Consider the following 54,372-nt stretch of genomic DNA (forward strand, 5'->3'; position numbering starts at 1 on the left):
TCACCGTACTCGAAGGACTTGAGGCGGTTCGCAAACGCCCGGGTATGTATATCGGCTCGACCGGTGAGCGCGGCCTGCACCACCTCGTCTACGAGATCGTGGACAACGCGGTGGACGAGGCGCTGGCCGGTTTCGCCTCCAGGATCGACATCACTCTGCTGGCCGACGGCGGCGTGCGCGTGATCGACAACGGCCGCGGCATCCCCACGGGCATCCACCCCGTGGAGAAGCGCTCGGCCGTCGAGGTCGTGCTGACCACGCTCCACGCGGGCGGCAAGTTCGACAGCCAGTCCTACGCGGTCTCCGGCGGCCTCCACGGCGTCGGCTCGGCCGTCGTCAACGCGCTGTCCACCGCCATGGACGTCGAGGTCAAGCAGAACGGCCACTACTGGCGGCTGAACCTCGTCAACTCCAAGGCGCTGGCCCCGCTGGCCAAGGGCGAGGAGACCGACGAGACCGGCACCACGATCACGTTCTGGCCCGATCCCGGGATCTTCGAGACCACCACCTGGAACTACGAGACGCTCTCGCGCCGCTTCCAGGAGATGGCCTTCCTCAACAAGGGCCTGACGATCACGCTCGCCGACGAGCGTCCCGACCACGTCAACGGCGAGCCCCGCACGGTCGAATACCACTACGAGGGCGGTCTGGCCGACTTCGTCAAGCACCTCAACGCCAAGAAGGAGGCGGCGCACGCGTCGATCATCTCCTTCGAGGAGGAGGGCGACGGCATCGCAGTGGAGATCGCGATGCAGTGGAACAACTCCTACGCGGAGTCGGTGTACACCTTCGCCAACACGATCAACACCGCCGAGGGCGGCACCCACGAGGAGGGCTTCCGCGCGGCGCTGACGACCATCGTCAACCGCTACGCGCGCGAGCAGAAGTTCCTCAAGGAGGGCAAGGACGACAACCTCTCCGGCGAGGACGTCCGCGAGGGCCTGACGGCGATCATCTCGGTCAAGCTGTCCGACCCGCAGTTCGAGGGCCAGACCAAGACCAAGCTGGGCAACACCGAGGCCAAGTCGTTCGTGCAGAAGGCCTGCAACGACCATCTGCGCGACTGGTTCGAGCGCAACCCCGGCGAGGCCAAGGACATCATCAACAAGTCGCTGCAGGCCAGCCGCGCCCGCATTGCGGCCCGCCAGGCCCGCGACCTGACCAGGCGCAAGTCGCTGCTGGAGTCCGGCAGCGGCCTTCCCGGCAAGCTGGCCGACTGCCAGTGGAACGACCCGGAGAAGTGCGAGCTGTTCATCGTCGAGGGCGACTCGGCCGGCGGCTCCGCCAAGGGCGGCCGCGACTCGCGCTTCCAGGCGATCCTGCCCATCCGCGGCAAGATCCTCAACGTGGAGAAGGCGCGGATCGACAAGGTCCTGAAGAACAACGAGGTCCAGGCGCTCATCACCGCTCTGGGCACCGGCGTGCACGACGAGTTCGACATCGCCAAGCTGCGTTACCACAAGGTGATCCTGATGGCCGACGCCGACGTCGACGGCCAGCACATCAACACCCTGCTGCTGACGCTGCTGTTCAGGTTCATGCGGCCGCTGATCGAGGCCGGGCACGTCTACCTGTCGTGCCCGCCGCTCTACAAGATCAAGTGGGACCGGAAGGGCGAGGACGCCTCCTACGCCTACTCCGACGCCGAGCGCGACGCGGTCATCAACGACGGCATCGCGCAGGGCAAGGCAGACCCGCGCCCGCGTGACAACGTCCAGCGCTTCAAGGGCCTCGGCGAGATGAACGCCGGCCAGCTCTGGGAGACCACCATGAACCCGGCGACGCGACTGCTGCGCCTGGTCACGCTCGACGACGCGGCCCAGGCCGACGACCTGTTCAGCGTGCTCATGGGCGAGGACGTCGAGGCGCGGCGTGACTTCATCATCCGCAACGCGCGCGACGTTCGCTTCCTCGACGTTTAAGAAGGACCTGAACCTGTGACGGACGTGAACACCACTCCCCCGGCTGAGCGCATCGAGCCGGTGGACATCCAGTCGGAGATGCAGCGCAGCTACATGGACTACGCGATGTCCGTCATCGTGTCCAGGGCGCTGCCTGATGTGCGCGACGGTCTCAAGCCGGTGCACCGGCGGGTGCTCTACGCGATGTACGACGGTGGCTACCGTCCCGACCGCGGCTACTTCAAGTGCGCCCGCGTCGTCGGTGACGTGATGGGCACCTACCACCCGCACGGCGACACCTCGATCTACGACGCGCTGGTCCGCCTGGCCCAGCCGTGGTCGCTGCGCTACCCCCTGGTCGACGGGCAGGGCAACTTCGGCTCGCCGGGCAACGACCCGGCGGCCGCGATGCGGTACACCGAGTGCAAGCTCGCGCCCATCGCCATGGAGATGCTGCGCGACATCGACAAGGACACCGTCGACTTCCGTCCCAACTACGACGGCAAGTCGCAGGAGCCCGACGTCCTGCCGGCGCGGTTCCCGCAGCTGCTGGTCAACGGTTCGGGCGGCATCGCGGTCGGCATGGCGACCAACATCCCGCCGCACAACCTGCGCGAGGTCTCGGCCGCGGTCCGGTGGTACCTGGAGAACCCGCAGGCCGACGACGAGGAGTTGCTGGAAGCCTCGATCAGGCTGGTCAAGGGGCCCGACTTCCCGACCAGGGCGCTGATCGTCGGGCGCCGGGGCATCGAGGACGCGTACCGCACCGGGCGCGGCTCGATCACCATGCGCGCGGTGGTCGAGGTCGAGGAGGACAAGGGGCGGCAGGCGCTCGTCGTCACCGAGCTGCCGTACCAGGTCAACCCGGACAACCTGGCGCTGAAGATCGCGGAGCTGGTGCGTGAGGGCAAGCTCACGGGCATCGCCGACGTCCGCGACGAGAGCTCCTCGCGGGTCGGCCAGCGTCTGGTGATCGTGCTCAAGCGCGACGCGGTCGCCAAGGTCGTGCTGAACAACCTGTACAAGCACACCCAGCTCCAGGACACCTTCGGCGCCAACATGCTGGCGCTGGTCGACGGCGTGCCGCGCACGCTGCGGCTCGACCAGTTCATCCGCCATTACGTGGCCCACCAGGTCGAGGTCATCGTCCGCAGGACGCGTTACCTGCTGCGCAAGGCCGAGGAGCGCGCGCACATCCTGCGCGGGCTGCTGAAGGCCCTTGAGCGGCTCGACGACGTCATCGCCCTCATCCGGGCCTCGGAGTCGGCCTCGCACGCCCAGCAGGGCCTCATGGGGCTCCTGGAGATCGACGAGGTCCAGGCTCAGGCCATCCTGGACATGCAGCTGCGCAAGCTGGCCGCCCTGGAGCGGCAGTCCATCCAGGACGAGTACGACTCCCTGATGGCCCAGATCGCCGAGTACAACTCGATCCTGGCCAGCGAGGCCCGCCAGCGCGAGATCATCGGCGACGAGCTGGCCGAGGTCGTCAACCGCTTCGGCGACGAGCGCAAGACCGAGATCATCGCCTACGACGGCGACATGTCGATCGAAGACCTCATCGCCGAGGAGGAGATCGTCGTCACGATCACCCGCGGCGGCTACGCCAAGCGCACCCGTACCGACCTCTACCGGGCGCAGAAGCGGGGCGGCAAGGGTGTGCGCGGCGCCCAGCTGCGCCAGGACGACATCGTCGACCACTTCTTCGTCACCACCACGCACCACTGGCTGCTGTTCTTCACGAACAAGGGCCGGGTGTACCGGGTCAAGGCGTACGAGCTGCCTGATGCCGGGCGTGACGCCCGTGGCATGCATCTCGCGAACCTTTTGGCCATGCAGCCCGACGAAACAGTCATGGAAGTTCTCGACCTCCGCGACTACGACGTCGCCCCCTACCTGGTGCTGGCCACGCGCAGCGGCCTGGTGAAGAAGACGCGCCTGTCCGAGTACGACTCCCCCAGGTCGGGCGGTCTGATCGCGATCAACCTGCGCGAGGACGACGAGGTCATCGGCGCCCGCCTGGTCTCCGAGACCGACGATCTGCTGCTCGTCTCCAAGGGCGCGCAGTCGATCAGGTTCACCGCCTCCGACGAGGCGCTGCGGCCCATGGGCCGCGCGACCAGCGGCGTCATCGGCATGAGGTTCCTCGAAGGAGACGAACTTCTCGCCATGAATCGCATCGCCGACGGTCAAGACGTGCTTATCGCCACGAAGGCTGGGTACGCAAAACGGACGCCAGTGGAGCAGTATCCAGTTCAAGGACGTGGCGGTAGGGGCGTGCTGACTGCGAAGATCGTGAGTTCCCGTGGCAAGCTGGTCGGAGCCGTCATGGTCAACCCAGAGGACGAGGTCTTCGCGATCACGTCCGCCGGCGGGGTGATCCGGACGAGTGCCGGCGAGATCAAGCAGTCCGGCCGCCAGACCATGGGAGTGCGATTGATGAACCTCGCCGAAGGCGACAGCGTGGTTGCCCTCGCCCGGAACGCGGAGTCGATGGAGACTCCGGTGGAGAATGAGGAAGACGGGGGAGGAGAGTAAATCATGAGCGCCCAGGGTGGCACCGCCAGAGCCCAGGCGGCGTCGGGTAACGGACAGCAGCCGAAGAAGTCCAACGAGCCGGAAATCTTCAATTCGGTCGACGGCGAGCAGGACAAGACGCCCAGGCCGGGCGCCGCTGCTCAGCCTCGTTCCAAGGACGAGCCGCAGGCGGAGGGCAACGAGACGGTGCGCCTCCGTCCGTCGCTCACCTCCGAGGCGCCTCCGGCCGTCGAGATGCCCAAGAAGAAGTCGTCGAACAACGCGGGGTCCAGGCTTCCCCGCAAGGCACACCTGGTGCTGCGCCGCATCGAGCCGTGGTCGGCCATGAAGTTCAGCTTCGTGGTGTCACTGGTCTGCTTCGTGGTGCTCTTCGTGGCAGTCGCCGTCCTTTACGGCGTGCTGTCGGCTCTGGGGGTGTTCGACTCGCTCGTCGACCTGGTCAACCAGCTCGGCAAGGGCGAGCAGGGACAGAGCTCGATCCCGATCAACATCGCCTCGTGGTTCGAGCCGGTGCGGATCCTCGGCTACACCGCGCTGATCGGCGCCGTGAACGTGGTGCTGATCACCGCTCTGTCCACGCTGGGCGCGGTCATCTACAACATCGCGTCCGACCTGGTCGGGGGCGTTGAGGTGACGTTCAGCGAGGCCGAATAGCAGGTTCGGGCGGGGGCTCGTGCCGTACCGGGATGGCTGGTACGGCACGAGCAGCCCGTCGGACACGGTAAGCTTTTCTCGTCCGAACAACCGGTTCGCCTCCATCAGGCGAATGCGATACGGTTCGGTGTGCGGGGCTATAGCTCAGACGGTTAGAGCGCTTCCCTGATAAGGAAGAGGTCCCAGGTTCAAGTCCTGGTAGCCCCACCCAGCTCCGAGGCCATTTCCCATCAAGGGAAGTGGCCTTTTTGGTCTTCCGGGTGACTAAAGTCGTATCTCGTTCGAAGGTCACGAGTTACAGCCGGAACACTGAGCCTCCCCGTCCCGAGGTCCGCCCGGAGGATGAGCGGTTGTGGGTCCCAGGGATATGGGTGATGAAGCACCGCGCACTGTTGTGTTGGATGGGTGCCATCCTTCTGTCCACCCTTCCTAACTGGGCTTCGTTGCCAGTGGATACAGAGATCTACATCTGCGCCTATTTGGACACCGAGGGTGGATACACGGGTCGTGATGTGCTCGGCCTGGGCTTCAGCGCGATGGCCACGCTCCTTCCCCTTACCTTGGTGGTGCTGGCCGTGGCCGCACGGCGATCACTGCCCCGGAGGCGCCGGCTCCTCGCCTGGATAGGAGCGGGCGGAGCATTCGCGACAGCCGCTTATTACGCGCTGTCGACCATTGCGTTTTTCTCCCCCTACTGCCCTGAGGGCTCGCAGGGGCCTGGGTTCGTGATCCCGCTCTATGGCGCTGTTGCTGCGCTCGTCCTGACCGCCGGCGCGACCCGGGCCGGAGACAAGCCCAACGCGGACGCCGAGACTCGGTCATGAACAGTGCTTAAGCCTGGGGGAAGATCTGGTCCATTGCTTCGGCACCTTCCAGCAGCACTGGGTGGAGCTGCTTCCGGTAGACCTTCTCCGTCACCACCGTAGCGTCTCCGTGCTCAGGACCTTCGCCTTGGCTGCCAGCCAGCGGTCCACGTCGTCGGCGGACAGCTCGCGGAGCTCGCGAGCGTCCAACGCGGAGATCACGTGCTGTTCGGCCAGGATGCGACGGTTGGTGACCGTGGAAGCCTCCCGACCGCTCAACCCGATCTCCAGCCAGTCCCGTACGGCGTCGCCCACGGTGTAGTTGTGCGCCGCCGTGGTCAGGCCGTCGTCGTAGTCCCTGATGATCTCCTTGAGCTTCACTGGGCTTCGGTCTTGGTCTTGCCGCCGGCCTTCTTGACGATGCGCTTTCCGGCCGGGGTGTAGCCGACCGTCACCGAGGCGATCCAGCGCTCCCGTGCCTCGTCCCAGTGCAGGCCGCCGTCTCCCCGGCTGCGTCGTGCGCTCATGATGCCCTCGCTTCCTGTTCGAGTAGCTTCGACGGTCCGTAGGATCGGTCGCGTGGGGATGTACGTCTCGGTGCGCGGGTGGATCGAGCTGGACTTCGCTCAGAGGCCGGACGCCGAACGCATCATCGGGGACGACCCCTACTCCGGCGGCTGGGGATGGCCGGCGAAGCCGTTCAACTGGACGCTCTACCTGTTCTACGGAGGTGACGTCAGGGAGGGCGCGCTCCACGAGATCCGGGCCCAGGTCGAACAGCTGGCGGCCCTGCCGCCGGTCGATGAGGACGGCGATCGCCCGCGAGGCGTCTTCGTGGTCACCGACGAGCGTGGGCAGGCACGATGCTGGCACGTTCGCGACGGTGTGGTTCTCGACGTGCCGGCGCCGGATTTCACATGGTTGGCGATTTAGGACCGGGCCTGGTCGAGGTGAATTCGGGGATTATGCGGTTCGAGTGGTGGCAGAATTTCGCGGATGTCGGGGTCTGGGTCGTTGTGGCGGCAGCGGGATTTCGTGCTTCTATGGAGCAGCCAGACCACCAGTTCGCTCGGGAATGAGATCTCCTATCTGGCGTTACCGCTGGTCGCGGGGCTTTTGCTGAATGCGTCTCCCGTGGAGCTCGGGCTGCTGACGGCGGCGCGCAGGTTGCCGGTGTTGTTCGCGTCGTTGCCGGCGGGGGCTCTGAGTGATCGGTGGCGGAAGCGGCCGGTGATGATCGTCACGTTCCTGGTCTCCGGGGTGGCGATGGCGACCGTGCCGGTGGCGGCCGTGGCCGGAGGGCTCACGTTGTGGCAGCTCTACGGGGTGGCGCTGGTCGTCGCGACGTGTGAGGTGTTCTTCACGCCGGCCTACCAGACGTACCCGCTGACGCTGCTCGGGCCGGAGCGGTTGATGGCGGGGAACGCCAAGCTCACCAGCACGGTCACGGTGGCGGGGATGGTGGGGCAGCCGGTCGGCGGCGTGCTGATCTCGCTGTTCGGGCCGGCCAAGGCGGTGCTCGCCGACGCGCTCTCCTACCTCGGCGGCGCGCTCGCGCTCGCGCTGATCCGGGCTCCGGAGGCCAGGCCGGAGCGGAGGGAGCGGGACCCTCGGCTGCGGGCGCAGATCGGGGAGGGGCTGCGGTACGTCGTGCGTCATCGCGTGATCGGGCCGCTCGTGCTCTACATGGCCACGGTGAGCTTCTGCATCGCCGGGCTGAGCGCGCTGGAGGTCAACTACGTGGTGCGGGAGCTCGGCTGGTCGGGCCTGGCCACCGGCCTGGTGTTCGGGGTGAGCATGGCCGGTGGGCTGGCGGCCGGGGCGATCGCGGGGCCGCTCACCGACCGGTACGGCATGCCGCGCGTGCTGCTCGGGGCCGCCTTCGCGTACCCGTTGTGCAGCGGGTCGATCGGGCTGGTGGGGCCGGGGGCGGCGGGGCAGGTCGTGGTGGGCGTCTCGTGGACGTTGCTGATCATCGTCACGCTCGTCTTCCAGAGCACCCAGCGCAGCCTGCGGCAGCTTCTGACGCCCAAGGAGATGCAGGGCCGGCTGGCGGCCACGTCCCGCTGGCTCACCTGGGCGGCCACGCCGGTCGGCGCGGTCCTCGCCGGGGCGCTGGCCGGTGGGATCGGCATGCGGGGCACCCTTCTGGTGTTCTCCGCCGGGATGCTGGCCGGTCCGGTGGTGATGTGGTGCTCGCCGTTGCGCACGTCCCGGCGGGAGATCGATCGGGACGTGCGGACGGCGGCAGCGGCGGGGTAGCGGCTCGGCAGGCGGCCGGTCACAGGGCGAAGAGCAGGGCGGCGCTCACGAGGACGGCGACGGCGGTCGCGAAGTGCACGCCGAACGCGACCGCCTTGGTGCCCCCGTTGCGAAGCACGATCAGGGTGTCGCCCAGGGGCAGCAGCGCGACGATCAGCATGTACCAGGCCTCCGCCTGGGCGCCGGCGAAGGCCAGCAGGGCCAGGCCGAGCAGCCCGTACGCGCCGTCGCGCAGGCCCTTGATGGTCAGGTAGGCGCTGTCACCGTCCTGCTTGGCGGGGACGCCGTAGCCGGCGGCGGCGGCGCGCGGGACGAACAGGAAGCGAGCGCCGATCAACAGGACCATCAGGTTGAGGACGATGGCGAGGCCGTAGGCAATGGTGGTGAGCATGTCCGTCTCCAGAAAGCTAGCGGTGCTAGGAACGAGGATGACGCTAGCAGAACGATGACAGATGCGCTAGCGGTGCTAGAGTCGAGAGCATGACGATCCAGGCGCGCCGGGAGCGCGAGCGTGCGGAACGCGAGAAACTGATCATCACCGTCGCCTGCGAGCTGGCCGAGGCCGAGGGCTGGGAGGCGGTGACCACGCGGCGGCTGGCCGAGCGCATCGAGTACAGCCAGCCGGTGCTCTACAGCCATTTCAAGGGCAAGGGCGCGATCATGGCGGCCGTCGCCGTCGAGGGATGCGCCGTCCTCGCGGAGGAGCTGCGCGAGGCCCGCACCGCGGCTCCCGATGCCGGCAGTGCGCTCGCGGCCGTCGGCGCGGCCTACACGGCGTTCGCCGAGCGGCGTCCGGCGCTCTACGACGTCATCTTCAGCCTGAGCGTCGATCTGCCGTTCGCGACGCCGCAGGCTCCCGCGGCCCTGCATGCGGCGTTCGGCGAGCTGGTCGAGGGGCTTCGCCCGCACGCCGGTGAGGAGGACCTGCCCCTGCTCGCCGAGACCTTCTGGGCCGCGCTGCACGGGCTGGTCACGCTCACGAGGGGCAAGCGGCTGCCGCGGGAGCACCACGACCGCCGGCTTGAGCTGCTTCTGAGGCGGTTCGTGGCCTGACGGTTTGACCTTGTCACTGGCGTCAACGATTACCCTCGTCGCCCGCCCATCGACCGGAACGGACGACCACACCCATGAGCACGTCCCGCACCACCCTGCTCGACCTGGACCAGAGCTTCTTCGACGCCCTGGTGGCCAACGACCACGACCGCCTGAACGACCTGCTGACGGACGACTTCGTCCTGGTGGGGGTCGAGGACGGGGCGGTCGCCGGGAAGGGCGTCCTGCTCGATCTGGTGGCTTCTGGAAGCCTTCGGTTCCCGAAGATTGATTCGTTCCCGGACGAGGCGATCGTGCGGGTCATCGGGCAGGTGGGGATCGTCGTGGGGCGTACCGGGATGAACTTCACGAACCCCGATGGCAGCACGTTCAGCGCCGGGAGCCGGTACACGCACGTGTACGCGTCCGGGGGCGACGGGAGCTGGCGGCTCGTCTCGGCACAGGGCACCGCCATCAAGCCGTGAACAGGGCCTGCCGAACGGTCAGCTGGTCGGCTTGTGCCATTCTGCGGTGACCTTGAGGTGCGCCTCGCCCGTCGACTCGGCGACGACCACGCCGGCCTTGGCGGTGAGCTTCATCCCGAACTCCACCGCGATCACGTCCGGCGGCTCCGGGCATGATCGCATGCGGCGCAGGACGTCGGTGGCGAAGGTCTGGACGCGCTGGAGCCCCGCGCCCAGCGTCTCGGGCATGCGTTCGACGGTCGCGCGCGCCCGTCCGGCGGGGAGCGGCTCGTCGCCGGGCCGCTCGTCGACCTCCACGAGCACGGTGCCGCCGTCGTCGAGGGGAACCTCAAGGAAGTAGCGCACGGTGGGCCTCCTGTCCTGGGACAAGAGCAAGCATGCTGGACGGGTCCGCCCGGCGGTGGCTCTTTCGCCGCGGCGGTGCTACCGGCGGCCTGTGGACGGGCTCTCCGGCGGAAAGTTATCCACAGGATGGGGACGGTTGTCCACAGCAGTGGAGAAGTCTGAAATCATTGACATGATGTACAGAGTGTTTTACATTCCCTACTTGTGATGTCGTACGAGGAAAAGGGTGCCTGGGTCTATCTCGTGGCGACGGTGGGCACCTACGTGGCCTACGTCATCGTCATCCTGGGCAGGGCCGGCGGCGGTCCGCTCAGCGCCGTCCCCTACGTCGCGCCGATGGTGTGGGCGATCGGCATAAGCATCGGCCTGTCGATCGCGGGCCGTATCGTGGTCGAGATCGTGAAGCCCAGCGAGAGTCACCAGAGCGACGTGCGAGACAGGGAAATCAACCGTTCCGCCCAACATGTCGGGGGCGTTGTCCTAGGGGTCTCCATGATGGTCCCCCTTGGTCTGACCATGGCGGAAGCCGACCACTTCTGGATCGCCAACGCCATCTACGCGGCACTCGTCCTGTCCGCCCTGGTAGCCACCCCGCTGAGGCTCATCGCCTATCGGAGGGGCCTGTAGGGATGGGCAAGCCGACCAAGGTCACCAATTCCATCAGGACTCTGCGGTTCACGCACGGCGAGATGACACAGGCCGAACTGGCCCAGCGGATCGGCGTCACGCGGCAGACCGTCATCGCCATCGAGCAGGGCCGCTATTCACCCTCTCTTGAGGTGGCCTTTCAGATCGCCAGGGTGTTCCGGGTACCTCTGGACGACGTCTTCCAGTATCCGGACCCCGAAGGCTAGTTATCCACAGGCGCGTCGGTTTTCCACAGGCTGTCGAGAGCGGCGGCGACGGCCGCGATGGAGTCGTGCGCGGAGCGGATGCGGGCGGTCTGGGCCTCGTCCGTCCAGCCGAGTCGCAGGCCCTCCTCGGCCAGCGCGTCGAACGCCGTGAACGCGGCCAGCTTCTGGCGCAGCACCTTCGACCAGGCGTCGTCCTCGATCCGGTAGAAGACGTTGCGCTCCCCCGGTCTGCGGAGCTTGTGGACGAGCCGGATCGACGTCAGGAGCTGCATGGTCGTCGTCAGCGACGCGCGGCTCGCGCCGATGGCGTCGGCGATGTCGGACGCGGCCTGCGCGGGCGGGTCGCAGACCATGAGCCAGCCCAGGACGCGGCCGGTGATCGGAGCCAGACCCCACTCCTCGGAGACGAAGTCCGCCACCCGCTCGACCCAGTCGAGCACCTGCTCCCGGCCGGGGCCGTCCGGCGCCTCCATGTAAGACCTCCCCTTGCGTCGCGATCCCAGCCGACATCACTCTTCGCGAGCTGTCAAATACCGGGAGTGGCGACGGCGGGCTGCTCATGCTGAATCCGTGATCGCTGTCATGCTGCTGCTCCCCCTGGTCCTGCCCGAGCCGACCTCGGTCGTCCGGGCGCGGGGTGAGGGCCTGGATCACGGTGAAGCACCACTACGGGCTGACCGTCACCCACCGGGAGAAGCGGGCCCTCATCCGCATGCTGCGCACCTGCTTCAGCGCCCTGCCATCCTCCTGAGCTGCTGCTCCCTGGCTCCGGCGTCGCCCGGCAGGTCGCGTTCGGCCAGCAGGGCGGCCACCCGTTCGCGGGCCTCGGCAGGGTAGTGGCCGTCGTACTTGAACTTGGCGCGCACCTCCACCACCGCCAGGCGCAGCCCGCGCAGGCCGGGCAACTGCCGGTGGTACGGACCCTCGCCGGCCGCGACGACGCCGTGGGCGCCGTCGGGCTGGAAGTGGGCGAGCTGGCGGCGCAGGATCTCCGCCTTGGCCTCGGGGTCGTCCACCGTCTCGGCCCGGCAGGTGAGCTGGACGGAGGCGTAATAGCTGGTGGGCACGCCGGTCTCGGGGTCGCCCTTCCGCCAGCCGCCGGGGATGTAGGCGTAGTCGTCGTGCACGCTCAGCAGGACCAGCGGATCGCGCTCGATCGCCGCCCACACGGGGTTGGGCCTGGCCAGGTGGAGCAGCACCTCCGTGCCGCCGTCGAAGAGGAAGTGGGTGGGGACGACCACGGGCGGGCCGCCGTCGTGGCCGTTGGCGGCGAGCTGGCCGAAGTCGCGGGTGGCCAGCCAGGCCCGCCACTCGTCGTCGTCGCGTGCCGCGTCCCAAGGATGGATGAGCACGTGAAACCCTCCCGTCGGGGTTTGTATTAGTACATAATGTTTTTTGTGTCAGGAACATACACGATCGTTGGGGGGACGGCCAGCGAGATCGCGGCGGGCGTCGAGGCCGCCGTGTCCGCCGGGCTGCTCCTCCCCGGTACGCACCTGCCGCCCGTGCGCGAGGTGGCCGCCATGGCCGAGGTCAGTCCGAACACCGCCGCGGCCGCGTACCGGCTGTTGCGGGAGCGCGGGGTCGTCGAGACCGCGGGCCGGCGCGGAACCCGGGTCAGGCCGCGTCCGGCCACCACGACCCGCGAGGAGATCCGCATCGAGGTGCCGCCGGGCGCGCGCGACCTGTCCCACGGCAATCCGGACCCGGCTCTGCTGCCGCCGCTGCACGACGCGCTCGCCGCCGCGGCCAGGGCGCACGAGCAGCGTCCGGCCATGTACGGCACGGGCGACGACGAGGAGCTCCTCTCGCTGGCCGCCGCCCGCCTACGTGCCGACGGCGTGCCGGCCGCGCCGCTGGCGATCACCTCGGGCACCCTCGACGCCGTGGAACGCGTCCTGATCGCCCACCTTCGTCCCGGCGATCCGATCGGCGTCGAGGACCCGGGCTGGACGGCCCTGCTCGACCTGGTCGCCGCCCTGGGGCTGCGGCCGGTCCCCATGCGGCTGGACGACGAGGGCCCGCTGCCGGACGAGCTCGACCGGGCGTTGCGGGCGGGCGTACGAGCGGTGGTGATCACGGCCCGCGCCCAGAACCCCACCGGCGCGGCCGTCACCGCGTCGCGGGCCGCGGACCTGCGTGCCCTGCTGGACACCCGGCCCGACGTGGTGCTGATCGAGGACGACCACGGGGCGAGCCTGGTGGACCTCCCCCTCCATCCCCTGGCCGGCGTGACGACCCGCTGGCTGCTCACCCGCTCGACGGCCAAGGCGTTCGGCCCTGACCTGCGGCTGGCGCTGGTCACGGGCGATCCCGTCACGCTCGGCCGGCTGCGCGGACGGCAGCGGCTGGCCGCGGGCTGGGTCAGCCATCTGCTGCAACGCGCGGTCGCCCACCTGTGGCGCGCGCAGGCCGTGGACACCGCGGCCGTCGCCGCCGCCTACGCCGGACGCCGGGACGGCCTGGTCGAGGCGCTGGCCGCGCGTGGCGTACGGGCGCACGGCCGCAGCGGGCTCAACGTCTGGGTCCCGGTCGCCGACGAGACCACCGCGGTCACCCGGCTGCTGGCGCTCGGCTGGGCCGCCGCGCCCGGCGCCCGCAACCGCGTTCGGACGCCGCCCGCGCTGCGCCTGACGGTCTCCACGCTGGGGCCCGACGAACTTCCGCGCCTCGCCGACGACCTGGCCGCCGCCCTCCGTCCGCCCACGACCGGCCGGTACGGCTGACGTCACGGGCCTGCGGTCAGCGGTGCGGTTCCAGGGACATCGCCGGGGCCGGCTCGGGACACCGCGGGCGGCGTGCCGAATGGGCCAGCACGCCCAGGGCGCCCACGATGAGCACGAGCAGGGCCGCCCTGGTGGCCGCGGGCCAGCCGGCGTCCAGGGAGCCGAAGAACACCGCGCCGGTGATCGTGCCGCCGAGCACGCCGCCGGTCTCCTGGACCGTCCCCAGCACCCCGGCCGCCGCGCCCGCGCGCTCCCGGCGTACGGGCGCGAGGACCGAGGAGACCAGCGGCGACATGAGCAGGCCCATCCCCGCGCCCGCCACCAGCAACGCGCCCGCCACCAGGTACGGCGACTCCCCCGCCTGGTAGAGCAGCCCGAGCCCCAGCAGCAGCGCCAGCGGGCCGACCGGGCGCGGCACCCGGGCCGAGCGCGGCGAGGCCAGGAAGAAGCCGACGTTCAGCGCGGTGCACACCGCCCCGGCGGCCAGGGGACCGAGGCCGAGCCCGTCCTGGAGGTGGAGGGCGAGCACGAACGACAGGCCCGCCGAGGTGCCGAACAGCAGCGCGACCGCCGCCAGCCCGGTCGCGAACCCCTTCTCGCGGAACACCTCCAGGTCCAGCAGCGGCTCCCGGCCGGTCGCCGCCAGCCGCCGCTGCCGCCGGACGAACGCCGCCAGCGTGAGCGCCGCGCCGCCCAGGCACGGCCACGTCCACTGCGGCCAGCCCTCCTCGCGCCCCTGGACCAGCGGCAGCACGACGCCCACCAGCCCCGCCGCGACCAGCGCCGCCCCCGCCAGGTCCAGCCCGGCGCGCGCCCCGGCCCCCGCGACGCCGGGGACCAGCCGCCTGGTCAGCGCCAGCGCCGCCAGCCCGATCGGCACGTTGACCAGGAAGCACGCCCGCCAGCCGAGCCCGAGGGGATCGGCGGCCACCAGCAGCCCGCCGACGACCTGGCCGCTCATCCCGGCCAGGCCCACCACCGTGCCGTACCAGCCGAACGCCCTGGCCCGGTCCGCGCCCGGGAACAGCGTCCCGACCAGCGTGAGGACCTGCGGGGCGAGCAGCGCCGCCGCGACGCCCTGCGCCACCCGGGCGAGCACGAGCGCGGCGGTGTCCGGCGCGCCGCCGCAGGCCGCCGAGGCGAGCGTGAACAGGGCCAGCCCGGCGGCGAAGAGGCGGCGCGGCCCGTAGAGGTCGCCGAGCCGTCCCGAGACGATCAGGCCCGCCGCGTACGCCAGCCCGTACCCGGCGATCACGAACTGGCTCGCCGCGTCGCCCGCGCGCAGGTCGGCGCGGATCGAGGGCATGGCCACGTTCGCGACGAAGAAGTCGAGCGTGGTCATGAACACCGCGACCAGCAGCACGGGCAGGGCCGCCCAGCGAGGACGGAGGGACATCAGGGACTCCAGGGGAGGGAGGAACCGGGCGGTGGGAGAACACCGGCGGGCGCCGGACGGTTGACCTCACCCTGGAGGCGGGCGCTTATGGTTTCCTGCTGATGAGCTACGGAATCAGCGTCATAATGACGCTCAATGCCGAAATTTCAGGGCCTGGGGGAGTTTGCGGCGGCGATCGCGCCCGTCATCGACGCCGCCCACGTCAACGTGCACGCCGCCGCCGGCAGAGCCCTCCTTGACCTGGTCGAACGCTCCGGCCTGACCGCCGGGCTGCTCAACGACCTGCGCTTCGTGCTGCCCCTGCGCCCGGTGACCACGGCCGCGCTCGCCGCCGTCCACCGGTACGGCGACGTGACCGAAGGCGTCGACGTCCACGTGCGTGAAGGGGCGCTCGAACGGGACGCCGACGGGGCACTGCGGCTGACGGCCCAGGGCCGGGCGTTCGTGGACGGCCTGTACGCCGCGCACGCCGAGGCGGCCGGCCGCGTCTGGGCGGGCCATGACGTGACCGCTCTCGCCGCGTCGGCGGGCGGCGTGCTCGACCGGGCCGTACGCGTGCCGGGCGGCGCCCTGGAGGTGATGGCGCCGCCGTACGAGCCGGACGGCGCCCCCGCCGGGTTGCTGCTGTTCAACCGGCTCGCGGTGCTGCGCTACCACCGGGCGGACGCGCACGCCGAATCCTGGCGCGCGGCCGGGCTGACCGCGGCCGGGATCGTCGCCCTGAGGGACGGACCGCTGCGGGACACGATCGAGGCGGACACGAACCGGCGGGCCGCCGCGCCGTACGAGGCCATGACGGCCGCCGACCGCCAGGCCCTGTACGACGGCCTCCTGGGCCTCGTCTGAGGCTGCCCCCACCAGACGTCGCCTGCGATCGCCTCCGGTTCACAGCGCCGCCAGGAGGCGGCCCACCTGGGTGCGGTCGTTGACGCCCAGTTTCTCGTAGGCCGCCTGGAGATGGTTGGCCGCCGTCCGGGTGGACAGCGTCAGCCGGTCGGCGATCTGCCGGTTCGTCAGCCCGGCCGCCGCCAGCTTGACGATCTCCCGCTGGCGCGGCGTGAGCTCCGGCGTGGCCAGCTCGACCAGCGCGGGCGTCGAGACCCCCGGGCACCGCCTGGCCAGCGCCCACGCCCTGGTCTGCGCCCCCCTGGCCAGCGTGCCCCGGCCGTCCCGGCGGTGGGCCGCCGACTCCTGGGCGAGGGCCTCGGCGGCGTACAGGATCAGGCCGAGCCGCTCGAACTCGGCGGCGACGTCCCGCAGCTCGGCGGGGTCGCCGGCGGCCCGCGCGTGCCGGGCGAACAGCCCGGCCAGCGGTCCGTCCACGCGTTCGGCGAGCGCGGCCAGCCGCCGGGCCGCCAGGGCGGGCGCGCCGAGCCGCACCAGGTCGTGCAGCGCGAACATCAGCTGCCCGAACTGCTCGTGCTGCTCGGCCAGCCCGGCGGCCGACTGGCACAGGCTCACCGCCTCGTCCAGGTCGCCCGCCGAGGCCGCCACCCAGACCGCCGCCTGGAGCACCGGCTGCCGGGTGAACGCCCACCGCGAGGCCGACTCCTCGGCCTCGGCCAGCACGGCCCGAGCCGCCGCCGTCTCCCCCAGCAATGCCCGCGCATGAGCCAGCTCGGCCAGGCACCGCCCCCGGTACGGCGTCCGCGCCGGCAGCCGGGCCGCGTCCTCCCTGGCCCAGCGGGCCGCGCCGGCCGCGTCGCCGCGCAGTCTGCCGACCATCGCCCGGTACGCCCCGAACCCCGACACCGCCGGTTCGGCCGCCGCCGGCTCCATGCCCTCCGCGGCCGTCCGCTCGGCCTCGTCCAGCCGGGCGGAGAACACCTGGGCGGCGCAGCGCGCGTCCAGCAGGGTCGGCAGCGCGTGCGGGGCGTCGTCGTCCCAGTCGTCCATGGTCGTGAGCGCCCGCTCGACCACGGCGAGCGCACGTTCCGCACGGCCCGAGTAGGCGTCGATCCACGCCTCCAGCCCGGTCGCGTGCGCCGCGCCGCGCACGGTCATCGGCTCGCACGCGCGCGCCCGCGCCAGCGACCCGGCGGCCCCGGTCAGCCGCCCGGCGAAGAAGTCGGCGACGCCCCGGTAGACGTGCGCCTCCTGCCGCCAGGCCGGATCGGTCAGCGCCTCGGCCGCCAGGTCGAGCACCCGGCACGCCTCGCCGTCCGCGCCCGCCCAGGCGAGGTTCATGCCCAGGCTGAAGGCGTGCTGCGCGCGCTCGCCCTCGGTGACGGCGTTCCTGGCCGCCTGCCGCAGCGCCGTCAGAGCGGCGTCCGGGTCGCCCAGCACCATCAGCACCTGGCCGAGCAGCGCGACGGCCGCCACGCCCGCGCCCGCCTCGATCGCGGCCCTGGCCAGCCGGGCCGCCAGCCGTGGGTCACGCCTGGCCCAGGCCAGGTCCGCGGCCGACAACAACATCTCGGGCGCGGCGGCCGACCCGCTGTCCAGCCGCCAGACGGCCGCGCGCAGCTCGTCCTCGCGTCGCCGCGGGCCGCTGGCCTCCAGGGCCTCGGCCAGCGTCCGCAGCCGCCGCCTGGCCCGTAACGTGCCGCAGTCGCCGCGGACCACCTCGCCGTACAGGGGGTGGCCGAGGCGTACCTGCTCGCGCCTGCCGTCGCCGGCGACGGCGACCAGGCCGCGGGCCTCGACCCGCTCGACCGCGCGTGACGAGGTCAGCGCGACCAGCAGCTCGGCGCCCACCGGCTCACCGAACGCCACCAGCTCCAGCACCTCCCGCTCGTCCTGGTCCAGGTGGCCGATGCGGGCGCCGACCAGCTCGCGCAGCCGGGTCGTCATCGACAGCTCGCCCCGCCAGCGCCACTCGCCGCCGCTCTCGGCCAGGCAGCCGGACGTCCGCCCGGCGTGCACGACCTCGCGCAGGTAGAGCACGTTCCCGCCGGTGACGTCCGCCAGACGCCGTACGGTCCCCGCCGCCACCTCGCCGCCGAGCGCGCCCGCCAGCACCTGGCCGATCTCGTCCTGGCCGAGCGGCGGCAGCTCGATCCTGGTCAGCAGCTCGTCCTTCCACAGCGCGGCCACCGGCGCCGGCAGCGGGCCGCCCGTACGCACCGTGACCAGCACCCTGGCCTCCCCACCCGCCGCCAGGTGGTGCACCAGCGCGGCCGAGGCCGCGTCGAGCCGGTGGGCGTCGTCCACGCTCACCAGCAGTTCTCCTTCTCCCCTGCCTCCCCTGCGCAGGTGCCGCGCGGCCCAGCGCAGCAGGTTCTCGCCACCGTGCGGCGGACCCGTCAGTACGTGGGCGAACGCCCCGAACGGGATCATCGACGCGGTCTCCGTGCCCAGCACGCGCACGACCTCGTACCCGTCGAGCCCGGCCAGCGCCTGCGCGGCCAGCCTGCTCTTGCCGACGCCCGCCTCACCGGCGATCATCACGCCGGCTCCCGACCGCAGCGCCTCGCGCACGGTCGCGATCGATCCCCCTCGCCCGACGAACGGCCATCCGCTCCCCAGCTGCTCGCTCATCGTGCCTCCTCTCACCACAGATGGTGGCGAGCCGAGGTTCGCGCGAGGTTCAGGCGGGATCGCGGTTCAGGCCGGCCGCGTTCAGCAGCAGGGTGATCACGGCGTCGGCACCGCTGAACGGCACCGGCTCGCCCCCCACCTCTTCGAGCAGCCCGCGGAGCTGGCCGCCGGATTGCTCGGGCTCGACCAGCCGTACGATGACCGTCCTCATCGGAGCACCATCTCCCCGGACGGTTCAGGTCTGGTTCAGGTGGGGTAGGGCGCGGGCTCGACCTCCAGCTCGCGCATGCGCTCGGCGTACAGGTGGTAGCGCCTGCGGGCGTCGCCGCGCCGTCCCGCCAGGTCGAGCACGCGTACCAGGCCCAGGTGGGCGCGTTCGTCGTAGCCGTCGCGCTCCAGCAGGCGCAGCCAGTGGCGGGCGGCCTCGTCGTAGCGCCGCTCGCGGGTGCGCGCCGCGGCCAGCCTGGCGGCGGCCTGCACGTAGGCCAGCCTCGCCTGTTCGCGCAGGCCCACGGCCCAGTCGGCGTAGGGGTCCTCCTCGCAGAACTCGCCGCCGTACGCGCTCTCGGCCGCCGTCCACAGCTCCAGCGCCTCGGCCGTCCGGCCGGTCTGCTCCAGCCGTACGGCTCCGGCGGCCAGGTCGAGGAAGCGCTCCACGTCGACGTCGGCGTGCGCCAGGTCCAGGCGCAGCGCGCCCTCCTCGGAGACCACCAGGTCGTCGGCGGGCCGCTCGTGGGCCGGGTCGAGCACCGCGCGCAGCGTGGAGACCATGACGTTGAGCCGCCGCAGCCCGACCGTGTCGTCCGCCTGGTCGGGCCAGAGGATCTCCACGAGCCGTTCCCTGCTGATCGCGCCGCCCCGGCGGCTGACCAGGATCTTCAGCAGGTCGCGGGCCTTGCGCGACTGCCAGGCCGTACGCGGGACCGGCACCGCGCCGCGCAGCACCCGGAACGTTCCCATGGTCTCGATCACCACCGTCGCCCCCGTCACGGGCGCCGCGCGGGCGATCAGCTCGTCGATCCGGTCGTCGAGCGCCCGGCAGCCGATCGCGTGCATCCGCTCGCGCACGCGTACGGCCACCTCGCCCCCGCTCACCGGGTCGGCCAGGGCCGCCCGCACCAGCTCGGCCCTGGCCCGCCCGATCGGGTCGCCGAGCGCCGCCCACCTGCGCACCGCCTCGTCGGCCTGCGCCGGATCGCCGTCGAGCCGGGTCCGCAGCTCGCAGATCACCGCCTGGGCCGCGTGGTCCCTGCGCTCCACGGCGACCGGCTCGGTCTCGTCGAGCAGCCGGACGGCCTCCTCACGGCGTCCGGCGGCCACGGCCACGTGCGCCGCCGCCACCCGCGCGGTGACCCCGGCGATGCCACCGGCGTGCACGAGCGCCTGCTCGGCCACCTTGGCGGCTTCCTCGGGATCCTCCTCGGCGAGCAGCTCGGCCAGCGCGTTGAGCGCATTTGAGCGGGTCTGCACCTCGCCCAGCGGGCCGGTCTCGGCGATCACCCGGCGGTAGACGGCGGCCGCCTGGCCGCGGTCGCCACGCAGCGCGTGGATCTCGCCCAGCCTGACCAGCCCGACGCTGACCAGCCGCGAACCCATCGCCTCCCACCTGGCCACCGCGTCGGCGGCGTCGATCGCCGACTCCTCCAGCCGGCCGAGCCCGACCAGCGCCTTGGCCCGGTTCGCCACGTTGAGCGCGGCGTACGGCGCGAACGACACCAGGTCGCACAGCCGGCCGGCGGCCTCCGTCTCGGCCAGCGCCTCGGCGTAGGCGCCCTCGTCGAGATGGCGGGAGGCCCGGTTGGCCCGGATCCTGATGAGCTGGACGATGTCCCCGGCGCGTTCGGCGTACTCCAGGGCGCGCAGGTAGTAGGCGTCGTTGGCGCGGCGGTCGCCGTCGAGCGCGGCCAGCATGGCCAGCACCGTGTTGGCCATCGCCAGCGCGCCCGGGTCGCCGAGGCCGCCGGCCTGCTCCAGCGCCTGGTCGGCCAGCTCGGCACAGCCCGCCCGGTCGCCCTTCAGCCACAGCACCGAGGCCATGGAGGCGGCGCACATGGCGGCGTCGGCGGGCGGCGAGCCGTACGCGTGGCCCTTGGCGTACATGGCCATGGCGGCGTCGAGGTCGCCGCGCAGGTGGTCGATGAAGCCGAGCCGCCTGGCCACGAACGCGTCGAAGGCGGGGCTGCCCGCCACCCGGGCCAGCAGGTCGTGGGCGCGGGTCCAGTGGCCGCGGTTCTGCTCGGCGATGCCGGCCAGCCTGAGCATCGGCGGGGAGCTCCTGGCCTGCTCGGGCAGCAGGTCGAGCGCCGCGATCACGTCGCCGCGTTCGGCCAGGCGGGGGCCGTGGGAGTTGAGCAGCGACGCGGCGAGCTCGGGGTGGGCGGTCGCGACCGCTGCGCGCAGGGCCAGCTCGGGCTGGTCGTGCTCGACGTACCAGCGGGCGGCGACCGCGGCCACGTCGTGGGCCTCGTGCCGGTCGAGCGGGGCGTGCCTGGCCAGGACGTGCCTGCTGGTGGCGGTCAGCCGGTGGCCGTCCTGGTCGGCCTCGATGAACAGGCCGCGGCTGGTCAGGGCCGCGAGCGTGTCGGGCGGCGCGCCGAGCGTGGCGGACAGGCCGGCGGTCAGCACCGGCAGGACGGTCGCCGCGCGCAGCAGCTCGCGCATGCCCTGCGGCAGGTCCTTGAACGCGGCGAGCGTCAGGTGTTCGAGCGTGGCCGAGCCGGCGGTCAGGCTCGCCGCGGTGCGCGGCCAGCCCGCCGGCTCCTCGCGGGCCAGCGTGTCGAGGGCGGCCTGGACGGCGGCGGGCCAGCCCGCGCAGGCCTCGTGCACCCTGGCGGCGATGCCCGCGCCCTGCTCGCCCAGCCGCTCGCGGGCCCAGGCGGCGGTCTCGGACGGGGTGAGCGCGAGGTCGGTGGCGTCGAGGTCGAGCACCTCGTGGTCCTGGCGCAGCCGGGCCGTCGGGAACGGCAGCGGCGCCCGCGAGGCGGTGACCAGGTGGAGGTGCCGGGGCGCGGCGCGGACCAGCGTCTCGACGTAACGCACCGAGCCGGGCGCGCCGGTGATCGCGTCGACGCCGTCGAAGACCAGCGCGAGCCCTCTGGTCAGCCGCCGGGCCAGCGCCTCGGCCAGCGCGCCCGCCAGCGCGGCGGCCCTGGACAGCTCGTCGGCGCCGGGCCCGAGCGGCGCGCCGGCCGCGGCCAGCAGCTCTGGGGGCAGCCCCGGGACGGCCTCGGCCAGCGCCGACGCCACCGAGCCCGCCAGCGTCGGCAGGTCGCGGTCGGCGGGCCCGAGCAGGTGCAGCACCGCGCCGACGGCGTGGCTCCAACCGGCGAGCGCGATCGACTTCCCGTAGCCTGTAGAGGCCACGAGCGTGGTGAGCCTGTGCGTAAGCGCCCCGTCGAGCCGCCGGTCGAGGGCGGGACGGGGTTGCACCCACCCGCGTTCCACCCCCGCATGCTACGCCCGGGTTCGCGGAGGACTCCAGAGTTCGCAAAGTGCCACCTCCCGGTAACTCGCCGGTTGGCGCACTATGGTCGTACTTCATTTCCAGGAGGCACCGTGGAACAGGATCTGCCTGGCGGTGTGAGGCTGATCGTGGGGGTGGACGAGTCCCCGGCCTCGCGCTGGGCACTCGCCTGGGCCATCGGCGCGGCCAGGCTGCACCGGATGGCTCTGGTGGCCGTTCACGTCAGTCGCGCGCCCGTCCATCCCTTCCCCGAGGCGCTGCCCGTGCAGCACGCGATCCGTCAGGGCGAGGAGACCCGCTGTGCGGAGGTGATCACGGGCGTGTTCGAGGACGTCGCCGGCGGCATGCCCGACGACCTGCGCGTGGCGACGGTCAGCAAGGTCGGCGACCCCGGCTACCATCTCGTCGACCTGGCCCGCGAGGGCGACCTGCTGGTGCTCGGCCGGGGCAGGCGCAGGCTGCTGAGCCGGATCCTGCTGCCCTCCACCAGCATGTACTGCGCCCGCCACGCCAAGACGACCGTCGTCATCGTGCAGCAGCCGTCGCCGCCGGACGATCCGGAGCTGTCGGGGGAGCGGGCGCGGCGGTTCTGGAGCCGCCGGCACTACTGACGGCGTCCGGCTCTACGGGCCGGTCAGGCTGTCGGTGAGCAGGCGCAGGCCCGGCCCGATGTCGTGCGGGCCGATCGCGCCGTAGCCCAGGACCAGGCCCCGCTGCGCCGGGCTCTCGCCGCAGTACGCGTCGAGCTGCTCGACGGCCACGTCCGGCGCGGGACGCAGCGACACGCCCGGGGCCAGCCGGGCGCACACGTGCAACCCCGCCGCGGACGGGATCAGCCGCAGCCGGTCGTCCCCGGCCAGCGTCCTGGTGACCAGGTCGTGCCGGGTGGCGTACACGCGGGTCGCCTTCCTGATGTGCCTGGCCAGCAGGCCCTCGTCGATGAAGCGGGCCAGCGCGGCCTGCGTGGGCACGTCGCCGTGCCAGTCGGAGAGCTGCCGCGCGGCGCGCAGGGCCGGGCCGAGCGAGGCGGGGGCGACGAGGAAGCCGAGCCTGAGCATGGGGAGCAGGGTCTTGGAGAATGAGCCCACGTAGATGACCCGGCCCGCCCGGTCGAGGCTCTGGAGGGGTTCCAGCGGACGTTCGCCGAAGCGGAACTCGCTGTCGTAGTCGTCCTCGATCACGACGGCGGCGCGGCGTTCCGCCCAGGCGAGCAGGGCGGCGCGGCGGGCCAGCGACATGGGCGTGCCCAGCGGGAACTGGTGCGAGGGCGTGACGTAGACGAGGCTCGCCGAGCGGGGGATGGCCGACACGTCCAGGCCCTCGGCGTCCACGGGCACGCCGACCACGCGGGCGCCGAGCGAGCCGAACAGGCGGCGGGCGGGCGGGTAGCCGGGCTCCTCGACGGCGACGGTCGTGCCGGGCTCGATCAGCACGCGTCCGACGAGGTCGAGGGCCTGCTGCGCGCCGTTGGTGATCAGGACGTCGCCGGGCCCCGCATGAACCGACCGACTGATCCCGATATGCCGCGAAATAGCCTCACGTAGAGGTTCATAGCCGGACGGATGGTCGTACGTCGCCAGGCCCACCCGCAGCTCCCTGGCCACCAGCCTGCGCCAGGTCTCCATCGGGAACAGCCGCGCGTCCGGCAGGCCGACGCGGAAGTCGTACCGGGCGGGCGGCACTCCGACCGGCGCCCCGAGCTCCCGGACCGGCGCCCCGAGCTCCCTTGTGGGCGTCCCGAGCTCCCGCCAGAACGCGCGCGGCCTGACCACCCCCTTGGGCGCGGCCCGGCCGCGCACCGGCTCGGCCGACACGAACGTGCCCGCCCCCGCCCGGCCGACCAGGAAGCCGTCGGCCACCAGCCGGTCGTAGGCCACCGCCACCGTGTTCCTGGAGATCTCCAGGCGGCGGGCCAGCTCCCTGGTCGGCGGCAGCCGCTCGCCCGAGCGCAGCCGGCCGTCGAGTATGGCGTCGAGCAGTTGCCGGTAGACCTGTGCGGCCAGGTCACCGCGCCCTTGGAGGCTGATGTGAACGTCCAATTTGGCCCAATCAACTTGGCGGAAATTGGAGCTTATATCGGGACAAGAGGGCGGCCAAGATAGGCACATGACCGAACGCATGGAACTCGGGAAGTTCGCCGGCGAGGCCTACAAGGCGATGGCCGGCCTGGACAGATTCGTGGCCCAGAGCACCCTCCCCAAGCCCCTCCTCGAACTCGTACGGCTGCGCGCCAGCCAGATCAACGGCTGCGTCTACTGCGTGGACATGCACAGCTCCGACGCCAAGCAGGCGGGGGAGAGCGACGCCAGGCTGCACGCCGTGGCCGTCTGGCGCGAGGCCCCCTTCTTCACCCCTGAGGAACGCGCCGCCCTGGCCTTCACCGAGGCCGCCACCCGCCTGTCCACCGACGACGTCACCGACGAGGTCTGGGCCCAGGCCGCCGCGCACTTCGACGAGCAGCAACTGGCCGCGCTGACCGTGGCCGTCGCCACCATCAACGCCTGGAACCGGATGGGCGTCGCCACCCGTATGACCCCGGAGTCGTACAAGTCATGAGACGCGAGCGCGTCCTCGCCGCCGCGCAGCTCGCCAATTCCATCGGCGACGGTGCCTACCTGGTCACCTCGGCGCTCTACTTCGCCAAGGTCGTGGGCCTGTCGGCCACCGAGATCGGCCTCGGCCTCACCCTGGGCTGGGCGGTCGGCTCGGTGGCGGGGGTGCCCCTCGGGCACCTGGCCGACCGGCGCGGGCCGCGCGGCGTGGCGGTGCTGCTCGCGCTCACCACCGCGGTGGCGGCCGGCTCGTTCGTGTTCGTCCACTCGTTCGCGCTGTTCGTGCTGGTCGCCTGCCTGTACGGGACCGCGCAGACCGGCCTGTCGGCGGCCCGCCAGGCCCTGCTGGCCGGGCTGATCGAGCCGGCACGCCGCACGGTCGTGCGGGCGGTGCTGCAGTCCACGCTCAACGGCGGCATGGCCGTCGGGGCCGCGCTGGGCGGCGTCGCGCTGACCGTCGGCACCCGTGCCGGATACACCGCGGTGTTCGCGCTGGACGCCCTGAGCTTCCTGGTGGCCGCGCTGGTCCTGCGCGCGCTGCCCGCCGTGCGGCCCGCGCCCGCCGCGCCGGGGCCGCGGCTGGCCGTGCTCAGGGACCGGCCGTACGCGCTGGTCACGCTGATCAACGCGGTCATGCTGTTCTACATGCCGCTGCTCAGCCTCGTGGTGCCGCTGTGGATCGCGCAGCGCACGTCCGCGCCCACGTGGATGGTCTCGGTGCTGCTCGTGCTCAACACCGGCAGCGTGCTGCTCTTCCAGGTACGCGTGGCCCGCCGGGTGCGCGATTTGCGGGACGCCTCCTCGGCTGTCCGCAGGGCCGGGTTCGTGATGTTCGCCGCGTGCGCGGTGTTCGCCCTCAGCCCGTACGGCTGGATCTTCCTGATCGCGGCGGCCGGCCTGCAGGTGGCCGGGGAGATGTTCCTGGCCGCGGGGGCCTGGGAGATCGGGTTCGGATTGGCCCCCGACGACCGGCAGGGCCAGTACCAGGGCTTCTTCGGCACCGGCACGGCCGTGGCGAGGATGCTCGGCCCGGTCGTGCTCACCGCGCTCGTGCTCGACGGGGGAACCGTGGGCTGGCTGCTGCTGGGCCTGGCGTTCATGACGGCCGGCGCCACGATGGCACCGGCCGTCAGATGGGCCCAGCGATCACTTGAACCGGCGTAGCCGCAGGCTGTTGCTCACCACGAAGACGCTGGAGAAGGCCATCGCGGCCCCCGCGATCATCGGGTTGAGCAGGCCGAGCGCGGCCAGCGGCAGGGCGGCCACGTTGTAGGCGAAGGCCCAGAACAGGTTGCCCTTGATCGTGCCGAGCGTCCGGCGGGAGAGCCTGATCGCGTCGGCGGCCACCAGCAGGTCGCCCCTGACCAGGGTCAGGTCGGAGGCCTCGATCGCGGCGTCCGTGCCGGTGCCCATGGCCAGGCCCAGGTCGGCCTGGGCGAGCGCGGCCGCGTCGTTGACGCCGTCGCCGACCATCGCCACGACCTTGCCCTCGCCCTGCAGCCGCTTGACCACGTCGACCTTGTCGGCGGGCAGCACCTCGGCGATCACCTCGTCGATGCCGACCTCGTCCGCGACCTGCCGGGCGACGGCCTCGTTGTCGCCGGTCAGCAGGACCGGGGTGAGGCCCAGAGTCCGCAGCCTGGCGATGGCCTCCGCGCTCGTCTCCTTGACCACGTCGGACACCACCAGCAGCGCCCTGGCCTTGCCGTCCCAGCCGGCGGCGACCACCGTGCGGCCCTTGGCCTGCTCCTCCTCCAGGGTGGCGGCCAGGTCGGCGGGCAGGTGTTGCGACCATTCGGCCAGCAGCCTCGGGCGGCCGACCAGGACCGCGTGGCCGTCCACGATGCCCTGCACGCCGAGGCCCTCGACGTTCGCGAAGTCCTCCACGGTCGCGTCGGACTTCGCCTCCCTGGCGATGGCCTGGGCGATCGGGTGCTCGGAGGCGTGCTCGATAGCGCCGGCCAGCCGCAGCACCTCCTCGCGGCTCTCGCCCTCGGCCAGGTGCACGTCGACCAGCGTCATCTTGCCCTCGGTGACCGTGCCGGTCTTGTCCAGGACGATGGTGTCGATGCGGCGAGTGGACTCCAGCACCTCCGGGCCCTTGATCAGGATGCCGAGCTGGGCGCCCCTGCCGGTGCCGACCAGCAGCGCCGTGGGCGTCGCCAGACCGAGCGCGCACGGGCAGGCGATGATCAGCACGGCCACCGCCGCGGTGAACGCGGCCCCCGCGCCGTTGCCGGTGCCGAGCCAGAAGCCCAGCGTGCCGAGGGCCAGCGCGATCACGATCGGGACGAAGATGCCCGAGACGCGGTCAGCCAGCCGCTGCACCTCGGCCTTGCCCGTCTGGGCGTCCTCCACCAGCTTGGCCATCTGGGCGAGCTGCGTGTCCGCGCCGACCCGGGTGGCCCGCACGACCAGCCGGCCGCCCGCGTTGACCGTCGCGCCGGTGACCACGTCGCCGGGCTGCACCTCGACGGGCACGGACTCGCCGGTCAGCATCGAGGCGTCCACCGCGGAGGTGCCCTCCTCGATCACGCCGTCGGTGGCGACCTTTTCACCCGGCCGCACGATGAAGGTGTCGCCCGACTTGAGCTGCTCGACCGGCACCCGCCGCCCGTCGGCCAGCTCGACGTCCTTAGCGCCCAGCTCCATCAGGGCCCGCAGCGCGGCCCCCGCCCGCCGCTTGGAACGCGACTCGAAGTAGCGCCCGGCCAGGATGAACGCCGTGACCCCCGCCGCGGCCTCCAGGTAGATGTTGCCCGAGCCGTCGGTGCGCTCGATGGTCAGCTCGAACGGGTGCGTCATGCCCGGCGTGCCCGCCGTGCCGAAGAACAGCGCCCACAACGACCAGCCGAGCGCGGCCAGCGTGCCGATGGAGATCAGCGTGTCCATCGTCGCGGCGCCGTGGCGCAGGTTCGTCCAGGCGGCCTTGTGGAAGGGCCAGCCGGCGTAGACCACGACCGGCGCGGCCAGCACCAGCGACAACCACTGCCAGTTCGTGAACTGCAACGCCGGGACCATCGCCATCGCGATCACCGGCACGCTCAGCGTGACGGCGGCGATCAGCCGGTCGCGCAGCGGCCGCAGCTCGTCGGCGGGCTCGGCCTGCTCCTCCTGCCCCTTCCGCTCCTTGGCGACCGGGAGCGCGGCGGTGTACCCGGCCTTCTCGACCTCGCTGATCAGCGACTGGGGGTCGAGCCCGTCGGGAAAGGTGACCTTCGCCTTCTCCGTCGCGTAGTTGACCGTCGCGGTCACGCCGTCGAGCTTGTTCAGCTTGCGCTCGATGCGGTTGGCGCAGGACGCGCACGTCATTCCGCCGATCGTGAGCTCGACGGCCTTTTCCTCGGTGAGGGAAGACATCATCTCTCCTTTCCCAGCGTCTCAGCGTCTCAGTGGCCGTGGGGGGCCGACGGCTCCGCGGCGTCCGCGTCGCCCTGCGTGGCGCGGACGGTGAAGTCCGCGGTACGGACCTCGTCCCCGTGCTTGAAGTCGAGGAACAGGCGGTAGTCGCCGACGCTCGGCACCTCGGCGTAGAAGGTGATCTGCGGCCCGGCCTTCTCGCTCTGCTCGGGGTGCACGTGCAGGTAGGCCAGGTCACCGGCGCGGAGGGCGACCAGGTGACCGTACGCGCCCAGGTAGGGCTGCAGGTCGGTGACCGGCTTGCCGTCCTTGTTCACCGTGAGGGTGAGCTTGCTCGCCCGCCCGGGGACCAGGTCTCCGTCGAGGCTCACAGTGTAGTCGCCGACCTTCGAGGAGCGGCTCGCCTCGGGCAGCGGCTTCGGCCGGTAGTCGCCGGCGGCCTGGACGTCGGCGCCGAGCGTCAGCTTCTCGCCGCCCGTCGGGGCGAAGTCGGCGAAGGCCCGGTACGCCCCCGCCTCCGGCAACGTCAGCCCGACCGACCAGATGCCGTCGGGGGTCATCTCCGGATGAAGGTGGAGGAACGTGGTCAGATCGCGGGAGACCACGATGAAGTGCAGCTTCTTGTCGTGCTCGATCTGGTAGTCGGTCACCGGTCGGCCGTTCGGCCCGGTCACCGTGAAGCGGAAGTCGGTGGCCTTCCCGGTCTCGACCGGGGTCAGCGGGTTGAGGGTGTATCCGTTCTGCGACACTTGCAGCCCCCCAGGGGTATCACTGGACGCCTGCTTCGGCGCGTCATGCTGCCGGCTCTCCGTCATGGCGGCGTGGTTCTCCTGCGGCGGCTCCTGGGACACCGGGCCGACCGCCCGCCCCACGCCCAGGGCCCCGCCGAAGACGACGGCGAGCCCCAGGACGTAGGAGCCGAGTTTGGCGGCCGTGTTCACGACTGCCCGACAAGTTCGTATCCGGCCTCTTCGACCGCGGCGGCGATCGAGGAGGACTCGACCTGGCTCTCGCTGGTCACGGTGAGCAGGCCGCTGGCCAGGTCGACCTCGACACCGGTGACGCCGGCCACGCCACCGACCTCCTCCTTCACCGAGCTCACGCAGTGGCCGCAGGTCATGCCCTTGACGGTGTAGGTGGCGGTGCTCATTACGGTCTCCTTCGGCGTTGTTCCGGTTCCTGTCGAATACACTCTAACACGGTACCCCCCTAGGGTATTTCGGAGGGGTGTGAGATTCAGCTCACTGTTTCGCGCACGGCCGGTTCGCGCATGAGCGCCGCGTCGGCGACGGCGGTCTGGAAACCGTCGGTGAGCCGGCCCTTCGAGGTGGCTGCGGGCCGTCATTACGGCCAGGTCGAGTGGTAGGTCGTGTGATGCCCCCCCTCGGCGACCAGGCTGGCCGGCAGCATGTTCGTGGTGAAGCCGCTGGTGAACCGCAGCCTCGTCACATCCGCGGCCGGGGCGGCGAGCCCGATCACGATCAGCGGCTTGGGCCGGCGTCACGCCGAACCTGCTGGGCGGCCTCGGCGTGACGCCGACCCTGGAGGTCATGAGGGCCACGGTCATGGGCACCTGCCTGGCGGTCCGCTGGACGACCAGGAACGGCGCGAACAGGACGACCCCGCCGACTCCGCCGACTCCGCCGACTCCGCCGAGCCCGCCGAGCCCGGCGATCCGGCTTCCGGCGACGATGGCATGGACGACCAGCCCGGCCGCGACCGAAACGGCTTTCACGAGGTCGCCGCCGCCACGCCTGCCGCCGCCGCCAGGCCTGCCGCCGCCGCCAGGCCTGCCGCCACCGCCACGCCTGCCGCCGCCGCGCCCTCGACGCATCACCGAGTAGCTGAGTCGGCCCTGGGGGTTCGTCATCCACATCCCGATCGGCCTGGCCGCCCTGGCCGCGACCGGTCCGTTGCCGGCCCGTCCCTCGAGGTGCACGCTGCGGGGCCGCCCGCGGGGGCCGCAGTGCCGTACAGAGCCATGGCCTTGCCCGGCTCCCGGGGAATGTGGACGAAGAGCGTCATGAGCAGGGTCATCGCGGCGGGGGTGATGAGCGCGCCGCCGACGCCCTGCACCGCGCACCCGGCGATCTTTACCGGGGCCGTGCCAGCGATCACGGACCTCGCCGATCAGCGCCGCTCAGTCGGTGACGAACATCCTTCAGGCCCGAACAGGTCGGACAGCCGCCTGCCCACCCGCCGAAGACCACGACATAGGCGTTGAACACCCAATGCAGCCCGTCGGCCGAGAAGTCGAGGTCCCGCGGCATTTCCGGCAGTTGGACGTGTCCAGGATCGCCGTGAGCTGGGCGGTATGACGCCCTTCGGTTCTGTAATTACCCTAGGGGGGTATATCAGAAGGCGACGGAAACGTAACATACCCCCTGAGGTATGTCGAGCGCGCGGGACGTCCGGATATTTGGCATGATCGGGATGTTGTCCGAAGTGATTGGCAGATTGCCCAGGACGGGATGGATAAAGGCCGGGGTCGAAGGGATGATCCAGGCCGGGCTGAAGGCTCGTTCTACGCACAAGCCACACATCAGGTTCGTGCGCGACACAAGGAGCGCAGCCATCCCTTGCTAGGCTGCATGTCAACCGTTGGGTCTCACCCCGGCAGGTGAGACCGTCGAAGAAGTGGGGTCACACCGTGAAGAAGCTGCTCGTTCTGGCGCTGATCGCCCTTGGGGGGTTGCTGATCTGGCGTAAGGTGCAGGCCGACCGCGCCGAGCTCGATCTCTGGACCGAGGCGACCGGCAGCGAGAACTAACCGACCGGCGAGGCGATGAGTGACGTCGTCCCCATCGAGCTGGCGTGCCTGGACCTGGCAGGCACCACAGTCGGTGACATCGCCATGGTCGAGCGCGCCTTCGCCGAGGCGATCGCCACCCAGGGCATAGTGCCCGGGACCGGAGCGTACGCGCGTGCCATGGTTCACGTGCACCGGTCCCGGGGCTGTCCCAAGATCGATGTCTTCCGGGGCATCTTCCCCGGCAACGAGGCCCAGGCCCAGGCGGCGAACCTGACGTTCGAGCGCTCCTACGAGGGTGCGCTGGAACGTGCCGGACTGGTGCCCGTCCCCGGAGTCGTGGAAGCGCTCGACAAGCTCCGCGGCACCGGGATCAAGCTCGCCCTGATCACCGGGTTCAGCCGTACGACGTTGAGCCGCGTGCTCGGCGTCCTCGGCTGGCGCGACAAGGTCGACCTGGCCATCTCCCCGGAGGACGCCGGCGGCCGCGGACGCCCTTGGCCGGACATGGTCCTGCACGCCGTGCTGCGACTCGGCGTGCAGGACGTACGGCACGTGGCGGTCGTCGGCGACTCGGAGAGCGACATGCTCTGCGGACGCCGGGCCGGGGCGTCCGTGGTGGCTGGGGTGATGACCGGGGTGCACAGCCGGGAACGGTTGCTCAAGGGCGGAGCCACACACATCCTGGACTCCATCGCAGACTTTCCGGGCTTGGTGCTGAGCGAGGACCTTGGGGCGACGCGGGTGGCTTCGTCGGCCCGGTAAGCTATCTTCGTCGAAGGGGCCTTAGCTCAGTTGGCAGAGCGCCTGCTTTGCAAGCAGGATGTCAGGAGTTCGAATCTCCTAGGCTCCACCAGGGAAAACACCCCGCCACGGATCTTGTGACGGGGTGTTCGGGCCATTAACGGGCCATTAGCCGCTAGGGCAGCGATCTCTCATATCCGCCTCCACTCGCGCGCTGAGAGCGTCGGCGATCCGTTGGTCGGCGTCCTTGGTCGCGTGCTGGTAGATGAGCGCGGCCCGATCACTGTCGTGGCCCATCCGCGCTTTGAGGTCGGCCAGGCTCGCCCCTGACTGTGCGGCCAGCGTGTTGCCCGTGTGGCGAAGATCGTGGAAGTGCAGACCCATGAGGCCCATCTCCTTGAGTGCGTCTGCCCACTTCGCGGCACGCCGGAAGTTGCCCCCGCGCAGGAACCCGCTGTTCTTCCCGAGGAACACGAAGGCGTCCTCATCGGGACCTACGTAGGACGCAAGATGTTCGGTGAGGGTGGGGACGATCGCGGCGGGGATGCCGATAGTCCGGCGGCCGGCCTTGGACTTGACCGGGCACAGGCGCATCTCGCCGCCGTCCAACTCGACGAGCTGTTCCCGGACTCGGACTGTGCGCGCCGCCAGGTCGAGGTCATGCCGTCGAAGTGCGATCACCTCGCCCCATCGCAGGCTTGCGAACGTGGCCAGAAGGATGAGCGCTCGAAACCGCCTGTCCGCCATCCGGTCGGCGAGTTCGAATACCTGAGACACCGTGATCACGGGACGCTCGGGCGTGTGTTCGTTGTCGGCCCCCTTGATCCGGCAGGGGTTACGGCTGATCAACTTGTCTTCTTCCGCCGCCGTCATCAGAACGGCCCGTAGGAACCGGTACGCCTTGGCAACCGTCGAGATCGACGTGCCCTGCTCCAGGCGTTCGGCCCGCCATGCGCGGATCATCTGTGTTGTGATCTTGCCGACTTGGACACCGCCAAGGGTCGGCATGATGTGTCGGTGCAGCAGCCATGTGTAGTTCTCGATGGTCTTGGGGCGCAGGCCGGGACGCTCCTTGATCCAGGCTCGCGCGTAGTCGCCCAACAGGACCTTCCCGCGGTCGGGATCCGTCCAGTCGCCCGCGATCATCGTGGCTTCAATGAGCGTGAGCGCGCGGTCTGCCTCGGCCCTGGTGGCATAGGTGGTCGCACCAGTTCGCAGACGCCCGTCCGGTCCCGGGTAGCGGATCTGAAACCGCCCTGACTCGCGCTTGCGGATATTGCCGAAACGCCGGTGTCCGTCTTTGTTGGCCATCAGGCAGCCCTCCCCTTGAGGGTGTCGGCCGTCATCGGCATTACGGTTCCGGCCACGACGAAGGCGATCAATGCGGACTCTCGGATGCGGACATGGCGTCCGACCTTTACGAACTCGATCCGGCGTTCGGCGATCAGGCGACGGACGAATCTTGGGGAGGTGCTGAGAAGTTCTGCCGCCTCCTCGACGTTGAGAAGCTTGTCCATCACGCTGCCTCCTCTCCGATTGCCGAAAGATCTTGTCCGCTCGCTCTGGCTTCCAGTTCTCGCAGGTGGGCGCGCCAGCGCTGGCGTTCGGCCACACTGCGCAGCAGACGCATGCCGACTGGGGCGATGTCTGGGTCTCCCGGTCTAACCGGTCGCCAGACGTAGCGGTGTGGGTCGGTCGGCTCGTCGGTCTGGCCGAGAGCTTCCAGGACCCAGGTGCGGCGGTCCTGCTTGTGTTCGGCGAGCGTCTTGTTCGACCACTTCCGGGAGACCAGGACGCGACGGCCCGCGTAGCCGAGGTGTTCGGGCTTGTGGGCCTTGCTGCGGCATTGGCCCGGAGTCATACCGGGCTTGGCCCCCTTGGGCTGGACGCCGTAACGGAGCCAGTTCGGGCAGGCCGGTGAGCACGGCTCGTATCGCAGTGCCTCGACGAAGCGGGCGGTGTGGTGCCGCTGCGCTGGGTTGTCGAGGCCATCGCCGAGGCTCTTCGTGAGGTACTTGGACAGGTAGCGGATGCATTGGTCTGAGTCGGGAGTGCCGGCGAGCACGCCCTTGACGTCCACTTGGTCGCCGAAGCGGATCAAGTGCAGGGGCTTGGCGTCCTCGTCGGTGTCGAGCTGGTCGAGGGCCTGTTCCCAGGTCGGCAGCACCTCGCCTGTGTTGGGGTCGAGGTAGCCAGCCTCTTCCTCCCAGACGGGCAGGTGCTCGCCCTCGAAGCGCACCTCTTCTGCCTGTGGCCACCAGACCTGGTGGTAGGTGGCTGCGGCGATCTGCTTGATCTCGGCACGGGGTAGTGTGCCGCGGATGGCCATGTGGAGATGTGGTGCGAGCCGCTTCTGTGGCTCCACCGTGGCGAAGTACTGCACGTCATAGCCCGCCACACGGCGGAGGTTCTGCACGAACCTATCGACCAGCTTGGAGAAGTGCAGGGCGTCGCGGGCAGCTCGCTGGTAGTCGTACGTCTCCGGATCGACCGGGACGCCGTCGCGGACCCTTCCGTATGAGGGCAGGGTCAGGGTAACGAACAGGGAGGGGCGGTAGAGCTTGCCGTCGCCAGCCTCGAAGGTGCGCCCAAGGGTGGTACTGGCCATCTTGCGCTTGGGCAGGTCAGGTGCGTCTTGCCGCCGTCTCGTCGAGCGGACGCGCTTGGGTGCCGTTCGGCCTACGACGTTGCCGCGCATGCCCGCCGCGTTGATCTCCTCGTCGAGGCCGGCGAGGACGGCGTCCCAGTCGCGGGTTTCCTCGCCCGCGCGTTCGGCCATGTCTCGGCGTGCCTGCATGTCGGCTCGGAACTCGACCAGCCAGCGCTGTTCCTCCGTGGCTGCGTCGGGACTGATGACAGGCTCTTCGGTGAGGTGCCAGCCTTCACGGCACTGCGCCATCCGGAGCTGCCGGTTGCGCTTGGCGCAGGAAGGACACTTGCTCTCCAGCGTCGCCCCGCACGGGACGTCGATGACCTCGTCCTTGCCAGTGACCAGGTCGAGCCGCCGCAGGGCAACGGGACGCATGCAGACGCCGTGCAGCTTGGCGACCTCTTCGGCGACCTCGCGGGCGAGCGGTTGCGCCATCCGGATCTTCCGAGGAACCGAGCGGCGAGCCGCCTCCCCCCGGATCTCCGCCGGGTGCTGTGGACTGTTCAATGGGCCTCCTCTCCGTACGCGGTGACCATGTCGCGGATGTCCTCGTCGGAGACGTAAGCCGCACGAACCCTCAGAGGGTCGGGCGAGGTCTCCAGCCGGACGTAGCCGACGCCAGCGCCCACCTCGGGCCTGGGGGAGATCTGGTCGGCCAGCGCTCCCCTGTCACGTGCGCCGTCGCCGAGGACCATGTCCACCTGTTCGGACTCGTCCAGGCGGAGAGCGATCTTGTCGGGGAACAGGTTGCGGATGTTCATGACCTCCTTGCGCGGGTCCTGGAGCGCCGCGAGGACTCCGACGCCGACCGCGCGGCCTTGAGTGGTGAGCGTGGCCAGCGCTGCGGAGATGCGGCGCCGCAGCTCTTTGTCATGCTGGTAGGCGGTGAGGAACGCCACCTCATCGACGACGACCAGGACGAACGGGTCGTCCACAGTGGGTGTGTGTGATCTGCGGTGACCGGCGAAGCGAGCGGCCCGGGACTGCATGACCTTGACGGCGTCGTCGAGTAGGTCTGCGCACTCGCCGGGGTCGGCGGCGTACCGGGAGCCGAAGAGCGTGCGGCCGAAGGACAGCTCCATCAGCTTGGGGTCGATCGCCCAGATTTCGACCAGCCCTGCCCGTACGGCCGGGAGCAGTCCACGGATCGCGGACCAGATGATCGACCCCTTGCCGGCCCCTGTCGCGCCGGCGACCAAGACGTGAGTGCCATGCACCTTGAGCAGCCACGGCTGCCCGTCCTCCTGCTTGCCGATCTCGATTGGTCCGACAGAGGCTGCCTCGTGAATCGGAACGGCAGGCAGGGGAGTGGCGAGCGGATCGTGTCGTGGAAAGGTGAGCTGTAGCCGGCCACCCTCTATGACTGAGATGCGGCAGGAACTCGCGCCGAACCCGCAGGCGAGGTTGTCCGTACGGTCCGCCCAGTCCTTAACCGCCTGGCCGGAAAGCATGCGGACGGTCACCAGGTCGGCCCACGAGGTACAGGTGACCTTGCCCAGCTTGGGTAGGTAGTCGCGTCCCCGGATGTGCCTGCCCAGGCCGGAGACGATCATCACCGGCTGCCAGTGCCGCCGGTACACCGCGACCAGTCGCCACCAGGCGAGCAGCCGCCAGCCGATCCAGCGCATGAAGGTCGGCCGGTCGAGGATGCCCCAGCTGACGATCCCGACGAGTGCCGGGGTGACGAGGAGCAGCGCGGTCCGCCAGCCGTACAGCACCGACAGGGCGCACGGGACCGTGACGACCAGCACAGCGACCGGGTGCCGCCACACGGTGAGGACCAGGCTCACGACGGCGCGCCAGCCGAGGACGATGAAGGTGATGATCGCGGGCGTCTTGACGACGGCGGGCTTGAACACGACCGCCGTGTCCGGGGTGGTCGAAACGATGCGGGACGGCTCTTCGCCGGGCATCTTCTTGAACATTAGGCTGGAGTCCTTCCAAGCATGTGGAGTGTGTGGAAGATCGAGGGGCCGCCGGAAGTAGCCGCTTCCTGCGGCCCCGTCTTGCATGTCAGGCCGCCACGCCGCGCCGGTGGATGCGCTCGATGCACCTGGCGAAGTCCTGGGCCTGTCGGGCGAGCTTGCGCGCGAACTCGACGTCGGCCGCCGTGACCTTGTCCGTCGAGCCCGTGGTGACCTGTACCTGCACCAGTCCGAAGGCCAGAGCCAGGACGGGTGTCCGCAGCGGGTAGGCGTGGTTCTTCGCGTCGGCGCCGGAGCCGGTGTTGAGGGTGATCACGCCTGTCGGGCGTGCCTGTACTCGCCGCCCCATCAGGCAGCGTCCTTCGTGGTGGCGGGCTTGCCCACCGGTCGGGGAGCCCGCATCTCACGGACCCGGATCGAGTAGGCGAGCCTGCCGTTGCCGTTGACGTACGGGGTGAGCGTCATCTGGTCGAACTCGACCGGGGTGAACGGCAGCCCCGGCATCGCGGGGAGTGGAGCCGGCTGAACCGGGCTGAGGATCTTCACCGCCAGCGTCTTCTGTGCGGCCTTGAGCGACGGGTCCGCGTCCATGACCGAGACCTGCCAGACCAGCTCAGCGGTCTGCTTGTCACGGGCCTGCACGAAGCGCCCGTTCGTCGAAGCGTCGAAGTCCTTGACCGGCTCGACGTCTCCGACGATGTAGCAGCCGTACGGGAAGACCATGTCGGACGTCACGGGGATCGGTCCCTGAAGTGCCATCGTCCACCACCTCCTTCGTCTACCCCTCTAGACAGTTGCGATCGGCTCGCTTTGTGGAGCTGTCTAGGGGGCTATGCAGAGGACGATAGCCAGAGTGTCCCCCAACTGTCTAGGGGGGTAAACGCTAATGGACGTGTTTTCGGAATGGCACTTGGAGAGCTGCGGCGAAATGGCCGAAATTACCGCGATGTCCATTGGTCTTGTGCTGGGATTATGCCCGTTGTGTCACGTGTTGAGGCATCCCTCCGTAAATGACAGAAAGGTGCGCCATTAATGGTGCTTCGTGGGCCTAGCCGTAGCCAGCAGCATGTCGTCGAGGACGCCGAACAAGCCTATGCAGAGGGCCGGCACGTGTTCGTCGCTCGATTCAGCGTCCCTCTGGACAGGGCACCGCAAGGCAGAAGTCTCCCCGTGATCAGTTCGATCATCGAGGCGATCGAGGCTTAGGGGTGGCACTTGGAGCACATGGCCACCAGCGTCCTGGTAGCCGCCCTCAACCGCCACGGCAACGTCACATGCCTATTCCGTCGAAGTGAATGAGACATGAGCGGCGGTGGCGTCATCGTAGGTCTTGCCGCGGGGCCAGCGTTCGCCGTGCGGATCTGAGTGCTCGGCGGCCCGGACTTCGGAGATGAGGTTCGCCGGCCCGTGCTGGTCGAGCGCGTCGAGGGCTTCGCGCCAGGTGGCCAGGTGGAAGCGGTCGACGAGGCGGGAGGCGCCGTCACTGAGCAGGGCGGCTGCGCGCACTCGGTCGGCGGGCATGCTGCCGGTGAGGGCCTGGTCGGCGGCGAGGGGATCGGTGGCGGCGACCCAGAAGCCGCCGTCACGGTTGCGGTAGGAGCGCAGGGTCTCGACGTAGCGCCGGTGGGCCGAGACGTGTGCGTCGCTGCCGGAGTCGAGGGCGTCCATCTCGGCTCTGTAGGGGGCGCCTACCTGGGCTTCCCGATCGTCGCAGATGACCGTCGGGTCCGTGGTGCCGATGACGTCCAGGACGAGGACGGAGTCGGCCAGGACGAGCCATTCGATCAGCTCGTTCCTGCGGCGCAGCATGATGACGGTGGCCGAGGGAGAGCCGGGGTGGTTCAGGTCGCAGGTGTCGTCGTGGAGCGAGCTGACCGTCTTGATCGCTTCGGCCAACAGTTCAGGCAGAGGGCTGGGACTCTGACTGATCGAGGCGATGAGGGTGGAGCCGAGGGTGCGGGAGTACCAGGCCACGCCGTGTGAGCAGCCGGAGTCTGAGCCGGGCGGGGTGCCTGCGCCGTCGAGGAGCACAGCGGCGTCCGGGGTGGCGGCGACGAAGTCCTCGTTCGCGCGGCCTGGGGCTGCTTGGGTGGCGAAGGTGACCCGCACGGCTTACTCCTCTTCGTGCCGGTAGAGCGGGCTCGCCAACTCGGCCTTGATGGGCTCACCTGTTGACGGGTCGTACTCGACGCTGACCACCGTGGAGAAGCGCTTGTCGCCAACCTGTCCCCACAGGGTCGCGATCTCGGTCTGGAGGAGCTGCACCACACCGAGGGAGCCTTGGGGGTGGATGCCGGTGAAGATGAGCAGGTTGCCGTTGTTGTCCGGCCGTGCGAGCCGTCCCAGGTAGGCGTAGTCGACGGGTCGGGCCGGTGCGCTGTCGGAGCCAGAACGATAGATCGTGTCGGTACGAGTGTCGTGCAGCGTCCACACGTCGTCCTTGACCCACTTCAGAACTGGGTCGGACTCGTACAGCGCCCCGGTGACAGGGGAGAGGCGAGGGCCGCAGAGAACCATGAGGTTCGGCCGGTTGAGGTTGAGTTCGCCATTGAGCGGGACGTGTTCCAGTTCCATCGCCAGGTCGAAGCCGCGGACGAGGTCTTCAAGGCGCTTGGCGGCGGCGACGTCCTCCATCGCGACCACGGGGCGGGCGTTGTTCGCCTCGCGCTTGAGAGGAATGGCCAGGGTGACGGTCCCTGTTCCGAGGAACGCGCCCTCAGGGGCCGGCCCGGTGTGACGGATCTGGTGGATACGTCCTCGGGTGAGCCCGGCTTCCTTGGCGATCTGCGCGTACGACAGGCCCTGAGCGTGGAGGTCCTGGATCACGCGGCGACGCAGCCGGGCCAACTCGGTGACCTCTTGCTGTGCGGCATTGAGGCGTTCGGTCGCGACCCGCAGCAGTTGGAACGGGTCTTCGATCGCGGCAATGCGATCCACGTCGCTCGGCGGCACAGGTCCCCCCTTGATCACTGCACGTGAGTCTAGGCCCCTAGACGGTTTGCCGTCTATCCCCCTCGACAGAACGAAGTGTAGTGGTTCGCCGGTTTTAGAACTGACTGCACGAATCGCTGATCGCCGGTTAGGGACGCCTCTCGGGCTCATCGTGCCAGGCCCGTGAGCAGTGCGTGCCACATCGCGTGGGCTTGGGCGAGCCGCACTCGACGGGTCTCTGTCACGACCAGGTCTCCGCCTTGGGTGACGCGCCGAACGAAGCCCAGCCCGCCGGCTTCGCACAACTCGTAGTAGACGCTTCGGCAGGCGCAGGTCCAGTCGGTAACACGGCACGGTTCATCCCGCCGAGACGGATACCAGGTGAGCTTTGCGCAGGCACCTTGTGGCAGCGGTACGTGCGGCGACAGGCAGGGGCTCATGAGCAGGAAGCCGTCTGTTGCTGGTACCGCAACACCGCCCAGACCGTCCGCCCACCGTCATCACCCCAGACGCCCCAGTCGAGCGCCAGAGCGGAGACGAGCAGCAGGCCACGCCCACCTTCCGCTCCCATGGACGGACAGAAGACCGCTGGGGAGGACGGCCCTCCTTCGTCGAGGACGCCGAGCCAAAGTCGGTCGGGGTGGGCCTGGACGGTTACCAGGAACCGGCCGCCGAAGCGTCCGCTCGCGGAGTGCCGTATCGCGTTCGTGGCCAGCTCGCTGACGACAAGCTCCGCCTCGTCGACGGTCGGGGAGCCTTGCAGGAGCGCGGTGACGAAGCGCCGTGCTTCCGTGATGGATGGGGCGGAGCCGAGGAAGTAGCGGGAGAAGCGCCAAGCCGACATGAAGGAGCTCCGTCGTCTAGGGGGCTATACATCGGATGGCGTCAGAGTATGAGCGACCCTAGAACTACCTCAAGCTATTCGGCGCATAAATGCGTCACTTCTCTAGCCGCTTGACCAGCTCCCGGTAGTCATCGGCAATGGTCCGCAGTAGTTCGCGGAGTTCGTCCCCATAGACAGCCACGCCGGCGAACGCCTCGAACGTCTGGAGATGAGCGGCCAGCTCCCCGGGATCGGTCATCGTCAGATCCCCGGTCAAGCTCTCCACTACGCTCACAGTCCCGTCATAGACCGTGAACCCATGCAGCGGAAACGCCGGCACCTGCACCGACCACGGCACAACCCCGAGCGTCACATGCGAGAGCGTGGACATCTGAGCTAACCGATCAAGCTGCGCCAGCATCAACGAGGGCGACCCCGGCCATGTCCGCACAGCACCTTCGGTCAGCACAAACGAGAACTTCCGACCTGCATCGAAGAGCACGGCTTGAGCCTCCACCCGCACAGCCGCCGCCTTTGCGACATCGCTTTCCTCGACATCACGCCCCACGGCGAGCGCCAGCCGCGCGAACTCCGCCGTCTGCAAGAGGACCGGAATCACGGCTGACTGGAAGCACACAAGTTGCTGGACCGTCCTCAGTCGCGCAGCGTTCGCTGCCTCCTGGCCAGCGACCCCTCCCTTCAACTGGGAAACCTCTTCACGAAGCCGACGAAGGAGAGCATCCAACTCGGCTCGACGTGAACCAGCCAAGCCAAGCGCAGTGACCAAGCGCTCCACAGTCTCGGGGGTGGGAAGCAGTTGCCCCGTCTCAATTCGGGAGATCGTAGGCTGCGCCACCTGTGCCCGAGCTGCAAGAACCTTGCCGGTGAGGCCGGCCTCTTGTCGCAGCCTCCGCAGCAACTCACCCAATGTTCTCAAACGACCCCGTCGCTCATCCACAGGGAGCGTTCTACCACTCGTCCAGCCCATGCGCTGTCACATCCATGGATGAGCAATATCTAGGCGGAGTTTTCATGAGGTGCCGCCTGTGGCACGCTCTCACAAGTCGGAGGTCTAGCCGCGGCCCTTGCCGGTCGGCATCTCTAGCACTGCCTGGCACGGGCAGTATCAACTGCTGTAAACAGTCGAGATGCGAGACAGACTCTCATTCGGTCGCGACCAACGTGCTGACCCGGTAGAGCCGGGCCTTAGAAGGCAAACACTCGGCGAGCACGCAACCGCTCATGAAGGCCTTCAGGATCAGGCTTGTCCCCGTAGGATGAGAGGTGGCTTCTCCGTTATCGGATTATCTGCACTACGAAAAGCGCTATAAGGATTTTGGAAACGGTGCCCCGGGATGTCTTCGTCTGCAAAACAGTACGATATATTCATCTGCTATTCATCGGCGGACAAGATGGCAGTTTCGGAAATTGCCGAGCGCCTGAAGCGTCGCGGCCTGAAGATATGGCTCGATGAATGGGCTATCAAGCCCGGCGATCTCCTATTGGAGAAGATTGAAAACGGAATTGCTGGTGCACAGTATTTTCTTGCTTTTATTTCAACCCACTCTGTGGATTCACGGTGGGTTAAGCATGAACTGGCTTCTGGAATGTCGCTGGAAATAGCCGGAAAAGAAGTGAGAGTCGTTCCCGCCCTGATGGGAGCAATGGACTTCTCTGGCCTACCGGCATCGCTGAGCGGAAAGAATTGTCTCGATTTTCGGACAGAAGGGGCCATAATAGCTTCAATAGAAAAGCTTGTCGATTTAGTTGATCCCGAGCGAAGAGTCCGCAAGGAGCTTCTGAAGGAGCTGAGAAGGCCAGACTCCCTTGATGGTGCAACCTTCAGTAAACTGTGTAGATATGCCCATCATCATAGGGATCAAACACTTGAGGTGGCAGCCCTCAAGGGATTGGTGCAGTTTCCTGGAACCCCGGCAGTGCTCGAGATAACTAGGCGCTCCCTTCATGAGTGGGGAATGCAGACAATTGGTACAGCGATAAACCTTCTCGGTAAGCGGGCTGAAGATGGCGGATTGCTTGCGCTCACGTCGACCTGCCTGATGGACTTAAGGTTCTACGTCCAAAAGCTGAAAGAAATCTCTAAGGTGATCGGTCCGGATGCTCTTCCTTATTCCTTCGAGACTGTACGCCACACCTCTCTGATGGAGTACATGCTCATAGAAGACGCACTTAGCGAGAAGGTGGATGTGGTTCGCGAGCTGCAGTGGCACGAAAATCCCGACATAGCGAATGGTGCACTATTGGCCCTCTGGAGTATGCGCCAGCACCGAATCGGTAGCGTGAGTCTTGAGATCAACAAGAAACAACTCGATGCTGCAATGAATTTTGGTGCAGATAGGCTGCCTGGTTTAACGGACTTGCTTAAGGCTGGTCCCGACAGTCCAGTGAGGCATAGATGAAAAGAGAGCTATTTGCCTCTAGGTTCGCAATGCTTCAGCCATTTTGGTCACGAGCAGAGCATGTTTGTCTGGAGGCGCGTTGCGGAAGTCAGCGTAGTAGCGGGTCTGTGCGAATCCGGGCAATTCTACGTCGCCAATAACCACGGGGATGAACCGTCGACCTGTCTCGATCGACTGATGCATTAATGTGGCATACTCCTGCTTAACCCAGCCGCTGGCTACCGACGATGGACTAAAGACCAATATTCCGTGCATGGATTGACGGATAGCGAGTTCGATTGTGTGCACTAGGACATCGCCGATCCTGAGGACTACTTCGTCGCGGGCAACTGTAATTCCTTGCGCTTCTAGATCGCGGCAGAGCTCGGCGACCCAGGTGGCATCGTTGTGCGAATACGATACGAAAACGTCATAGCGAGATGGCATGAACTCTTCCGACCTCTTGCCTATTGGAGACGATGGCGGAATTCCCTGCTGGGGCCGAAATGGCGGCTTCCGCCGCACTGCGACCCATCCGAAATAAGCTGCAAAAATCCCTGCTAGCGTGCCGGTTGCAGTGAAGATAAGGGAGGCCACATCCACAACAGGTAATACTAGAGGACGTCATTGGCTCATCGTCTACCAGATCTTGATGATGCACTGCCGAATTGTGCTTATAGAGATCAAGGGCGGCGCTCCGCGCCGCCGCGCGGCCCTGCGCTCGGCCGCACGCTGCGCGTGCGGCCTGGGGGCCGTTCTCGCGCGCGGCCGTGCTCGGGCCGCGGGGGCACGGATATTCCGGCCGATGCTCAAAGCCGATAGCGTCAAAGGGTGGACCACGGCGATCCCGCAATCCGGCTATGGAGCGACGCCGAGCTCGCTGTCGCGACTGGCCTCCTGGCGCTGCTGATCCTCCTACCAACTGTCATCTGGCTTGCCATGATGATGCTGCACCGCCGCGGGTAGCGCTTCCAGTGGGATATTCCTGCTCCCCAGATGGGGGCCCTTGGTAGTAGTCGGTGTTCCACCAGAAGCTCGGGCGTCGCCGCTGCCGCCACCATGGCCAATCAGGTGACGCGAGGGGATTCGGCGATGTTCGGGCGAGAAAGCTTCTATCGATAGGTAGCACCAGGTTGTAGAGATACGGTCGCGCCCAGCGAGGCAACGCGATGAGCACCTGTTCCAGTTCCCCGCGTGGATCGTGTTCCCAACATCCGAGGCATGTGCAGGTGGGCAGGAGGCGGGTGGAGGTGCCGGGAATCACTTCCCGTGTCCAGGCCAGCAGCACCGCAGCCACATAACCAGGCCCCCACCGGGTGTGCTCCAGCGTGATCACCGCGGCCATGGGGCGTGGTCCGAGACCGGGAACCTGATGAATAGAGGGTCTGTGGGTTACACACGTGAATCTTCGCGTGCGAACCACTGAAGGGCGCCTACGCGGCATGGCCCTTTCTGATCGAAGTCATGTGCATGATGATCGCATGCCAAGGGCGTGACTTCCAGGCCTCGATTGCCGAAGCAAACTACGCCTCCGGCGGGGGCCTCCGGCTCCGGGATGCTCGCCGTGCCGGCTGCCAGGGCCGTTGGTGGTTGAGGTGGAAGCCTGATCATCCCGTCGCCATCGCCCCAGGACAAGCCCAGCAGACCAAGGGCCTTGGGCGAAGGTCGTTCCTCCGGTTGGGGGCTCCACCTTCACCCCAGGCCCTTGGCCCGCTTCCCTGACGGGTGGGACGACGGCGACGGGATGATCAGGCGGGCCATTAGCGGGCCATTAAGGGCGGTCAACAGGGGCCACTCACGGTCACTCGCGGGCTGTGACTCGCCCAGGTGGGGGCCGTTTCCGCTGAAGATCAAGCCGTTTTGCAAGCAGGATGTCAGGAGTTCGAATCTCCTAGGCTCCACTCATACAAAAGCCCAGGTCATCGGCCTGGGCTTCTGATTGTTGTGGGCCTTGTTCTGGGGGCGTGCCCGATGTCACAGCATGGCTGGCCGGCGCGCATGCTTGGGGGGCGATCGAGGGTCCAGGGCTTCGTTCCTCAGCCCTGGACCACCGTCTTTCGCAGTTCCCGTCCCGACCTCTCCTCCTCTGGAGATCAGCACACGTCCAAGAGCTGATCACTCAGGTCGGTCCGGTCGAGGAGCAATGGAAACGACGAGGTCCTTTGGGAACCTACGTATCAGCGCGCTATGTTGTACCGCATGTAGTGGTCGCCAGGTGGAGTGAACTCCATCCCGTTCTCGTCAAGCGCGTTGTGGACTGTCACGTGGCCGTTCGGAAAGCCGAACCCCAAGGACACGATCGTCCCCTCCACAAAATCTCTGTTCCGCCACGTCAGCAGCTCCACTGCCGAGCAAGGCTGCCCCACCAGCGCGATGAGGTCGTTCGGTACGTCGTCTCGCCACGCGAGGTGAAAGTCCGTCCAGTCCGGCGAGCGCGCTGGATCGATGGTGTTCCAGGTGATGGAGAGTTCGTCGAACTTCCAGTGGTTGATCTCGACCTGTTCGCCCTCGAAGTCCAGGAGGACCGGGCAGTCGGCGAACCACTTGTCCTCGTCAAGGTCCCACACCACCAGCGCTCGGAACAGTCGCCGACCGACGAGGCGGCCCAATCTCGCCCCATGAGTGGCAGTGATCGCCGAGCGTCCGCTCAACCATTCCGGCCTGTATCCGGGGATTCCGAAGTTGAACATTCAGTGATTGTGCCGGATGCCGTCGAAGGGCTTCTCGGGGCAGTCGGCCTCCGCCCACCCGACAAGAGCATCAGTCAGGGCGTGAGGCGGCATTGCCGACGAAGTCTCGAAAGGCTTCCAACAGCTCAGTGAGGTTCAGAGGCCCACATGCTCCTTCGAAGTGGAGCCCGCTGCTCCAGGCGTGTACCCAGTCATCCTCGGCGCGCTCCACCACTAGAGCCTGTACGGAGTTCGGATCTTTAGGCTGGCCGGAGGCTTCGGATCCATATGACGGCCCCGCGTAGGTGCAAGCCCGCCAGGTAGCTGTCGGGCGTCTTGTCGAAGCGGAAGGCCAGCCCACGCCACTGTTTGATTCGGTTGATGCAGCGTTCGGCTGTGTTGCGCTGCTTGTAGAGCTCGGGATCATGAGTGACCGGCCTCCCGCCGGCAGATCCGCGCTTCTTGCGGTTGGCCGCCTGGTCGGCCTTCTCCGGGATGACCGCCTTGATCCCGCGCCTGCGCAGATAGGCGCGGTTGCCGCGCGAGGAGTACGCCTTGTCCGCGGCCACCGCACTCGGCCGGGTGCGCGGACGGCCCACCGACAGGTGGATCTTGACGCCTTCCAGCACCGGGCAGAACTGCGGGCTGTCCCCGGCCTGGCCGACAGTCAGGACGAAGGACAGCGGACGACATCGACCATCAGCCGCCAGATGCACCTTGCTGGTCAACCCGCCCCGCGAGCGGCCCAGCTTGGCCGCCTTCAGCCGGAACCGGTGCCGGCGTCGTAGCCGTCGCCGTTCGTCCCCCTTGTCGTCAGCCCCGCCGTCAGCCCCGTCAGCCCCGTCGTGGTTGTCCCTGCGCTCTTCATCGCTGGGATCGCTGGGGTCGTCGTCGGGGGCGTTTTGCCCCTTTGGCGTAGCCCCCTTTCCTGCCGGGCGGCTTCTTCCAACGCTGCGCTCAGCTCGCCGTCCAACACCATCCCTGCAGCATGATGGTGGGCGCGGACAGTGGTGGAGTCGACGCTGACCAGGTCGAGATCGGCCTGTCCCCGGGCTGCGGCCTCAGATCACCGATGTACGGATGCCGCCCCGCAGCGTCGACGACGGACTGCGGGCCGCACTGGCGATCCGCGCCGAGCATCCGGAGATCGGCATCCTGGTGCTGTCGCAGTATCTCGGTGACGCCTACGCGGCCAAATTGACCGCCGAGCCCGCGAACGGGCCTCGCCGTGGTGGCGCCGGCTATCTCCTCAAGGATCGCGTCGGCAGGGTCGTCGACTTCATGCAGTCCCTCGACGTCATCGCAGGCGGCGGCATCGTCATCGACCCCAAGGTCATCGGGCACCTCATGTCCTCCGGGCGCCCGCACGCGCTCGACATGCTCAGCGAGCGCGAACACGAGGTCCTGGGCCGGATGGCGACCGGGGAGAGCAACGCCCACATCGCCGCAGGCTTGCACGTCACCGAGGGCGCGGTCGTCAAGCACATCGGCAACATCTTCGCCAAACTTGGCCTCCAAGCCCAGGACGGCAATCGGCGCGTCCTGGCAGTCCTCACCTACCTCCAGGCGGCCCGACCGGAAGATCCCTGATCAGGTCTCCGGCGGCGGTGGAGTGGCGGCGTTCGGGGAGCGAGACGGGACGGCTTTGAGGGGGTCGGATTGTGCGTTTGGGCGCGGCGGCGTGCTCCGGGCCTTCTGCCTGTTCGCCGTATCGACGGAGCGCATGGGCCGGGGTTGTGACGTCGCCGCGCAGACGCTGTCCTGCGATCGCACATGTGGGGCTGGCCACTTGTAGAAGTGAAAGGTCAGCGCTGGCCCACTGAGCCGGGTGGCTGATCGTCGTATGGGTTCGGCTCCCGCCACCATGTTTCGTCCTCGTCCCATTCCGTAGGCTCGGCCCACTGCTGGGCGCGCAGGACGATCTCGGCGGGAAGGCGTACAGAGTGGTCTCTTACATAGTGGGCCAGCCCTTGCGGCCACAGGAACACGCCGTCCGTGAGCTCCAGATTGCCGCTGGGCTCGTTACAGATCCGGCATGGTGAAGGGCCTGTTGCTCTGTAGGGAGCCTGTTGACCGCTCTCCAGGTAGAGAGCGAGCAGGTCGCGCTCTTCGGGGTCCCAGTCGGGATCGATCAACTCGTGCGGACGAGGCCGTTCCGGAGCTTCGGGACTCCACCAGTAGCCGATCATTCGCGCCGAGCCGTGGGCATCCACCATGAGGAGATGTTTGCAGATCAGGACTGGTCTTGGCCTCGTAAAGTGTCAGTCGGCGGGTGAGCTTGGCAGAATGAACCGGTGCGGCAGCCGGGCGAGGACGAGGCGCGAATGGGGGCTTGGCGGCTACTGCATGGGGCTTTGGAACGTTTGGCGTGGCCGGCGTCTGATCAGATCGCGTGGCTCGGATCCGTGATGTGCCCTGATGAGCTTGCTCTGGATTTCGATCACGCGTACAGGGTCTCGTGGATGGCGCGGGAGGCCGGCTGGATCGGCGACGAGCTGTCCGGGCATCTGGATGAGATCGATCGGCTCCTCGCAGAGTTGACGGAGGAAGGACCGGAGCCGTGGACCTCCGAGGGGCCGCGGAGTCATCCCACTTGGGCGCGTTTGAGAGTCCTCGCGGGTCGCGCTCTGAAGCTCATGCGTGCGGCTCCGTGGACGAGTGGATCAGAGCGCTGATCGTCGTGCCGTTACGACACGAGTTCACCGCGGCGTGCGGCCTGGGGGCGGTTGGTTCCGGATGGCTTCGAAGGAGTTGCCGGCGTGTGGCCTGATCTGTGGACGGTCGTAGGAGAAGCTGATCGAGCGCGATGGGACTTTGCGCCGCTTGAGCGTGTCGGTCCACTGCGTTTCGGCATGAGCCCGCAGGAAGCGATTGCCGCGATGGAGGTACGGGGATTCACCTCCGATGCCGTCTCCCAGGTCGGTAAGGTCGGCCCCTTCGAACAGCTGCGCACGCGCTTTCGCGCCGCGGACGCTCCGATGTACCGGGTGGATGTGGTGGCCTACTACCTCGGCTCGAAGGGACTGACCTGTGTTGTTGCCGACGCCTTGTCCGGACCTCAGGTCTCATTGGACGGGATCCGGCTCGTAGGTCGGCTGCCTTCAGAGCTTTCGGCCGAGCTCGGCGCCTACCTGGAGGGATCCGGCAGAGAAGCGAGCTTCACCGCTGAGGGTGACATCGGCTCAGAAGAGCTGGGGATGATCCCTCGTGCGCAGCGAGCCGGCGACATCCTGCTCACCCGGCTGGTTCTTGGGAGGCCCGACGACTGGGCCAACACCATGGACGACTGCATTCCGGCCGACGAGTGGCGCCTGAACTGAACCCCGTGTGAGACGTTCGTCTGCGGTCTTGTGCATGGTCGAGCCTTCTTGCCGAAGCTGAGTTTCGCGCCGATTCAAGGCCGTCGACGAGCGTTTCTCCGTTGCCGGTACCTGGATTTCATCCACGACAGGCGTTCCAGGCGGTCCTGTTCCTCGTCGCAGCACGGACACTGGATGTCTATCTCCATCCGGTCAAGGATCTCTATCCCGTGATCGGCGACCGTGAACTCCACCATGTCGCGATACAGGCGTGTCAGTCTGTGGCGCCGTCTTCCATACCGGGCGAAGTACTGGTCGATGGCGGTCACAGCTTCCACGTCCAAGGTCATGCCGGCTCCTCTGCTGGGGTCTCGCGATGGTGTGCGTTCAGCTGATCATGATCGAAATCCCTGCGGGGTGTAAGAAGTCGGGCGGTTTGCGCACTTCCCTGGTAGTTGCCCACTGAGGGGAAGGGAGGACGCATGATCGAACCTGGTCTTCGTGACCGGTTCACCGTCTTGTACAGCTCCTGCTATTCGAGCGTGTACGCGTACGCCGTCAGCCGTGCGGGGCGGCAGCTCGCGGAGGAGGTGGCGAGTGAGACGTTCTGCGTCGCGTGGCGGCGGATCGACGACGTGCCGGACGAGGCGCTTCCGTGGCTGCTCGGCGTCGCCCGCAACGTGCTGCGGGAGTCCTACCGGGCGGAGGCCCGGCGTCAGTCGTTGGAGAACGAGCTGGCGGATTGGAGTTCGGCCACGGAGCTGACGGTGCGCGACGTCGCCGAGTCGGTCACCGAGAGGGCAGCCATTTTGCGGGGGCTCGCTGCGCTCTCCGATGAGGATCGTGAACTGCTCACGCTGGTCGCCTGGCATGGTCTGCGAGCCGCGGACGCGGCGAAGGTCGTCGGCTGTTCCACGGCCACGTATTTCGTCCGGTTGCATCGCGCCCGACGCAGGCTCCAGCGTGCACTGGCCGCCGCAGAGCCCCACGCGAGCACAGGCACTGTGTTCTCCTCCCGATCGCTGCCATCTGCAAAGGAGTCCACCCGGTGAAGAAGACCGATGTGATGAAGTCGCTCGCGGCCACTCGTCCGGCGTCGCTCAAGCCGGCGGACGATCCGGAACGGCTCGATCGGATCATCGCGGCCGCGACCGCGCGGCCGTCCACGGAGGTCGGGGGGACGGACGCGCCGGAGCGCGTCCCAGCTCGGCGGCGGCGCCTGCTCTCTCCTGGCCGCTCTCTGCTCGGCCTGGCCGCGGCCGCCGCCGCGGTGGCGGTCATCGTCCCCGCGACGTTGTCCGACAGGACGATCTCTGTCGCGCCTCGGCCCAGTACGTCGGTGTCCGTGACGGGCGAGCCGACCGCCCGGCAGATCCTGCTCGCCGCCGCCGTCGCCGTGGAGAAGGCCCCGGCGAGCGGCGACTACTGGCGTACCGCGACCGTCGACCGGTGGATGTTGACCGACCCCACCCGCAGCTACGTCCTTGAGGGGGGACGCTCCAAGGAGGTGTGGCTGGCGAAGCGGCCGGATCTGCGGAGCTGGCGCGTCTGGCAGGACCTCGGCGTCAAGCCCGCGACGCCACAGGACGAGGCCGCCTGGCGGGACGCGGGGGCGCCCACCAGCTGGCGATACCCCAAGGACATGAGGACGGAGAACCTGTTCTCCGTCCCGTCCAAGCCGCTGGAGACGGCGGCAGGCGAGCGGACCGGCGAACAGCTTCACTGGAAGCTGGTCGGTGAGCTCGCAGGGAAACCGTTGACCTGGGAGGAGGCGAGCGCGATCCCGAGCGAGCCCGAGCCACTCCGGACCTACCTGGAAGAGCGCATCGGCAAGCTGGACCTGACCGGATCCGGCATGGACGTGGAGGAGGCGAAGGCGCACATCCTCCTCCGGAACTGTGTGGACATCATCAGTACGCTGCCGGCCTCGCCCGAGACCCGTGCGTCCGCGTACCGGATCCTTGCGTCGCTGCCCGGCATACGGGCTGAGGGGGAGATGACCGATCCGCTGGGCCGGCGCGGGGAGACGCTCGCCTATCAGGAGGAGATCGAGCCGGGCGTGTTCGCCCAGGTTCAGCTCGTGGTCGACCCCGGCGCCGGTCAGCTTCTCGCCGAAGTGCGGACGAACACCACCAAGCTTGAGAACGGGCGGCGGGCGGAGCTGCGTCTCTCGACCTCGTTCCAGGCGATCGGCTGGACAGACGAGCGTCCGGAACTGCCAGTGAAGAAGGACTGACTCACTTGCGGCGGGCAGGGCCGGAAGAGGGGCGGTGGTGCGTCGTCGTAGGCCTTGCCCGCTCAGGGGCGGGGCAGACCCCAGAAGCTTGCGGCCGGTCCAGTGCAACCTGATGACACGGCGACGTCCCGTCACACCAGGCCGACTGCCATGGGATTCTCATCGCTGCACATATGCCTCGATGCCATCAAGAATCCTGGCAAGGCCGAATTCGAAGCCGTCGAGCGGGGCTTCGTCGGCGAGGAACATCGGATCCTCGATCGCGTCCGCGACGGCGTTCAGGTTGCGGGAGCGGAGTTGGCCGTCCAGGAACACGCGCACCGCGCGTACGGCTCGTTGCTGGTCGGGGTTCGCGCGGCGCAGCGCGGCCGGGGTCGGGGTGTTGCGCCGCAGGTTGGCGCCGTACCGGGCGTGGCTGTCGAGGAGGTACGCGCAGTTCAGCGTCTGCTGGGCCGCCATTCCGGTCGAGCCGAGCACGGTGATCAGGGCGTCCAGCCAGGCCGCGTTGTGCGGGGTCAGGGAGACGGTCGTCGGCACGTCCAGCAGCCAAGGGCGTGAGAGGAAGCGTTCGAACAGCTGGCGGGCCCACAGCGCGGCCGCCTCTCGCCAGTCGCCGTCCGGCAGTGCGGGTGGGTCGCCCCAGGCACGATCGGCCAGGAGCACGATGAGCTCGTCCTTGGAGCTGACGTAGCGGTACAGCGCGTTGGTGGTGACGCCGATCCGGGCGGCCACCTTCGGCAGCGAGGCGGCGGCGATGCCCTCCTCGTCGGCCAGTTCCGTCGCGACCGCGATGATCTTCTCGACGCTGTGCGCCGGCTTCGGGCCGCGCCGCCCCCCGGTGTCGACGACGCCCCAGGCCGCGGCCAGGCCCGGCGGCAGCGCCCCGAAGTCGGCGTCGTCGGCGTTCGCGCGATCTCGCGCAGAGTCGGGTCCGGGGCTCTTGCGTGGGGTCATGGCCGGCATCCTCTCGAAGATCTGAGAGAAATAGTAGACGGCTTACACAGTTGTTGTTACTGTGCATGCCATGAACACTTCATTGCTTACACAGATTCCGCTTCCGCCCACGGCTCGCCGCTGGATCGGCGTGGCCGCGATCCTCGGCGCCGTCTTCGCGATGGCCGAGCTCCCGCTCTACTTCGTCGTGCCTGCATGTGACCCTCCGGCCTGCAGCGTCGAGACCGGCGCGCTCATGCCGGACTGGCTGATCCTCACCCGTACGCTCTTCAACTTCTGTGCGCTCACGCTGTTCCTGGTGTTCATGAGCGGCGTCCGACCCCTGATCACGCGGGCCGACGCCCGCTACGAATGGTTCGGGGCGGTCGCCGGCACCGCCGGCGTGGCGTGGACGATCATCGACATGGTCGCCAAGGGGATCGAAGGCAGCAATGCCATCAAGGCCGTCGAGGAGATCGACCCGACCCGTACCGTGCCCACCTACCTGCTCTACGGCTCCATGAGCCACCTGATGCTCGTCGTCTTCGGTGTCGCCTTCGGGTACGCGGTGCTGCGCACCGGCGCCCTCTCACGGTGGGTCGGCTGGTCGTCGTTCGGCATCGCCGCACTGCACCTGGCCGGGGTGCCGTCGATGTTCTTCGGCTTCAACTCGTCGGAGTTCTACGCCTCCAACGGCTGGGGTGCGGTCGCGATGTTCAACGGCATCGCCGCCATCTGGGTGGCGGCCGTCGGCGTCGCGACGCTGAGGCGGAAGCCTGCGCGGGCACTCGTCTGACGGCCGTCGCACAGGCGCTTACGCGTGGCGGGTTCGGCAGGTCGGATTCCGCCGACCCCGCCCCTCATGCGTCGCCTCTGTTGTCCCCGCCCGACATCGCTCGTCGCCGTCCCGCGGTCCGAGCTCGACGGCTGGGCCGGTGTGGTGAGCGCCGACGGCGCGGGCCTGCCGCCGGAACGGCTCGCCGACCGCCTGCGCGTCAGGCGCACCGGTTTCGCGGAACTGGGCGGCGGGTTGTCGATGAACGCGGTCCCCGGCGGCGGCGTCACGGTCAGCGCCGTCCTGCCCGCCACACGACACATCTGAGCGAACGCGGCGGCGACGGGATCGGCGATCCGGGCCGTCCAGCCGGAGGAGCAGCTCAGCGGGACCCGCCATCAGCGCCTGGCCGGCGAGTTCGTCCATCCCTGTATCTTGAGCGCTGTTCCTGGCGCAGAAGACAGTCGGCCGGTTCTTGGGCAGGACCGGTGTCCCTGTTCGCTCAGCTGTTGGAGGCCCGGTGTACGTGGTCCATCGATCGGGGAACCAGGGACTACTGGGAAAGTCGGTCCGGCGTCTGGCTGAGCCGACGGTGCTGGAGTGGGTCCGCAGGGTCTGGAACGACGCCACCGCCCAGGACATCGATGACCGGCTCGTACGTGAGTTGGGCGCGGAGGTCTACGGGCTGCGGTGGCTCTTCTCGGAGGGAGGTTCGGCTCCCGAGACCATGCAGGAACTCCGCACCCTGGCCAGAACACGGCTCCCGGCCGTATCCCAGTGCAACGTTGACGCGCACAGCGTTCGCGTTCTGGCCAAGGGGCTCGACCATGACGTCGCCTACTGTCTCGTCGACGACATCGCGGTCGCGGCAAGTCCGGAGCGGTGGGCCTTTGCCGTGCACGACGGGCCGCTGCCCGAACGTACGAGAGGCTCGACCTCACGACGAACCACGTGTGTGGACCTCCGCCGATGGTCTTGCGAGAAGCGTCCGCCGGGCGATCTGACGGCCGGAGAAGTGCTCGGCACGGTGGAGATCCAGTTCCAGCAGCCGTCACCTGACGCCTGCAGGTTCACCGACTTCCTCGTCACCCGCACCCGTCATGGGCAGGCTGTCGTCGGGATGCTCGCTCGGCGCGTCCGTCAGGACCTTCAAGGGGCCGGTGTCGGTCGTACCACCGGCTGGCTGCCCGGGACCCACCTGTATCCGCACGGTCGTCTCTTCCTGCGGGTGCTCGGCCGGACGTGTGAAGGCTCCGACGGGCCCAGTGTCCTGATCGGCGGATGACCCGCGACGTGACCGCCTCCGGAGCAGGGCCGGAGGCGGCGTGACGGGGAGGTGAGTGGCAGTCAGGCGGGGAGGAGGCCGATGGCTGCCTTGGTCTGGCGGATCTTGGTGCCGGCCAGGTCGCGGGCTCGTTCGGCGCCGGAGCGCAGGGCCTTCTGGACGTGGCCCGGGTCTTCCGACAGGTGCAGGTAGCGGTCGCGGATCGGGGTGAGGGTGGCCACCACCGCGTCGGCCACCGCCTGCTTGAGCTCGCCGTAGCGGTCGAACTGGGACGCCAGGTCCGCGGGGGCGCGGTCGGTGCAGGCGGCCAGGATGGCCAGGAGGTTCGAGACGCCGGGTTTGCGGTCGGGATCGTACGCGACCGTGTTGTCCGCGTCGGTGACGGCGCGCATCACCTTGCGCCGGAGCACGTCGGGGTCGTCGAGCAGGCGCAGGACGCCGCCCGGCGTGGCGGCTGACTTGCTCATCTTGTCGGTGGGGGAGGTCAGGTCCATGAGGCGGGCGGCCACCGGCGGATTGACCGTCGTGGGGACGGTGAAGACCGGGGCATATCGGGTGTTGAACCGCTGGGCGACGGTTCTGGCCAGTTCGACGTGCTGACGCTGGTCCTCGCCGACGGGGACCTGGTCGGTGTCGTACAGCAGGATGTCGGCGGCCATGAGGATCGGGTAGGTCAGCAGGGACATGCGTACCTGCTGCTGGCGGCTGGACTTCTCCTTGAACTGGATCATCCGCTGGGCCTCGCCGTAGCCCGTGGTGCATTCCAGCAGGTAGTGCAGTTCGGTGTGTTCCGGCACGTGCGACTGGACCAGGAACAGGCAGGACTCGGGGTCCGTGCCGGCGGCGAGCAGCAGGGTGGCGAATTCCAGGGTCCGCCGGTGCACCTGGGCGGGGTCGTGGTCCAGGGTGAGCGCGTGCAGGTCGGAGATGAAGACGACGGTGTCCGTGGTGGTCTGTTCGGCGATGATCGGTGCGATGGCGCCGAAGTAGTTGCCGAGGTGCAGGTCGCCGGACGGCGTGAAGCCTGTGAGACGTCGTGGCATCGGTGGAGCTCCCTCAGGTCGGGAGCCGCCTCTCGTCCTGGGACCGGCCGAGGTACGAGGACA

Annotated in this window: 56 protein-coding genes, 2 tRNA genes and 1 pseudogene (1 of these 59 running past the window's edge); 27 read left to right on the plus strand and 32 right to left on the minus strand. The window is 68.9% G+C overall.

Annotated elements, in window-relative coordinates; genetic code table 11:
• The 5 genes from gyrB to ACIA8R_RS02020 all read left to right on the plus strand — a co-directional run.
• Positions 1–1,922 carry the 3' portion of a DNA topoisomerase (ATP-hydrolyzing) subunit B gene (gyrB, locus tag ACIA8R_RS02000; protein ID WP_364083556.1) on the plus strand. It extends 22 nt beyond the left edge of the window, so the window shows 1,922 of its 1,944 coding nt (coding positions 23–1,944); its start codon lies beyond the left edge, outside the window; the stop codon is at positions 1,920–1,922.
• 15 nt (positions 1,923–1,937) lie between these two features.
• Positions 1,938–4,436, plus strand: a complete 2,499-nt coding sequence (gene gyrA / locus ACIA8R_RS02005; protein ID WP_364083553.1) for a DNA gyrase subunit A — start codon at positions 1,938–1,940, stop codon at positions 4,434–4,436.
• Positions 4,437–4,439: 3 nt separating this feature from the next.
• Positions 4,440–5,090: a DUF3566 domain-containing protein gene (locus tag ACIA8R_RS02010; protein ID WP_357693295.1), complete on the plus strand. Its 651-nt coding sequence runs from the start codon at positions 4,440–4,442 to the stop codon at positions 5,088–5,090.
• Between the two features lie 133 nt (positions 5,091–5,223).
• A tRNA-Ile gene (locus tag ACIA8R_RS02015) sits at positions 5,224–5,297 on the plus strand.
• 167 nt (positions 5,298–5,464) lie between these two features.
• Positions 5,465–5,914 carry a hypothetical protein gene (locus tag ACIA8R_RS02020; protein WP_397035975.1) on the plus strand — a complete coding sequence of 150 codons (450 nt, stop codon included), beginning with the start codon at positions 5,465–5,467 and terminating at the stop codon, positions 5,912–5,914.
• Between the two features lie 90 nt (positions 5,915–6,004).
• On the opposite strand, the gene ACIA8R_RS02025 is transcribed toward ACIA8R_RS02020, so the two are convergent.
• Both ACIA8R_RS02025 and ACIA8R_RS02030 read right to left on the minus strand, forming a co-directional pair.
• Positions 6,005–6,274 (minus strand): hypothetical protein, encoded by a 270-nt coding sequence (locus ACIA8R_RS02025; protein WP_364083547.1) that lies wholly within the window; start codon positions 6,272–6,274, stop codon positions 6,005–6,007.
• Positions 6,271–6,420, minus strand: a complete 150-nt coding sequence (locus ACIA8R_RS02030; RefSeq protein ID WP_364083544.1) for a hypothetical protein — start codon at positions 6,418–6,420, stop codon at positions 6,271–6,273. The genes ACIA8R_RS02025 and ACIA8R_RS02030 overlap by 4 nt, the downstream gene beginning before the upstream one ends.
• A 52-nt stretch (positions 6,421–6,472) precedes the next feature.
• Between ACIA8R_RS02030 and ACIA8R_RS02035 the strand changes: the two genes are divergently transcribed.
• Together ACIA8R_RS02035 and ACIA8R_RS02040 are read left to right on the plus strand one after the other, a co-directional pair.
• Positions 6,473–6,826 carry a hypothetical protein gene (locus ACIA8R_RS02035; protein WP_397035978.1) on the plus strand — a complete coding sequence of 118 codons (354 nt, stop codon included), beginning with the start codon at positions 6,473–6,475 and terminating at the stop codon, positions 6,824–6,826.
• 63 nt (positions 6,827–6,889) lie between these two features.
• The gene (locus tag ACIA8R_RS02040; protein ID WP_397035980.1) at positions 6,890–8,155 is read left to right on the plus strand and encodes an MFS transporter; all 1,266 of its coding nucleotides are present in this window, start codon (positions 6,890–6,892) and stop codon (positions 8,153–8,155) included.
• A 19-nt stretch (positions 8,156–8,174) separates the two neighbouring features.
• On the opposite strand, the gene ACIA8R_RS02045 is transcribed toward ACIA8R_RS02040, so the two are convergent.
• On the minus strand, positions 8,175–8,546 hold the full coding sequence (locus ACIA8R_RS02045) for a DUF4267 domain-containing protein (protein WP_364083536.1): 372 nt from the start codon (positions 8,544–8,546) through the stop codon (positions 8,175–8,177).
• 89 nt (positions 8,547–8,635) lie between these two features.
• On the opposite strand from ACIA8R_RS02045, the gene ACIA8R_RS02050 reads away from it, so the two are divergent.
• Positions 8,636–9,208: a TetR/AcrR family transcriptional regulator gene (locus tag ACIA8R_RS02050; RefSeq protein WP_397035982.1), complete on the plus strand. Its 573-nt coding sequence runs from the start codon at positions 8,636–8,638 to the stop codon at positions 9,206–9,208.
• 74 nt (positions 9,209–9,282) lie between these two features.
• Entirely contained in the window at positions 9,283–9,672 is a 390-nt protein-coding gene (locus ACIA8R_RS02055; protein WP_364083530.1) for a nuclear transport factor 2 family protein, read from the plus strand.
• Between the two features lie 18 nt (positions 9,673–9,690).
• Here ACIA8R_RS02055 and ACIA8R_RS02060 read toward each other — a convergent pair whose 3' ends face one another.
• Positions 9,691–10,017 (minus strand): CU044_2847 family protein, encoded by a 327-nt coding sequence (locus tag ACIA8R_RS02060; RefSeq protein ID WP_397035984.1) that lies wholly within the window; start codon positions 10,015–10,017, stop codon positions 9,691–9,693.
• Positions 10,018–10,224: 207 nt separating this feature from the next.
• On the opposite strand from ACIA8R_RS02060, the gene ACIA8R_RS02065 reads away from it, so the two are divergent.
• Together ACIA8R_RS02065 and ACIA8R_RS02070 are read left to right on the plus strand one after the other, a co-directional pair.
• Complete coding sequence (locus ACIA8R_RS02065) at positions 10,225–10,644, plus strand: hypothetical protein (protein ID WP_364083524.1); 420 nt, start codon at positions 10,225–10,227, stop codon at positions 10,642–10,644.
• A gap of 2 nt (positions 10,645–10,646) precedes the next feature.
• Complete coding sequence (locus ACIA8R_RS02070; protein ID WP_357693278.1) at positions 10,647–10,871, plus strand: helix-turn-helix transcriptional regulator; 225 nt, start codon at positions 10,647–10,649, stop codon at positions 10,869–10,871.
• Here the strand turns inward: ACIA8R_RS02070 and ACIA8R_RS02075 are convergent.
• Both ACIA8R_RS02075 and ACIA8R_RS02080 read right to left on the minus strand, forming a co-directional pair.
• Positions 10,868–11,344 (minus strand): transcriptional regulator, encoded by a 477-nt coding sequence (locus tag ACIA8R_RS02075; RefSeq protein WP_364083521.1) that lies wholly within the window; start codon positions 11,342–11,344, stop codon positions 10,868–10,870. The two genes, ACIA8R_RS02070 and ACIA8R_RS02075, sit on opposite strands and share 4 nt — an antisense overlap.
• A gap of 255 nt (positions 11,345–11,599) precedes the next feature.
• Positions 11,600–12,223: an FMN-binding negative transcriptional regulator gene (locus ACIA8R_RS02080; protein ID WP_397035987.1), complete on the minus strand. Its 624-nt coding sequence runs from the start codon at positions 12,221–12,223 to the stop codon at positions 11,600–11,602.
• 45 nt (positions 12,224–12,268) lie between these two features.
• On the opposite strand from ACIA8R_RS02080, the gene ACIA8R_RS02085 reads away from it, so the two are divergent.
• Positions 12,269–13,597: an aminotransferase class I/II-fold pyridoxal phosphate-dependent enzyme gene (locus ACIA8R_RS02085; RefSeq protein ID WP_397035989.1), complete on the plus strand. Its 1,329-nt coding sequence runs from the start codon at positions 12,269–12,271 to the stop codon at positions 13,595–13,597.
• Between the two features lie 16 nt (positions 13,598–13,613).
• Here the strand turns inward: ACIA8R_RS02085 and ACIA8R_RS02090 are convergent, their stop codons facing one another.
• Positions 13,614–14,993 (minus strand): MFS transporter, encoded by a 1,380-nt coding sequence (locus tag ACIA8R_RS02090; protein WP_397035991.1) that lies wholly within the window; start codon positions 14,991–14,993, stop codon positions 13,614–13,616.
• Between the two features lie 135 nt (positions 14,994–15,128).
• Between ACIA8R_RS02090 and ACIA8R_RS02095 the strand changes: the two genes are divergently transcribed.
• Positions 15,129–15,839, plus strand: coding sequence for a hypothetical protein (locus tag ACIA8R_RS02095; protein ID WP_357693267.1), 711 nt, complete (start codon positions 15,129–15,131; stop codon positions 15,837–15,839).
• A gap of 39 nt (positions 15,840–15,878) precedes the next feature.
• Here the strand turns inward: ACIA8R_RS02095 and ACIA8R_RS02100 are convergent, their stop codons facing one another.
• From ACIA8R_RS02100 to ACIA8R_RS02110, 3 genes are read right to left on the minus strand one after another with little or no spacing between them, the layout of a single operon-like run.
• A complete protein-coding gene (locus tag ACIA8R_RS02100) occupies positions 15,879–18,473 on the minus strand; it encodes a LuxR C-terminal-related transcriptional regulator (RefSeq protein WP_397035993.1) in 2,595 nt (864 codons plus the stop codon).
• A 49-nt stretch (positions 18,474–18,522) separates the two neighbouring features.
• Positions 18,523–18,684 carry a hypothetical protein gene (locus ACIA8R_RS02105; RefSeq protein WP_185844989.1) on the minus strand — a complete coding sequence of 54 codons (162 nt, stop codon included), beginning with the start codon at positions 18,682–18,684 and terminating at the stop codon, positions 18,523–18,525.
• A gap of 35 nt (positions 18,685–18,719) precedes the next feature.
• Positions 18,720–21,917: a BTAD domain-containing putative transcriptional regulator gene (locus ACIA8R_RS02110; protein WP_397035995.1), complete on the minus strand. Its 3,198-nt coding sequence runs from the start codon at positions 21,915–21,917 to the stop codon at positions 18,720–18,722.
• A gap of 111 nt (positions 21,918–22,028) precedes the next feature.
• Between ACIA8R_RS02110 and ACIA8R_RS02115 the strand changes: the two genes are divergently transcribed.
• On the plus strand, positions 22,029–22,547 hold the full coding sequence (locus ACIA8R_RS02115; protein ID WP_357693261.1) for a universal stress protein: 519 nt from the start codon (positions 22,029–22,031) through the stop codon (positions 22,545–22,547).
• Positions 22,548–22,559: 12 nt separating this feature from the next.
• Here the strand turns inward: ACIA8R_RS02115 and ACIA8R_RS02120 are convergent, their stop codons facing one another.
• Complete coding sequence (locus ACIA8R_RS02120; protein ID WP_397035997.1) at positions 22,560–23,975, minus strand: PLP-dependent aminotransferase family protein; 1,416 nt, start codon at positions 23,973–23,975, stop codon at positions 22,560–22,562.
• A gap of 67 nt (positions 23,976–24,042) precedes the next feature.
• Between ACIA8R_RS02120 and ACIA8R_RS02125 the strand changes: the two genes are divergently transcribed.
• Both ACIA8R_RS02125 and ACIA8R_RS02130 read left to right on the plus strand, forming a co-directional pair.
• Positions 24,043–24,492 carry a carboxymuconolactone decarboxylase family protein gene (locus ACIA8R_RS02125; RefSeq protein ID WP_357693257.1) on the plus strand — a complete coding sequence of 150 codons (450 nt, stop codon included), beginning with the start codon at positions 24,043–24,045 and terminating at the stop codon, positions 24,490–24,492.
• Entirely contained in the window at positions 24,489–25,652 is a 1,164-nt protein-coding gene (locus ACIA8R_RS02130; RefSeq protein WP_397035999.1) for an MFS transporter, read from the plus strand. Before ACIA8R_RS02125 ends, ACIA8R_RS02130 begins: the two co-directional genes overlap by 4 nt.
• On the opposite strand, the gene ACIA8R_RS02135 is transcribed toward ACIA8R_RS02130, so the two are convergent.
• The 3 genes from ACIA8R_RS02135 to ACIA8R_RS02145 are packed head-to-tail and all read right to left on the minus strand — an operon-like array spanning position 25,635 to position 28,998.
• Positions 25,635–27,848, minus strand: coding sequence for a heavy metal translocating P-type ATPase (locus tag ACIA8R_RS02135; protein WP_397036527.1), 2,214 nt, complete (start codon positions 27,846–27,848; stop codon positions 25,635–25,637). The genes ACIA8R_RS02130 and ACIA8R_RS02135 overlap by 18 nt on opposite strands.
• Positions 27,849–27,877: 29 nt before the next feature.
• Positions 27,878–28,789, minus strand: a complete 912-nt coding sequence (locus ACIA8R_RS02140; RefSeq protein WP_397036001.1) for a hypothetical protein — start codon at positions 28,787–28,789, stop codon at positions 27,878–27,880.
• Complete coding sequence (locus ACIA8R_RS02145) at positions 28,786–28,998, minus strand: heavy-metal-associated domain-containing protein (protein ID WP_357693251.1); 213 nt, start codon at positions 28,996–28,998, stop codon at positions 28,786–28,788. The genes ACIA8R_RS02140 and ACIA8R_RS02145 overlap by 4 nt, the downstream gene beginning before the upstream one ends.
• Positions 28,999–30,498: 1,500 nt before the next feature.
• Here ACIA8R_RS02145 and ACIA8R_RS02150 point away from each other — a divergent pair.
• The 3 genes from ACIA8R_RS02150 to ACIA8R_RS02160 all read left to right on the plus strand — a co-directional run bounded on the left by ACIA8R_RS02150 (position 30,499) and on the right by ACIA8R_RS02160 (position 31,453).
• Positions 30,499–30,618, plus strand: coding sequence for a DLW-39 family protein (locus ACIA8R_RS02150; RefSeq protein ID WP_020542320.1), 120 nt, complete (start codon positions 30,499–30,501; stop codon positions 30,616–30,618).
• 15 nt (positions 30,619–30,633) lie between these two features.
• On the plus strand, positions 30,634–31,362 hold the full coding sequence (locus ACIA8R_RS02155; protein ID WP_397036003.1) for an HAD-IA family hydrolase: 729 nt from the start codon (positions 30,634–30,636) through the stop codon (positions 31,360–31,362).
• A gap of 15 nt (positions 31,363–31,377) precedes the next feature.
• Positions 31,378–31,453 (plus strand) — tRNA-Ala (locus ACIA8R_RS02160).
• Positions 31,454–31,509: 56 nt separating this feature from the next.
• Here the strand turns inward: ACIA8R_RS02160 and ACIA8R_RS02165 are convergent.
• From ACIA8R_RS02165 to ACIA8R_RS02210, 10 genes are all read right to left on the minus strand, one after another.
• The gene (locus ACIA8R_RS02165; protein WP_397036005.1) at positions 31,510–32,652 is read right to left on the minus strand and encodes a tyrosine-type recombinase/integrase; all 1,143 of its coding nucleotides are present in this window, start codon (positions 32,650–32,652) and stop codon (positions 31,510–31,512) included.
• Positions 32,652–32,858: a helix-turn-helix domain-containing protein gene (locus ACIA8R_RS02170; protein WP_397036007.1), complete on the minus strand. Its 207-nt coding sequence runs from the start codon at positions 32,856–32,858 to the stop codon at positions 32,652–32,654. Before ACIA8R_RS02170 ends, ACIA8R_RS02165 begins: the two co-directional genes overlap by 1 nt.
• The gene (locus tag ACIA8R_RS02175) at positions 32,858–34,426 is read right to left on the minus strand and encodes a replication initiator (protein ID WP_397036009.1); all 1,569 of its coding nucleotides are present in this window, start codon (positions 34,424–34,426) and stop codon (positions 32,858–32,860) included. The genes ACIA8R_RS02170 and ACIA8R_RS02175 overlap by 1 nt, the downstream gene beginning before the upstream one ends.
• A gap of 68 nt (positions 34,427–34,494) precedes the next feature.
• Entirely contained in the window at positions 34,495–35,916 is a 1,422-nt protein-coding gene (locus ACIA8R_RS02180; protein WP_397036011.1) for an FtsK/SpoIIIE domain-containing protein, read from the minus strand.
• Between the two features lie 88 nt (positions 35,917–36,004).
• Entirely contained in the window at positions 36,005–36,265 is a 261-nt protein-coding gene (locus ACIA8R_RS02185; protein ID WP_397036013.1) for a hypothetical protein, read from the minus strand.
• Positions 36,265–36,675, minus strand: coding sequence for a plasmid replication, integration and excision activator (locus tag ACIA8R_RS02190; RefSeq protein WP_397036015.1), 411 nt, complete (start codon positions 36,673–36,675; stop codon positions 36,265–36,267). The genes ACIA8R_RS02185 and ACIA8R_RS02190 overlap by 1 nt, the downstream gene beginning before the upstream one ends.
• Before the next feature lie 519 nt (positions 36,676–37,194).
• A complete protein-coding gene (locus tag ACIA8R_RS02195; RefSeq protein WP_397036017.1) occupies positions 37,195–38,025 on the minus strand; it encodes an integrase in 831 nt (276 codons plus the stop codon).
• A gap of 3 nt (positions 38,026–38,028) precedes the next feature.
• Entirely contained in the window at positions 38,029–38,868 is an 840-nt protein-coding gene (locus ACIA8R_RS02200) for a sigma factor-like helix-turn-helix DNA-binding protein (protein ID WP_397036019.1), read from the minus strand.
• A 415-nt stretch (positions 38,869–39,283) separates the two neighbouring features.
• Positions 39,284–39,691, minus strand: coding sequence for an ATP-binding protein (locus ACIA8R_RS02205; protein WP_397036021.1), 408 nt, complete (start codon positions 39,689–39,691; stop codon positions 39,284–39,286).
• Between the two features lie 94 nt (positions 39,692–39,785).
• On the minus strand, positions 39,786–40,589 hold the full coding sequence (locus ACIA8R_RS02210) for a helix-turn-helix domain-containing protein (RefSeq protein ID WP_397036023.1): 804 nt from the start codon (positions 40,587–40,589) through the stop codon (positions 39,786–39,788).
• A gap of 436 nt (positions 40,590–41,025) precedes the next feature.
• Here ACIA8R_RS02210 and ACIA8R_RS02215 point away from each other — a divergent pair, with 436 nt between their 5' ends.
• Positions 41,026–42,090, plus strand: coding sequence for a toll/interleukin-1 receptor domain-containing protein (locus tag ACIA8R_RS02215; protein WP_397036025.1), 1,065 nt, complete (start codon positions 41,026–41,028; stop codon positions 42,088–42,090).
• Positions 42,091–42,108: 18 nt separating this feature from the next.
• Here ACIA8R_RS02215 and ACIA8R_RS02220 read toward each other — a convergent pair whose 3' ends face one another.
• From ACIA8R_RS02220 to ACIA8R_RS02235, 4 genes and pseudogenes are all read right to left on the minus strand, one after another.
• Complete coding sequence (locus tag ACIA8R_RS02220; RefSeq protein WP_397036027.1) at positions 42,109–42,672, minus strand: toll/interleukin-1 receptor domain-containing protein; 564 nt, start codon at positions 42,670–42,672, stop codon at positions 42,109–42,111.
• A 1,574-nt stretch (positions 42,673–44,246) separates the two neighbouring features.
• Positions 44,247–44,759 (minus strand): hypothetical protein, encoded by a 513-nt coding sequence (locus tag ACIA8R_RS02225; protein WP_397036029.1) that lies wholly within the window; start codon positions 44,757–44,759, stop codon positions 44,247–44,249.
• Between the two features lie 70 nt (positions 44,760–44,829).
• Positions 44,830–45,099 carry an Imm53 family immunity protein gene (locus ACIA8R_RS02230; RefSeq protein WP_397036529.1) on the minus strand — a complete coding sequence of 90 codons (270 nt, stop codon included), beginning with the start codon at positions 45,097–45,099 and terminating at the stop codon, positions 44,830–44,832.
• Positions 44,999–45,538, minus strand: a pseudogene (locus ACIA8R_RS02235) (IS5 family transposase); the annotation flags it as partial. The gene ACIA8R_RS02230 and the pseudogene ACIA8R_RS02235, both read right to left, overlap by 101 nt.
• Positions 45,539–45,818: 280 nt before the next feature.
• On the opposite strand from ACIA8R_RS02235, the gene ACIA8R_RS02240 reads away from it, so the two are divergent.
• On the plus strand, positions 45,819–46,328 hold the full coding sequence (locus ACIA8R_RS02240; protein ID WP_397036031.1) for a LuxR C-terminal-related transcriptional regulator: 510 nt from the start codon (positions 45,819–45,821) through the stop codon (positions 46,326–46,328).
• Positions 46,329–46,543: 215 nt separating this feature from the next.
• Here ACIA8R_RS02240 and ACIA8R_RS02245 read toward each other — a convergent pair whose 3' ends face one another.
• Positions 46,544–46,954: a hypothetical protein gene (locus ACIA8R_RS02245; RefSeq protein ID WP_357693228.1), complete on the minus strand. Its 411-nt coding sequence runs from the start codon at positions 46,952–46,954 to the stop codon at positions 46,544–46,546.
• A 543-nt stretch (positions 46,955–47,497) separates the two neighbouring features.
• Here ACIA8R_RS02245 and ACIA8R_RS02250 point away from each other — a divergent pair.
• Positions 47,498–48,058, plus strand: a complete 561-nt coding sequence (locus ACIA8R_RS02250; RefSeq protein WP_397036033.1) for a hypothetical protein — start codon at positions 47,498–47,500, stop codon at positions 48,056–48,058.
• Between the two features lie 74 nt (positions 48,059–48,132).
• On the opposite strand, the gene ACIA8R_RS02255 is transcribed toward ACIA8R_RS02250, so the two are convergent.
• Positions 48,133–48,387 carry a hypothetical protein gene (locus ACIA8R_RS02255; protein WP_397036035.1) on the minus strand — a complete coding sequence of 85 codons (255 nt, stop codon included), beginning with the start codon at positions 48,385–48,387 and terminating at the stop codon, positions 48,133–48,135.
• A gap of 132 nt (positions 48,388–48,519) precedes the next feature.
• Here ACIA8R_RS02255 and ACIA8R_RS02260 point away from each other — a divergent pair, with 132 nt between their 5' ends.
• Both ACIA8R_RS02260 and ACIA8R_RS02265 read left to right on the plus strand, forming a co-directional pair.
• Entirely contained in the window at positions 48,520–49,089 is a 570-nt protein-coding gene (locus ACIA8R_RS02260; protein WP_397036037.1) for an RNA polymerase sigma factor, read from the plus strand.
• Positions 49,086–50,273 (plus strand): CU044_5270 family protein, encoded by a 1,188-nt coding sequence (locus ACIA8R_RS02265; protein ID WP_397036039.1) that lies wholly within the window; start codon positions 49,086–49,088, stop codon positions 50,271–50,273. Before ACIA8R_RS02260 ends, ACIA8R_RS02265 begins: the two co-directional genes overlap by 4 nt.
• 159 nt (positions 50,274–50,432) lie before the next feature.
• On the opposite strand, the gene ACIA8R_RS02270 is transcribed toward ACIA8R_RS02265, so the two are convergent.
• Positions 50,433–51,227, minus strand: a complete 795-nt coding sequence (locus tag ACIA8R_RS02270; RefSeq protein WP_397036041.1) for a TetR/AcrR family transcriptional regulator — start codon at positions 51,225–51,227, stop codon at positions 50,433–50,435.
• 70 nt (positions 51,228–51,297) lie between these two features.
• Here ACIA8R_RS02270 and ACIA8R_RS02275 point away from each other — a divergent pair, with 70 nt between their 5' ends.
• From ACIA8R_RS02275 to ACIA8R_RS02285, 3 genes are all read left to right on the plus strand, one after another.
• On the plus strand, positions 51,298–52,002 hold the full coding sequence (locus tag ACIA8R_RS02275; RefSeq protein ID WP_364083427.1) for a hypothetical protein: 705 nt from the start codon (positions 51,298–51,300) through the stop codon (positions 52,000–52,002).
• A gap of 66 nt (positions 52,003–52,068) precedes the next feature.
• Positions 52,069–52,308, plus strand: a complete 240-nt coding sequence (locus tag ACIA8R_RS02280) for a hypothetical protein (protein WP_397036043.1) — start codon at positions 52,069–52,071, stop codon at positions 52,306–52,308.
• Positions 52,309–52,573: 265 nt separating this feature from the next.
• Positions 52,574–53,266, plus strand: a complete 693-nt coding sequence (locus tag ACIA8R_RS02285; protein WP_397036045.1) for a hypothetical protein — start codon at positions 52,574–52,576, stop codon at positions 53,264–53,266.
• 62 nt (positions 53,267–53,328) lie between these two features.
• On the opposite strand, the gene trpS is transcribed toward ACIA8R_RS02285, so the two are convergent.
• Positions 53,329–54,309 (minus strand): tryptophan--tRNA ligase, encoded by a 981-nt coding sequence (gene trpS / locus ACIA8R_RS02290; RefSeq protein ID WP_364083418.1) that lies wholly within the window; start codon positions 54,307–54,309, stop codon positions 53,329–53,331.
• Positions 54,310–54,372 lie beyond the last annotated feature (63 nt).

The sequence above is a fragment of the Nonomuraea sp. NPDC051191 genome, from assembly GCF_044455665.1.
Taxonomy (GTDB): Bacteria; Actinomycetota; Actinomycetes; order Streptosporangiales; family Streptosporangiaceae; genus Nonomuraea.

Coding starts and splice junctions, on each gene's coding strand:
- ACIA8R_RS02010 (WP_357693295.1), top strand. CDS start 4,440: ATGAGCGCCCAGGGTGGCACCGCCAGAGCCCAGGCGGCGTCGGGTAAC.
- ACIA8R_RS02020 (WP_397035975.1), top strand. CDS start 5,465: ATGAAGCACCGCGCACTGTTGTGTTGGATGGGTGCCATCCTTCTGTCC.
- ACIA8R_RS02030 (WP_364083544.1), bottom strand. CDS start 6,420: ATGAGCGCACGACGCAGCCGGGGAGACGGCGGCCTGCACTGGGACGAG.
- ACIA8R_RS02040 (WP_397035980.1), top strand. CDS start 6,890: ATGTCGGGGTCTGGGTCGTTGTGGCGGCAGCGGGATTTCGTGCTTCTA.
- ACIA8R_RS02045 (WP_364083536.1), bottom strand. CDS start 8,546: ATGCTCACCACCATTGCCTACGGCCTCGCCATCGTCCTCAACCTGATG.
- ACIA8R_RS02050 (WP_397035982.1), top strand. CDS start 8,636: ATGACGATCCAGGCGCGCCGGGAGCGCGAGCGTGCGGAACGCGAGAAA.
- ACIA8R_RS02055 (WP_364083530.1), top strand. CDS start 9,283: ATGAGCACGTCCCGCACCACCCTGCTCGACCTGGACCAGAGCTTCTTC.
- ACIA8R_RS02065 (WP_364083524.1), top strand. CDS start 10,225: ATGTCGTACGAGGAAAAGGGTGCCTGGGTCTATCTCGTGGCGACGGTG.
- ACIA8R_RS02070 (WP_357693278.1), top strand. CDS start 10,647: ATGGGCAAGCCGACCAAGGTCACCAATTCCATCAGGACTCTGCGGTTC.
- ACIA8R_RS02075 (WP_364083521.1), bottom strand. CDS start 11,344: ATGGAGGCGCCGGACGGCCCCGGCCGGGAGCAGGTGCTCGACTGGGTC.
- ACIA8R_RS02090 (WP_397035991.1), bottom strand. CDS start 14,993: ATGTCCCTCCGTCCTCGCTGGGCGGCCCTGCCCGTGCTGCTGGTCGCG.
- ACIA8R_RS02095 (WP_357693267.1), top strand. CDS start 15,129: ATGCCGAAATTTCAGGGCCTGGGGGAGTTTGCGGCGGCGATCGCGCCC.
- ACIA8R_RS02100 (WP_397035993.1), bottom strand. CDS start 18,473: ATGAGCGAGCAGCTGGGGAGCGGATGGCCGTTCGTCGGGCGAGGGGGA.
- ACIA8R_RS02105 (WP_185844989.1), bottom strand. CDS start 18,684: ATGAGGACGGTCATCGTACGGCTGGTCGAGCCCGAGCAATCCGGCGGC.
- ACIA8R_RS02125 (WP_357693257.1), top strand. CDS start 24,043: ATGACCGAACGCATGGAACTCGGGAAGTTCGCCGGCGAGGCCTACAAG.
- ACIA8R_RS02130 (WP_397035999.1), top strand. CDS start 24,489: ATGAGACGCGAGCGCGTCCTCGCCGCCGCGCAGCTCGCCAATTCCATC.
- ACIA8R_RS02135 (WP_397036527.1), bottom strand. CDS start 27,848: ATGTCTTCCCTCACCGAGGAAAAGGCCGTCGAGCTCACGATCGGCGGA.
- ACIA8R_RS02145 (WP_357693251.1), bottom strand. CDS start 28,998: ATGAGCACCGCCACCTACACCGTCAAGGGCATGACCTGCGGCCACTGC.
- ACIA8R_RS02155 (WP_397036003.1), top strand. CDS start 30,634: ATGAGTGACGTCGTCCCCATCGAGCTGGCGTGCCTGGACCTGGCAGGC.
- ACIA8R_RS02165 (WP_397036005.1), bottom strand. CDS start 32,652: ATGGCCAACAAAGACGGACACCGGCGTTTCGGCAATATCCGCAAGCGC.
- ACIA8R_RS02170 (WP_397036007.1), bottom strand. CDS start 32,858: ATGGACAAGCTTCTCAACGTCGAGGAGGCGGCAGAACTTCTCAGCACC.
- ACIA8R_RS02175 (WP_397036009.1), bottom strand. CDS start 34,426: ATGGCGCAACCGCTCGCCCGCGAGGTCGCCGAAGAGGTCGCCAAGCTG.
- ACIA8R_RS02180 (WP_397036011.1), bottom strand. CDS start 35,916: ATGTTCAAGAAGATGCCCGGCGAAGAGCCGTCCCGCATCGTTTCGACC.
- ACIA8R_RS02185 (WP_397036013.1), bottom strand. CDS start 36,265: ATGGGGCGGCGAGTACAGGCACGCCCGACAGGCGTGATCACCCTCAAC.
- ACIA8R_RS02190 (WP_397036015.1), bottom strand. CDS start 36,675: ATGGCACTTCAGGGACCGATCCCCGTGACGTCCGACATGGTCTTCCCG.
- ACIA8R_RS02205 (WP_397036021.1), bottom strand. CDS start 39,691: ATGTCGGCTTGGCGCTTCTCCCGCTACTTCCTCGGCTCCGCCCCATCC.
- ACIA8R_RS02215 (WP_397036025.1), top strand. CDS start 41,026: ATGTCTTCGTCTGCAAAACAGTACGATATATTCATCTGCTATTCATCG.
- ACIA8R_RS02225 (WP_397036029.1), bottom strand. CDS start 44,759: ATGTTCAACTTCGGAATCCCCGGATACAGGCCGGAATGGTTGAGCGGA.
- ACIA8R_RS02240 (WP_397036031.1), top strand. CDS start 45,819: ATGCCGCCCCGCAGCGTCGACGACGGACTGCGGGCCGCACTGGCGATC.
- ACIA8R_RS02245 (WP_357693228.1), bottom strand. CDS start 46,954: ATGGTGGATGCCCACGGCTCGGCGCGAATGATCGGCTACTGGTGGAGT.
- ACIA8R_RS02255 (WP_397036035.1), bottom strand. CDS start 48,387: ATGACCTTGGACGTGGAAGCTGTGACCGCCATCGACCAGTACTTCGCC.
- ACIA8R_RS02260 (WP_397036037.1), top strand. CDS start 48,520: ATGATCGAACCTGGTCTTCGTGACCGGTTCACCGTCTTGTACAGCTCC.
- ACIA8R_RS02270 (WP_397036041.1), bottom strand. CDS start 51,227: ATGACCCCACGCAAGAGCCCCGGACCCGACTCTGCGCGAGATCGCGCG.
- ACIA8R_RS02275 (WP_364083427.1), top strand. CDS start 51,298: ATGAACACTTCATTGCTTACACAGATTCCGCTTCCGCCCACGGCTCGC.
- ACIA8R_RS02280 (WP_397036043.1), top strand. CDS start 52,069: ATGCGTCGCCTCTGTTGTCCCCGCCCGACATCGCTCGTCGCCGTCCCG.
- trpS (WP_364083418.1), bottom strand. CDS start 54,309: ATGCCACGACGTCTCACAGGCTTCACGCCGTCCGGCGACCTGCACCTC.